Origin of the sequence: Bacillus sp. YBWC18 (assembly GCF_002998775.1) — a bacterium.
In the GTDB taxonomy this organism is placed as follows: Bacteria; Bacillota; Bacilli; order Bacillales; family Bacillaceae; genus Bacillus.
Map to the genome: position 1 here is coordinate 288,358 of NZ_PVRI01000004.1, position 57,671 is coordinate 346,028.

The 57,671-nt window shown below is 41.4% G+C and carries 58 protein-coding genes, 7 tRNA genes and 2 riboswitches (1 of these 67 running past the window's edge); of the genes, 55 read left to right on the forward strand and 10 right to left on the reverse strand.

What is annotated here, in order from left to right; translation table 11 throughout:
* The 7 genes from C6348_RS13190 to C6348_RS13215 form a co-directional block, all read left to right on the forward strand.
* On the forward strand, nt 1-235 hold the end of the coding sequence (locus C6348_RS13190; RefSeq protein ID WP_106043480.1) for a cellulose biosynthesis cyclic di-GMP-binding regulatory protein BcsB. 1,853 nt of this gene lie to the left of the window's left edge; 235 of the gene's 2,088 nt are visible here — the last part of the coding sequence; its start codon lies beyond the left edge, outside the window; the stop codon is at nt 233-235.
* 69 nt (nt 236-304) lie between these two features.
* Nucleotides 305-449: riboswitch (cyclic di-AMP (ydaO/yuaA leader) on the forward strand.
* A gap of 112 nt (nt 450-561) precedes the next feature.
* The gene (locus tag C6348_RS13195) at nt 562-2,388 is read left to right on the forward strand and encodes an APC family permease (RefSeq protein WP_106043481.1); all 1,827 of its coding nucleotides are present in this window, start codon (nt 562-564) and stop codon (nt 2,386-2,388) included.
* A 70-nt stretch (nt 2,389-2,458) separates the two neighbouring features.
* Nucleotides 2,459-4,180, forward strand: coding sequence for a pyruvate oxidase (locus C6348_RS13200; protein ID WP_106043482.1), 1,722 nt, complete (start codon nt 2,459-2,461; stop codon nt 4,178-4,180).
* 235 nt (nt 4,181-4,415) lie between these two features.
* On the forward strand, nt 4,416-6,047 hold the full coding sequence (locus C6348_RS13205) for a T7SS effector LXG polymorphic toxin (RefSeq protein ID WP_106043483.1): 1,632 nt from the start codon (nt 4,416-4,418) through the stop codon (nt 6,045-6,047).
* 14 nt (nt 6,048-6,061) lie between these two features.
* On the forward strand, nt 6,062-6,373 hold the full coding sequence (locus C6348_RS13210) for a hypothetical protein (protein ID WP_106043484.1): 312 nt from the start codon (nt 6,062-6,064) through the stop codon (nt 6,371-6,373).
* Nucleotides 6,374-6,525: 152 nt separating this feature from the next.
* A complete protein-coding gene (locus C6348_RS18915) occupies nt 6,526-6,672 on the forward strand; it encodes a hypothetical protein (protein ID WP_189293947.1) in 147 nt (48 codons plus the stop codon).
* A gap of 135 nt (nt 6,673-6,807) precedes the next feature.
* On the forward strand, nt 6,808-7,032 hold the full coding sequence (locus C6348_RS13215; protein WP_106043485.1) for a hypothetical protein: 225 nt from the start codon (nt 6,808-6,810) through the stop codon (nt 7,030-7,032).
* A gap of 40 nt (nt 7,033-7,072) precedes the next feature.
* Here C6348_RS13215 and C6348_RS13220 read toward each other — a convergent pair whose 3' ends face one another.
* The 4 genes from C6348_RS13220 to C6348_RS13235 all read right to left on the reverse strand — a co-directional run bounded on the left by C6348_RS13220 (nt 7,073) and on the right by C6348_RS13235 (nt 9,835).
* Nucleotides 7,073-7,336: a hypothetical protein gene (locus C6348_RS13220; RefSeq protein WP_034663988.1), complete on the reverse strand. Its 264-nt coding sequence runs from the start codon at nt 7,334-7,336 to the stop codon at nt 7,073-7,075.
* 98 nt (nt 7,337-7,434) lie between these two features.
* Nucleotides 7,435-8,004 carry a GNAT family N-acetyltransferase gene (locus C6348_RS13225; RefSeq protein ID WP_106043486.1) on the reverse strand — a complete coding sequence of 190 codons (570 nt, stop codon included), beginning with the start codon at nt 8,002-8,004 and terminating at the stop codon, nt 7,435-7,437.
* A 70-nt stretch (nt 8,005-8,074) separates the two neighbouring features.
* Entirely contained in the window at nt 8,075-9,352 is a 1,278-nt protein-coding gene (locus C6348_RS13230) for an Nramp family divalent metal transporter (RefSeq protein ID WP_034663985.1), read from the reverse strand.
* A 222-nt stretch (nt 9,353-9,574) separates the two neighbouring features.
* Nucleotides 9,575-9,835, reverse strand: a complete 261-nt coding sequence (locus tag C6348_RS13235) for a GlsB/YeaQ/YmgE family stress response membrane protein (RefSeq protein ID WP_034663984.1) — start codon at nt 9,833-9,835, stop codon at nt 9,575-9,577.
* Nucleotides 9,836-9,992: 157 nt separating this feature from the next.
* On the opposite strand from C6348_RS13235, the gene C6348_RS13240 reads away from it, so the two are divergent.
* Nucleotides 9,993-10,823 carry an EcsC family protein gene (locus C6348_RS13240; RefSeq protein ID WP_095286236.1) on the forward strand — a complete coding sequence of 277 codons (831 nt, stop codon included), beginning with the start codon at nt 9,993-9,995 and terminating at the stop codon, nt 10,821-10,823.
* A 25-nt stretch (nt 10,824-10,848) separates the two neighbouring features.
* Here C6348_RS13240 and C6348_RS13245 read toward each other — a convergent pair whose 3' ends face one another.
* A complete protein-coding gene (locus tag C6348_RS13245; RefSeq protein WP_106043487.1) occupies nt 10,849-11,946 on the reverse strand; it encodes a TRAP transporter substrate-binding protein in 1,098 nt (365 codons plus the stop codon).
* Nucleotides 11,947-12,013: 67 nt separating this feature from the next.
* Here C6348_RS13245 and C6348_RS13250 point away from each other — a divergent pair, with 67 nt between their 5' ends.
* From C6348_RS13250 to C6348_RS13285, 8 genes are all read left to right on the forward strand, one after another.
* Complete coding sequence (locus C6348_RS13250) at nt 12,014-13,633, forward strand: ATP-binding protein (RefSeq protein WP_034664453.1); 1,620 nt, start codon at nt 12,014-12,016, stop codon at nt 13,631-13,633.
* A complete protein-coding gene (locus C6348_RS13255) occupies nt 13,630-14,313 on the forward strand; it encodes a response regulator (RefSeq protein ID WP_106043488.1) in 684 nt (227 codons plus the stop codon). The genes C6348_RS13250 and C6348_RS13255 overlap by 4 nt, the downstream gene beginning before the upstream one ends.
* Before the next feature lie 124 nt (nt 14,314-14,437).
* Entirely contained in the window at nt 14,438-15,706 is a 1,269-nt protein-coding gene (gene dctP, locus C6348_RS13260) for a C4-dicarboxylate transporter DctP (RefSeq protein WP_034666695.1), read from the forward strand.
* 211 nt (nt 15,707-15,917) lie between these two features.
* Nucleotides 15,918-16,940, forward strand: a complete 1,023-nt coding sequence (locus tag C6348_RS13265; RefSeq protein WP_034663979.1) for an AI-2E family transporter — start codon at nt 15,918-15,920, stop codon at nt 16,938-16,940.
* Nucleotides 16,941-17,004: 64 nt separating this feature from the next.
* Nucleotides 17,005-17,138, forward strand: a riboswitch (cyclic di-AMP (ydaO/yuaA leader).
* 76 nt (nt 17,139-17,214) lie between these two features.
* Nucleotides 17,215-18,456: a dicarboxylate/amino acid:cation symporter gene (locus C6348_RS13270; RefSeq protein ID WP_189293942.1), complete on the forward strand. Its 1,242-nt coding sequence runs from the start codon at nt 17,215-17,217 to the stop codon at nt 18,454-18,456.
* A gap of 126 nt (nt 18,457-18,582) precedes the next feature.
* On the forward strand, nt 18,583-19,509 hold the full coding sequence (locus C6348_RS13275) for an ABC transporter ATP-binding protein (RefSeq protein ID WP_106043489.1): 927 nt from the start codon (nt 18,583-18,585) through the stop codon (nt 19,507-19,509).
* On the forward strand, nt 19,487-20,254 hold the full coding sequence (locus tag C6348_RS13280) for an ABC transporter permease (RefSeq protein WP_106043490.1): 768 nt from the start codon (nt 19,487-19,489) through the stop codon (nt 20,252-20,254). The genes C6348_RS13275 and C6348_RS13280 overlap by 23 nt, the downstream gene beginning before the upstream one ends.
* Nucleotides 20,255-20,371: 117 nt before the next feature.
* On the forward strand, nt 20,372-20,707 hold the full coding sequence (locus C6348_RS13285) for a hypothetical protein (RefSeq protein ID WP_008359528.1): 336 nt from the start codon (nt 20,372-20,374) through the stop codon (nt 20,705-20,707).
* Between the two features lie 103 nt (nt 20,708-20,810).
* Here C6348_RS13285 and fbpB read toward each other — a convergent pair whose 3' ends face one another.
* Together fbpB and C6348_RS13295 are read right to left on the reverse strand one after the other, a co-directional pair.
* Complete coding sequence (fbpB, locus tag C6348_RS13290) at nt 20,811-20,960, reverse strand: Fur-regulated basic protein FbpB (protein WP_106037120.1); 150 nt, start codon at nt 20,958-20,960, stop codon at nt 20,811-20,813.
* A 350-nt stretch (nt 20,961-21,310) separates the two neighbouring features.
* Nucleotides 21,311-21,631, reverse strand: coding sequence for a thioredoxin family protein (locus tag C6348_RS13295; protein WP_034663973.1), 321 nt, complete (start codon nt 21,629-21,631; stop codon nt 21,311-21,313).
* Between the two features lie 184 nt (nt 21,632-21,815).
* On the opposite strand from C6348_RS13295, the gene C6348_RS13300 reads away from it, so the two are divergent.
* From C6348_RS13300 to C6348_RS13330, 7 genes are all read left to right on the forward strand, one after another.
* On the forward strand, nt 21,816-22,898 hold the full coding sequence (locus tag C6348_RS13300; RefSeq protein ID WP_106043491.1) for a D-alanine--D-alanine ligase: 1,083 nt from the start codon (nt 21,816-21,818) through the stop codon (nt 22,896-22,898).
* Nucleotides 22,899-22,979: 81 nt separating this feature from the next.
* On the forward strand, nt 22,980-24,344 hold the full coding sequence (locus tag C6348_RS13305) for a UDP-N-acetylmuramoyl-tripeptide--D-alanyl-D-alanine ligase (protein WP_106043492.1): 1,365 nt from the start codon (nt 22,980-22,982) through the stop codon (nt 24,342-24,344).
* Nucleotides 24,345-24,371: 27 nt separating this feature from the next.
* Complete coding sequence (locus C6348_RS13310) at nt 24,372-25,064, forward strand: alpha/beta hydrolase (protein WP_034663968.1); 693 nt, start codon at nt 24,372-24,374, stop codon at nt 25,062-25,064.
* A 127-nt stretch (nt 25,065-25,191) separates the two neighbouring features.
* Nucleotides 25,192-25,530: an avidin-fold protein gene (locus C6348_RS13315; protein WP_034663966.1), complete on the forward strand. Its 339-nt coding sequence runs from the start codon at nt 25,192-25,194 to the stop codon at nt 25,528-25,530.
* 165 nt (nt 25,531-25,695) lie between these two features.
* Entirely contained in the window at nt 25,696-27,186 is a 1,491-nt protein-coding gene (gene cshA, locus C6348_RS13320) for a degradosome RNA helicase CshA (RefSeq protein ID WP_060595587.1), read from the forward strand.
* Nucleotides 27,187-27,298: 112 nt separating this feature from the next.
* Nucleotides 27,299-27,778 carry a PH domain-containing protein gene (locus C6348_RS13325; protein WP_106043493.1) on the forward strand — a complete coding sequence of 160 codons (480 nt, stop codon included), beginning with the start codon at nt 27,299-27,301 and terminating at the stop codon, nt 27,776-27,778.
* On the forward strand, nt 27,768-29,264 hold the full coding sequence (locus C6348_RS13330; protein ID WP_106043494.1) for a PH domain-containing protein: 1,497 nt from the start codon (nt 27,768-27,770) through the stop codon (nt 29,262-29,264). The genes C6348_RS13325 and C6348_RS13330 overlap by 11 nt, the downstream gene beginning before the upstream one ends.
* A gap of 56 nt (nt 29,265-29,320) precedes the next feature.
* Here the strand turns inward: C6348_RS13330 and C6348_RS13335 are convergent, their stop codons facing one another.
* Nucleotides 29,321-29,926 carry a rhomboid family intramembrane serine protease gene (locus C6348_RS13335; protein ID WP_106043495.1) on the reverse strand — a complete coding sequence of 202 codons (606 nt, stop codon included), beginning with the start codon at nt 29,924-29,926 and terminating at the stop codon, nt 29,321-29,323.
* A 94-nt stretch (nt 29,927-30,020) separates the two neighbouring features.
* On the opposite strand from C6348_RS13335, the gene acpS reads away from it, so the two are divergent.
* The 14 genes from acpS to C6348_RS13405 all read left to right on the forward strand — a co-directional run bounded on the left by acpS (nt 30,021) and on the right by C6348_RS13405 (nt 41,017).
* Nucleotides 30,021-30,386: a holo-ACP synthase gene (gene acpS / locus C6348_RS13340; protein WP_106043496.1), complete on the forward strand. Its 366-nt coding sequence runs from the start codon at nt 30,021-30,023 to the stop codon at nt 30,384-30,386.
* Between the two features lie 160 nt (nt 30,387-30,546).
* Nucleotides 30,547-31,563: a LolA family protein gene (locus C6348_RS13345; RefSeq protein ID WP_095286222.1), complete on the forward strand. Its 1,017-nt coding sequence runs from the start codon at nt 30,547-30,549 to the stop codon at nt 31,561-31,563.
* Between the two features lie 136 nt (nt 31,564-31,699).
* Entirely contained in the window at nt 31,700-32,881 is a 1,182-nt protein-coding gene (gene alr, locus C6348_RS13350; protein ID WP_106043497.1) for an alanine racemase, read from the forward strand.
* A gap of 293 nt (nt 32,882-33,174) precedes the next feature.
* Nucleotides 33,175-33,456, forward strand: coding sequence for a hypothetical protein (locus tag C6348_RS13355; protein WP_012008995.1), 282 nt, complete (start codon nt 33,175-33,177; stop codon nt 33,454-33,456).
* 4 nt (nt 33,457-33,460) lie between these two features.
* Nucleotides 33,461-33,811 (forward strand): type II toxin-antitoxin system endoribonuclease NdoA, encoded by a 351-nt coding sequence (gene ndoA, locus C6348_RS13360; protein ID WP_003214169.1) that lies wholly within the window; start codon nt 33,461-33,463, stop codon nt 33,809-33,811.
* Nucleotides 33,812-33,928: 117 nt separating this feature from the next.
* A complete protein-coding gene (locus tag C6348_RS13365; protein ID WP_045210228.1) occupies nt 33,929-34,804 on the forward strand; it encodes an RsbT co-antagonist protein RsbRA in 876 nt (291 codons plus the stop codon).
* Nucleotides 34,764-35,132 carry an RsbT antagonist protein RsbS gene (gene rsbS / locus C6348_RS13370; protein WP_003214235.1) on the forward strand — a complete coding sequence of 123 codons (369 nt, stop codon included), beginning with the start codon at nt 34,764-34,766 and terminating at the stop codon, nt 35,130-35,132. Before C6348_RS13365 ends, rsbS begins: the two co-directional genes overlap by 41 nt.
* 2 nt (nt 35,133-35,134) lie before the next feature.
* Entirely contained in the window at nt 35,135-35,536 is a 402-nt protein-coding gene (locus C6348_RS13375; protein ID WP_034663954.1) for an anti-sigma regulatory factor, read from the forward strand.
* A 10-nt stretch (nt 35,537-35,546) separates the two neighbouring features.
* Complete coding sequence (locus tag C6348_RS13380) at nt 35,547-36,554, forward strand: PP2C family protein-serine/threonine phosphatase (RefSeq protein ID WP_106039295.1); 1,008 nt, start codon at nt 35,547-35,549, stop codon at nt 36,552-36,554.
* A 59-nt stretch (nt 36,555-36,613) separates the two neighbouring features.
* A complete protein-coding gene (locus C6348_RS13385; protein WP_106031678.1) occupies nt 36,614-36,943 on the forward strand; it encodes an anti-sigma factor antagonist in 330 nt (109 codons plus the stop codon).
* Nucleotides 36,940-37,428: an anti-sigma B factor RsbW gene (gene rsbW, locus C6348_RS13390; RefSeq protein ID WP_106031679.1), complete on the forward strand. Its 489-nt coding sequence runs from the start codon at nt 36,940-36,942 to the stop codon at nt 37,426-37,428. The genes C6348_RS13385 and rsbW overlap by 4 nt, the downstream gene beginning before the upstream one ends.
* Nucleotides 37,394-38,182, forward strand: coding sequence for an RNA polymerase sigma factor SigB (gene sigB / locus C6348_RS13395; RefSeq protein ID WP_099679665.1), 789 nt, complete (start codon nt 37,394-37,396; stop codon nt 38,180-38,182). Before rsbW ends, sigB begins: the two co-directional genes overlap by 35 nt.
* Entirely contained in the window at nt 38,182-38,781 is a 600-nt protein-coding gene (locus tag C6348_RS13400) for a PP2C family serine/threonine-protein phosphatase (protein WP_106043498.1), read from the forward strand. Before sigB ends, C6348_RS13400 begins: the two co-directional genes overlap by 1 nt.
* A 76-nt stretch (nt 38,782-38,857) precedes the next feature.
* Complete coding sequence (locus tag C6348_RS13405) at nt 38,858-41,017, forward strand: Tex family protein (protein WP_106043499.1); 2,160 nt, start codon at nt 38,858-38,860, stop codon at nt 41,015-41,017.
* A 19-nt stretch (nt 41,018-41,036) separates the two neighbouring features.
* Here the strand turns inward: C6348_RS13405 and cmpA are convergent, their stop codons facing one another.
* Nucleotides 41,037-41,171 (reverse strand): cortex morphogenetic protein CmpA, encoded by a 135-nt coding sequence (cmpA, locus tag C6348_RS13410; RefSeq protein WP_095286213.1) that lies wholly within the window; start codon nt 41,169-41,171, stop codon nt 41,037-41,039.
* A 99-nt stretch (nt 41,172-41,270) separates the two neighbouring features.
* On the opposite strand from cmpA, the gene C6348_RS13415 reads away from it, so the two are divergent.
* The 13 genes from C6348_RS13415 (at nt 41,271) to C6348_RS13475 (ending at nt 49,394) form a co-directional block, all read left to right on the forward strand.
* Nucleotides 41,271-41,744, forward strand: coding sequence for a SprT family protein (locus C6348_RS13415; RefSeq protein WP_034663941.1), 474 nt, complete (start codon nt 41,271-41,273; stop codon nt 41,742-41,744).
* Nucleotides 41,745-41,971: 227 nt separating this feature from the next.
* Nucleotides 41,972-42,949, forward strand: coding sequence for a thiamine pyrophosphate-dependent dehydrogenase E1 component subunit alpha (locus C6348_RS13420; protein WP_106043500.1), 978 nt, complete (start codon nt 41,972-41,974; stop codon nt 42,947-42,949).
* Between the two features lie 20 nt (nt 42,950-42,969).
* Nucleotides 42,970-44,007: an alpha-ketoacid dehydrogenase subunit beta gene (locus C6348_RS13425; protein WP_106043501.1), complete on the forward strand. Its 1,038-nt coding sequence runs from the start codon at nt 42,970-42,972 to the stop codon at nt 44,005-44,007.
* Nucleotides 44,008-44,024: 17 nt separating this feature from the next.
* Nucleotides 44,025-45,155 (forward strand): dihydrolipoamide acetyltransferase family protein, encoded by a 1,131-nt coding sequence (locus C6348_RS13430; RefSeq protein ID WP_106043502.1) that lies wholly within the window; start codon nt 44,025-44,027, stop codon nt 45,153-45,155.
* Nucleotides 45,156-45,173: 18 nt separating this feature from the next.
* Nucleotides 45,174-46,553, forward strand: coding sequence for a dihydrolipoyl dehydrogenase (gene lpdA / locus C6348_RS13435; RefSeq protein ID WP_106043503.1), 1,380 nt, complete (start codon nt 45,174-45,176; stop codon nt 46,551-46,553).
* Nucleotides 46,554-46,661: 108 nt separating this feature from the next.
* Entirely contained in the window at nt 46,662-48,509 is a 1,848-nt protein-coding gene (locus tag C6348_RS13440) for a sigma-54-dependent Fis family transcriptional regulator (RefSeq protein ID WP_106043504.1), read from the forward strand.
* 211 nt (nt 48,510-48,720) lie between these two features.
* A tRNA-Asn gene (locus C6348_RS13445) sits at nt 48,721-48,795 on the forward strand.
* A 4-nt stretch (nt 48,796-48,799) separates the two neighbouring features.
* Nucleotides 48,800-48,890, forward strand: a tRNA-Ser gene (locus C6348_RS13450).
* Nucleotides 48,891-48,899: 9 nt separating this feature from the next.
* Nucleotides 48,900-48,971, forward strand: a tRNA-Glu gene (locus C6348_RS13455).
* Between the two features lie 20 nt (nt 48,972-48,991).
* Nucleotides 48,992-49,066: transfer RNA gene (locus C6348_RS13460), tRNA-Gln, on the forward strand.
* Nucleotides 49,067-49,097: 31 nt separating this feature from the next.
* Nucleotides 49,098-49,173, forward strand: a tRNA-Lys gene (locus C6348_RS13465).
* A gap of 7 nt (nt 49,174-49,180) precedes the next feature.
* A tRNA-Leu gene (locus C6348_RS13470) sits at nt 49,181-49,263 on the forward strand.
* A 47-nt stretch (nt 49,264-49,310) separates the two neighbouring features.
* A tRNA-Leu gene (locus tag C6348_RS13475) sits at nt 49,311-49,394 on the forward strand.
* A 198-nt stretch (nt 49,395-49,592) separates the two neighbouring features.
* Here the strand turns inward: C6348_RS13475 and C6348_RS13480 are convergent.
* A complete protein-coding gene (locus C6348_RS13480; protein WP_189293943.1) occupies nt 49,593-50,468 on the reverse strand; it encodes a LysR family transcriptional regulator in 876 nt (291 codons plus the stop codon).
* Nucleotides 50,469-50,649: 181 nt separating this feature from the next.
* Between C6348_RS13480 and C6348_RS13485 the strand changes: the two genes are divergently transcribed.
* The 5 genes from C6348_RS13485 (at nt 50,650) to C6348_RS13505 (ending at nt 57,285) form a co-directional block, all read left to right on the forward strand.
* On the forward strand, nt 50,650-51,207 hold the full coding sequence (locus C6348_RS13485; RefSeq protein ID WP_066031284.1) for an NAD(P)H-dependent oxidoreductase: 558 nt from the start codon (nt 50,650-50,652) through the stop codon (nt 51,205-51,207).
* 101 nt (nt 51,208-51,308) lie between these two features.
* A complete protein-coding gene (locus C6348_RS13490) occupies nt 51,309-53,642 on the forward strand; it encodes a molybdopterin-containing oxidoreductase family protein (RefSeq protein WP_066031283.1) in 2,334 nt (777 codons plus the stop codon).
* A 232-nt stretch (nt 53,643-53,874) separates the two neighbouring features.
* Complete coding sequence (locus tag C6348_RS13495) at nt 53,875-55,062, forward strand: MFS transporter (protein WP_047202489.1); 1,188 nt, start codon at nt 53,875-53,877, stop codon at nt 55,060-55,062.
* Nucleotides 55,063-55,277: 215 nt separating this feature from the next.
* Nucleotides 55,278-56,063 carry an arylamine N-acetyltransferase family protein gene (locus C6348_RS13500; protein WP_066031282.1) on the forward strand — a complete coding sequence of 262 codons (786 nt, stop codon included), beginning with the start codon at nt 55,278-55,280 and terminating at the stop codon, nt 56,061-56,063.
* A 46-nt stretch (nt 56,064-56,109) separates the two neighbouring features.
* Nucleotides 56,110-57,285, forward strand: coding sequence for a macrolide family glycosyltransferase (locus C6348_RS13505; RefSeq protein WP_066031281.1), 1,176 nt, complete (start codon nt 56,110-56,112; stop codon nt 57,283-57,285).
* The last annotated feature ends 386 nt before the right edge of the window (nt 57,286-57,671 follow it).

Below are 57,671 nucleotides of genomic sequence, written 5' to 3' on the forward strand. Positions count from 1 at the left end.
GATTCGATACCTTCAAACAAATACGGAGACCGCAACAGTTGCAATAGAAAGCAAAAACAAAGAGATGTTCTCTAATCACCAAACAGTCAGCAGCACAATAAATGATCTTAAAAAAGGTGAAAAGCAAGGCGGCGGTGAGTCTTGGATTTACTTTGCCTGTATCGCTGTACTGATCATTTTTGTCGCTTTGATGATTGTTTATTTCGTACGAAAAAACCGCAAAAAGACTGATTAATAAACGGTCAAAAGACCTCGAAAAAATCTCTTTACTTTGGTGTCAAACGGGAGTATGATCTCTTTTATAAAAGACCAATCGCTGAATCATTTCGATGAGCGGGGGAACCAATTGTGGTGCAAGGCACCACGTGGGGTGAATCCTTTTTAGGTAGGGCAAAGTCTCATGCGCCCGAATCCGTCAGCTAACCTCGTAAGCGTTAAAGAGAGCAAAGACCAACCTGTGATCTAAACAATAGGCACAGGGGCATTCTATTGCCTCTGTGTCTTTTTGGCGATCCATCTTTTGTAATTTAAATCGTTTGACACTAAAGGAGCGGGCATCACATGTACAGTTTGATGAAGCGTATTTTAATTGGTAAACCATTAAAATCACAGGCAGCAGGAGAACAAAAACTATCAAAAATCAAAGCGTTGGCATTATTGTCATCAGACGCATTGTCATCAGTTGCATACGGTACAGAACAAATTTTAATTGTTCTTTCCGTGGTTAGTGCAGCAGCATTTTGGTACTCACTCCCGATTGCAGGTTGCGTATTAATTCTTTTAATGGCGTTAATTCTATCTTACCGCCAGATCATTTATGCTTATCCAGAAGGCGGCGGGGCATATGTTGTCTCTAGCAGAAACCTAGGTGAAAAACCAGGATTGATCGCTGGTGGATCATTGCTTGTAGACTATATTTTGACTGTAGCAGTGAGCATATCAGCGGGTACTGATGCCATCACATCGGCTTTTCCAGCACTATATCCATATCATGTCTTGATCTCAATTGTATTGGTCATCGTGATTATGGTGCTCAACCTTCGTGGATTGACAGAATCGGCATCTATTTTGGCTTATCCTGTCTACTTGTTTGTATTTTCACTCCTTATATTAATTGGAGTCGGCGGATTTAAATTGTTAACAGGCGGCGTACCGCCAGCACCTGAGCATGCAGCGGTAGGCACACACGTACAAGGCATTACATTATTTCTGTTATTAAAAGCTTTTTCATCTGGCTGTTCTGCTCTGACTGGAGTAGAAGCCATTTCAAATACCATTCCATCCTTTAAAAAACCAGCTGCTCAAAATGCAGCAAGAACATTATTGATGATGGGTGGATTACTAGCCGTTTTATTTGTGGGAGTCACATTGCTTGCGTTTGGTTTCGGCATCTCGCCAAAGCCAGAAGAAACGGTTGTATCACAAATTGCATCAGACACTTTTGGACGTACGTTTTTCTATTACGTGATTCAGGCTGTCACAGCGCTAATCTTAATATTAGCGGCAAATACCGGCTTTTCAGCCTTTCCTTTATTGGCTGTCAATTTAGCAAAGGATAAATATATGCCGCGTATGTTTACTGTAAGAGGAGACCGGCTTGGTTACTCCAATGGCATTATCTTTTTAGGCGTAGCCTCTATGCTGCTCATTTGGTTGTTTGATGGGAAAACAGAACACCTCATCCCGCTATATGCTGTCGGTGTGTTCATTCCATTTACCCTGTCGCAGACCGGCATGTGTGTGAAGTGGATTCGAGAAAAACCGCAGGGCTGGAAAACGAAAATGCCAATCAATATAGTCGGAGCACTGATTTCTTTTACAGTTTTCATGATACTCATTTTGACCAAGTTCCATCTCGTATGGCCAGTATTTGTTTTCATGCCTATTGTTCTATTTATCTTTCATTCCATTAAAAAGCATTACCTGTCTGTTGGAGAACAACTGCGTTTATTGAATGAAACAGAGCCTGTTGAGATTAAAGGGAATGTGGTCATCGTACCGATAGCAGGTGTAACACGTGTCGTCGAACAATCTGTCCAATATGCAAGGTCTTTGTCAGATCAAGTCATAGCGGTTCATGTATCCTTTGATAAAGAAAAGGATAAGAAAATTGAAGAGGATTGGGAAAAACTAAACAGCGGTGTACGGCTTGTGATGCTGCATTCTTCCTATCGAAGCCTCATTCACCCGCTTGATAAATTTCTTGAAACCATTGAGGCAAAAGCAAATGCGCATCAATATAAAGTGATGGTGCTCGTGCCTCAATTTATCCCGAAAAAAAGATGGCACACCATTTTGCATAATCAATCTGCCTTTTTATTAAAATTCCGCCTATTATGGAAGCGTGATATTGTGGTGGCGACCCTTCCATATCATTTTAAAAAGTAGCAAAAGCAAGTTGAAACGTTTGATCAAAAGGGTGCGGTGGTATGGAGTAAGAAAAAAGGAGTTTTCTCACATGCCGCAAAGAACCGCAGGAAAAGAAGTAACAGCGCTACTGGAAGAGTGGGGCGTGAAACATATTTATGGAATGCCCGGCGACAGCATAAACGAATTGATTGAAGAACTTAGGCATGAATCAAGCCAAATAAAATTTATCCAAACGAGGCATGAAGAAGTGGCAGCACTTTCAGCGGCAGCTGATGCGAAACTAACAGGTAAACTAGGTGTCTGCTTATCAATCGCTGGGCCGGGTGCTGTCCACCTATTAAATGGACTTTATGATGCAAAAGCAGATGGTGCACCAGTTTTAGCAATTGCTGGGCAGGTTGCTTCGGCCGAAGTAGGCAGAGACGCATTCCAAGAAATCAAATTGGAGCGGATGTTTGACGATGTCGCTGTCTTTAATCAGCAGGTACAGACAGCAGAGGCGTTGCCTGACTTATTGAATCAAGCCATTAAAGCAGCTTATACCCATAAAGGTGTGGCAGTTCTCACCGTATCGGATGACTTATTTTCTCAAAAAATAAAGCGTAAACCCGTCTATACATCCCCTCTTTATGTTGAGGGAGAAGTACGGCCAAAGAAAGATCAATTGCTAAAGGCAGCTCAGCTGATTAACAATGCGAAGAAGCCAGTCATCTTAGCAGGTAAAGGATTAAGACATGCAAAAGAAGAGCTTCTATCATTTGCAGAAAAGGCAGCTGCTCCTATCGTCATCACACTCCCTGCAAAAGGGGTTGTGCCAGACAGGCATCCATACTTTTTAGGTAACCTAGGTCAAATTGGAACGAAGCCGGCATATGAAGCGATGGAAGAATGTGATCTCTTAATTATGCTTGGAACCTCCTTTCCATATAGAGACTACTTACCAGAGGACACGCGAGCTATTCAACTGGATATTAAACCAGATCAAATCGGTAAAAGATATCCGGTAGATGTGGGAATCGTGAGCGACAGCAAGAGCGGTTTGCATGAACTGACTTCCTACATTGAATATAAAGAGCAGCGTGGTTTTCTTGAAGCTTGTACAGAGCATATGATGAAGTGGCGAGAAGAAATGGATAAGGAAAAATCCTTTGCTACTTCACCGATTAAACCACAGCAAGTCATTGCTAGACTAGAAGAAGCAGTCGAGGACGACGCTATTCTTTCAGTTGATGTTGGTAATGTGACGGTATGGATGGCACGTCATTTTGAAATGAAACAGCAGGATTTCATTATCTCCAGCTGGCTTGCCACAATGGGCTGCGGTTTACCTGGTGCGATTTCAGCTAAGTTAAATGAACCGAACCGACAAGCTATTGCTGTCTGTGGTGATGGAGGCTTCACAATGGTCATGCAAGACTTTGTGACAGCTGTAAAATATAAGCTGCCGATCGTTGTCGTGATCTTAAACAACAGCAACCTGGGAATGATTGAATATGAACAACAGGTAAAAGGAAACATGAATTATGGAATAGAGCTGGAGGATATTGATTTTGCTAAGTTTGCAGAAGCATGTGGCGGCAAAGGGATCTCTGTGTCATCACATGAAGAATTAGCGCCAGCCTTTGATACAGCCCTTCAATCTGATAAACCAGTTATTATTGATGTCACTGTCGCCAATGAACCCCCGTTACCTGGGAAAATCACTTACACCCAAGCAGCAGGCTTCAGTAAATATTTATTGAAAAAATTCTTTGAAAAAGGTGAGTTGGATATCCCTCCACTCAAGAAAAGCCTCAAACGCTTTTTCTAAACACAAGGTAGTCGGTCTTCTGAAAAGAAGGCTGACTTTTTTTTGTGATGATTAGGGGAAATCATTTCAATTGTCACTTGCTTTCATCTCTATTGAAATTAAAGGATATTATTTTTGTAACTTAAAGCCTATTTTTCCAATTCGTTGATAAAGGTAAAATAGACTTTATGATCAATAATGGAGGGAGTGACTTCTTCTGGGCAAGATACTTGATGCAAAAGCACTAACAAGTGCCATGGACACAAGGGCAAAACACTACCAGGAACTCCGCGAACAAATGGTAGATTTAAAAAAAGCATTACAAGGTGTTTCTAATCTCGGTGACGACTTCACTGGGAAAGGTGCCGATAACATTAAAAGCTTCTACAAAGAGCTCGCTGGAAATGTAGACATGTTTATCAGCTTCATTGATAAGCAAAAGGCCTTTCATGAAGGTGTTTCTGGGACACTCGATGATACAAACTTTGGCGGCGATACCTTCGTAGAAGAACACTTTTTAGACAACGCAGTACATATGGGCATCAAAAACGCCAAAAGCATTGTAAAGGATCAAAAAAAGGCACTTAAAACCATTTTTCAGGACATTGATGACCTCATTTCTCTAGAGGTATTTGACAGCAAAACCTTTGATGAAAAAATTGCAAATGCAGAAGATGAACGAAAAAAGACAGTAAAAGACCTAAGAGAGCTTGATCAAAATTTAAAAGATGAATATGCTTTGTCAGAAACGGAGCAGCAAGCTACAATGGCATTGTACGCAGAAATGATGAATGCGACAAATGATGGAAAAGCGATTTCGCCTATGAATTTTGACAAGAAAGCGTATCAAAATAGCGAAATCTACAAGGCAAAAAGTGATATTGAAAAGCAAACTTCTGAATATCTCAAAATTAAAAAAGAACAAGAAGAAGCTAGAGAAATCGCAAAGGAACAAGAAGCACTCGCCAACCGCCCTTGGTATGAAAAAGCACTTGATTATGGTGGAAATATCGTGAATGAACTGACTGGAGTAAACGATGCAAAACGCGCCGCAACGGGCGTTGACCCGATCACAGGCGAAGAACTTACCGCAGGACAGCGCGTCGCCGCAGGCGGCATGGCAGCAGCGGGTTATATCCCAATCGTCGGCTGGGCAGGTCGCATTTTCAAAGGCGGAAAAGCTGTTTATAAAACAACTCAAGCCACCTCGGCCGCAGTCAGAGCAGTCGATATTTACAAGACATCGCAAAAGTCTTTTGACGCCTTAAAAACATCGCAAAAAGGCTTATACGGCCTCACCGCCACCAACGGATTCAGCGAAGCAATTACAGGTAGAGACATGTTTGGGAATAAGGTCTCGAAAGAACAGCAGGAAGCGAGCATGAACGCAGCGCTTGGAATGCTTTTGCCGTTTGGGGCGAAAGGGTTTCATGGGAAGATGGGAATTAACAGAACAAGTGGTTTAAGTAAAATACCTGAAAATAGTATTAAACATTCTAATAAAGGAGATTTCACAACAAACCCTAAAACAGGGAATATTTCAAAAATGAAGGGTGGAGGACACGGACAAAGCAATATAAAATTCTTACAAGAAAATAATATAGAATATAATATAAATAAAGTATACGAGAACGGTGTTAGGATAGGGAATGTACCTGGTCATAAGGTGAAAGCAAAACGAACAGGTTCAAACCAATCATGGTTCCCAGAAAACTGGACAGAATCTGATATTGCGGAAGCGGGTGCCAAAATTGTTCAATCACCTGATTTTTCAAAAGTCGAGAATGGAGTGACTATTTTTGGAGAGCATAAAGGAGTAAGGGTTGGAGTTATTAAAACCAATGGAGAAGTAGGAACTATTTTTCCGGATGCTACAAAACAACCTTAATATGGAGGAACAATATGGATATTGAGAATGCATTAAAGATAGTATTAGATAAAAGAAAAAAATTAGATTTAAATGATGATTATGGTATACAGAAAAGTTGGGATGAAATAATAGAAATTCTTGGGGAAAACGAAGAGAGAACGCTAGAATATTTAGATCGTTGCAGTAAAGAAGATTTATATTGGATAAGTGAAGTGTTTGAAGACATATCAGAAATTTTACAAAGTAAGGAATTAATTAAATGTTTGCGTAAATTGGATGAAAAATATCCTGAATTAGAGATGACACAAGATATTGATCTAGCAGAAAGCTATATTGAAGATTAATTTTTAAATAACTAGAGAGCTTAGATAAAACGATGAATTAAGGTTCATCGTTTTATTAATGATAATAATTTCAGGCATGTAAAGATTGATATGATAAAAGAATAAAGTGGTTTTGTTTCTTTTTTTGAAAGCAAAGGAGGAGAAAAAAATGAGTGATTATCATAGATGGTAAATTAAAAAGTATGTTAGATATTATTATTGAAAAAGAAGATGCTTACAATCAATATACGGAATTAATAAAGGATTTGATGTTTTCAGGCATTCAGCAATACATTGAGAAATATAATAAGCCGGAATGAAACTCTGACCTTGATTTTTCTAATAGAACCAAGGTTTTTTAAACTGCAATTGCACTTGCAAAACAAATCACTCCACACATAATTGGAAATCATATGTTAAACTAATCCAACCACCACAAAAAAGGAGAATAAACCATGCTATGGATCCTCACACAAAACCAGCAAACTCTGATTCATGTCCAAGAAGTCTCAGTAAGCGGCAAAAAAATTGAAGGGATGATCTTGGGAAGTACTTCTTGGGCAAAGATGCTCGGCAAGTATGACTCGAATGATCGCGCAGGAGAGATTCTTCAAGACATGATGAAGACGATTGAAGAACATCCAAATGCCACGATGACATACCGAATGCCGCTTCAATAAAAAAGAAACCACCTTTTCATCGCGAAAAGGTGGTTTTTGTTTAGGATGGTGTTTTTCCAAAGGCTAAGAATAAAGGGATGCCTGTGCCGACAAGGGTTGTGGCAAATAGGAACATACCGCAAATAAATAGAAAATGGCTGGCTGAAAAGACGAGTGCCAGAATGAGAAAAACGATGCTGAGTCCTACCATGCTATAGGATGGGACAAAGCGGCGTTTGTAGGTGGCTTTTTTTGTTAGGAATGAGAAGAAAATACCAAATACCAAAGGGACAATCCATAAGTAAAATAAAATAATAAGAGACATACATCATACCTCGATTTTTCCTTCTATTTTATCAGATGCCGATCACAACGGATACTACAAAGCTTCACTTTATAAAATAATTCATGCAATCGACACAATTAAGTAGGCTGATTCATCGAATGCGTTTTTTGTTTCATATATTCAGGCTGTAAAAGGGCGTACACACAATGATCGGTAAAGCGATTGCCCAGCCATTCACATTGCCTTAATATTCCCTCAAGCGAAAAGGATAATCTCTCTGCAATGCGTCTGCTTTTCTGATTGTCGACAGCAGCCCTAATCTCAATACGGTGCAGTCCGCACTCTTCAAATAAATAGCGAATGACCGCTTGACAGGCTTTTGTCATGATGCCTTTTCCTTGATAGCCTTCTCCGAGCCAATAGCCGATTGAAACGGTCCTATTGATCCAATGAATTTGATGGGTGCCAATGATGCCGACGAGTTCTCCATGTGACCAGATGCCCGCTTGAAAACCGTTGTTCTGCATCGCTTGCTGCATGGCGCCTTGGATAAACGCCATACTGTCTTCCTCTGTCTGCGTTGAATCCACCCAAAGCATCCATTCACGTAAATGCTCTCTCGACCGCTGAATGAGCAAATACAGACTTCTTGCGTCTCTTGGCTCAAGCAGCCGCATGGATATCTCTTGATCCTGATAAACAAACATGAACCCACATCCTCTCAGGGGAATTCTACCATAACCAAATGGAAAGAAAAAGACAGCTCAACACTGTCTTTTACATAAACGTATCTACAATTAAGAAAAGATTAAGTGCTACAACAAGAGCTGCTATCACCCAAGATATTCCTGTCACCCAGCGGGCATTCGTTAATTCGCCCATAATTCGCTTTTTACTTGTAAATAAAATGAGCGGAATTAAAGCAAAGGCAATACCAAAGGATAAGACGACCTGACTCATCACAAGCGCGGAGGTCGGGTTCACCCCAGATGCAATGATCGCAATAGGGGGAATGATGGTAATCAGCCGGCGGACATATAGCGGGATTCGGTATTGAATAAAGCCCTGCATAATGATATCGCCTGACAGTGTACCAACAGAAGAGCTGGATAGTCCGGCTACAAGCAGACCTACACCAAATAAGATGGCTGATACAGGCCCTGCGAGTGTACCAAAATGCTGAAACGCAACATCCAGATCTTCAACAAAGAGACCATTTTTATAAAATAAAGCGGCTGCCACAATCAACATGCTGGCATTGATGGCCCCGGCGACTATCATCGCAATGAGGATATCTAAAAACTCAAAGCGGAAAATCTGCTTTTTCTCCTTTTCCGTTCTGCCGACGACTCTTCTTTGGGTTAAAGCTGAATGTAAGTAGATTGCGTGAGGCATCACAGTGGCGCCTAAAATTCCAGCTGCAAGCAGCACGCTGTCTGCGCCATCAAATTTTGGAATGAACAGTCCGCCAGCGACACTTGCGATATCTGGTTTGGCGACAAAGGTTTGCACAGCGAAAGCGATCACGACAACGAACAGCATGCCTGTAATACCTGCTTCTAATGCTCGATAGCCTCGTCTTTGCAGCTCTAATATCGCAAATGAACCGATAGCGGCGATAATAGATGCTTCAAGCAGAGGGATTCGAAAAAGCAAGTATAAACCAAGTGCCGCCCCGATAAACTCAGCTAAATCCGTGGCAATAATGACGAGCTCTCCCTGAATCCATAAACCGATTGAAACGGGTTTTGGAAACTCTTCACGTGCGATTTCAGGTAAGTTTTTACCTGTCGCGATTCCAAGCTTTGCGGATAAGGACTGGATGAGCAAAGCCATGAGATTTGATATGAGAATGACCCATAAAAGGAGATATCCGTATTTGGAGCCAGCCGCAATGTTGGTGGCGAAATTTCCTGGATCAATATATGCAATGGCTGCGATAAAAGCAGGGCCGAGAAAAGGAAGGAGCCTTCTAAATCCTTTGACCTTTCCTTCAAGTGCACGCTCAGCTGCAGCTGACATGTGTGCCTGTGCCTCGATGTATTTGTTTGTCATATGTCATCACCTAGATTCTACAAAGTTTTGCTTTGGCACAAAAAGTTTCCTTGATGCAATTTTTAATCATCATATGCCCATCTTCATGAAAAGTCAACTATCTGAACTAATAGGTTTGTTTATCATATGTAAGTGAAAAAAATAGATACCTTGTCAATCCATCACATAAAAAACACCGCCTCTTAGACGGTGTCCCTACTGCTTCCTCTGTTATTCGTTTTTTTAAGATACCCTTGATCCCACACTGCGGAAGATCAGGCTTAAGATAATGACAAAGATCGCTGCACCTAAGATTGCTGGAAAGATCGCAAAGCCTGCCAGACTAGGACCCCACGTTCCAAGTAATCCATGACCAATCCAAGCACCTGCAAGCCCGGCAATCATTGAACCGATCCATCCTCCTGGTACACTGCCTCCAGCGAGTGCACTGCCAATAAGGCCGATGACAATCGCCACAACTAATGAAATCAGAAATCCTAACATGTTGATCACTCCTCTTTTTGTTTGTGTATTAAGCAATAACCGTTTTGAAAAAGTTTCAAACCTTTCGAAACCGCTTCAATGTTCTATACGTATGATGGACAAGGATTGTGTATAATAACAAACAAATACTTGAGCGGCATCTAAGGAGGCAAATGGCATGGAGGAAAAAGAGTGGCTAAAAGCACAATTAAAGGAGATTGAACAGTGGGAGAAAGACCAGCAAAAGGTATGGTTTTGGGAGAAACTCAGCCGCCTTCCATTTCAAATGCTGGACAAGCTGACGCCTGCCTTTATTCAGAAAAAAATCGGTGTGCTGCTTGATGAAATGGGGCATTACATTCAATCAGGCGGTGCCTATTTGACATCAGAAAAAGGCATCATCCATCAATTTCAAAAGAAATGTGCTGATGATTCCATTCAGCGCATAGAAGATATTGAAAAAGCTCCTATTGAAATCATGGATGCCATTAGTGAACATATGGGGAAAAACAGGACGAACCTCGCCACGGTACAAGGTGCGACAACTGGTGTCGGCGGTATGTTTACGCTGGCAGCAGATATTCCTGCGGTACTGGGTCTCTCCCTTAAAACATTACAGGATATTGCCGTCACCTATGGCTATGATCCTAAAAACAAGAAAGAGCGGGTCTTCATCATTAAATGCTTACAGCTGAACTCTGCTGATGTGGTTGGGAAGAAATCTATATTAAAAGAGCTGAGGAGCTATCAAGCTTCAGAAGGAAAGCACGAAAACATGATTTCCCAAATCCAAGGGTGGCGTGAAGTGGTGTATAATTACCGGGATTCGTTTGGCTGGAAGAAGCTGTTTCAGCTTGTTCCCATAGCAGGCATTTTGTTTGGCGCAGTTTCCAACCGCTCACAACTAAAAGGTATTGCCGAAACAGGCATGATGCAATACCGAAAGCGAAGAATTGTCACAAGATTAGAAGAGCTCACGCAGCAAGAACAGAGTGAATCTGGTGCATAAAAAATCCCTTTCTCAAAGGGATTTTTTATTTGGTCTCATCCTCTTCTTGAAAAGCATGGATAGGAGAATGTTCATAACGCGCACGCAGCTCGCGAATCTGCTTGATTAGGGTGGAACCAATGGTTTTTTCGGCTTCCTCATACAAAGGATCGAGGGCTTTCACCCATTTTTGTCTTTCTGCTGGCGTCAATTCATGAATGGCAATCGGCGATTCCCGTTTAATGTCCTCCAGCTGATCTTTGTTCATCTGTTCTGCATGTTTTTCATTCCAAGCTGTTGTTTCTTCCATGGCTTCAAGTAAAATTCGTTTCGTTTCAGGTGTCTGGCGTTCAAAGAAGGATTGATCTGTTAAGACCACATAGCCCAAATACCCGTGATTACTGATCGTCATATAGTCTTGTATATGATAGAATTTTTTTGAATAAATATTTGAAATGGTATTTTCTTCACCGTCTACTTTTTTTGTCTCTAATAGCTGGAACGTTGAATTAAACGATTCCTGATAGGGCTTTGCGCCAAGAAGTTTGAATTGTTTTTCAATCATGTCGCTTTGCATAATGCGGAGAGATTGGTTTTTTAAATCACCAGGCTGTTTGATTGGACCTTTATTAGAGGTGATTTGCTTAAAGCCATTTGTCCAATAGGCCATTCCCTTTAGCCCGTCTTTTTGCAGGGTGCCAAACAATCTTTGTCCAATTGCACCGTGCAAGCCTTTTTGAACCGCATCATAATTAGAAAAAGCAAAGGGAAGGTCAAGAGCCAGCCACTCAGGGGACAGCATGCCGAGCTTCGAGGTAGACGGGGCGATAAATTGAACTTGATTCTCTTTGAGTGCATTAATTTCTTCTATATCAGAATAAAGACTCCCGTTGGAGAAAATTTGAATGCTGATCTTCCCATCAGATTTTTCGTGCACAAGCTCAGCAAATTTCTTTGCGGCAAGTCCTTTTGGTGTATTATCTGCCACGACATGGCTAAATTTGAACACAAGCTGATCCTTCAGCCCTGTCTGTTCATCATCAAAGGTCGTCGCTGATTTTGGCATCATATGATAAAAACCAAAGTATAAAGCGGTTACAAAACCGATTATGAGCAATAGTGTATAGGCGAGTAAATTCTTCATGCGTCCGATCCCCCTTATGTCAAGCATACTTGACCGAGGAAGAATTCGTAAAGATACAGGTGAAAAAATGATGAGAAATCGATTGAAATTACAACAATTATCTATTAGATGGAAGCTCACCATTCTCACATATTTCGTTGTCATTTTCGCCCTTTTAATCGGAGGAATTGTCCTTGTTGGGGGAATCCAGCAAACAGAGGAACGAGAGCTTCGAAAAAGGCTCATGAACACGGCGAGAACAGTGGCTGAGATGAATGAGGTGAAGCAGGCGTTAGCTGATCAAACAAAGGAACGTAACCGATTACAGCATGCCATCGAAGAGATTCGGATTATTCAAGATGCTGACTACATTGTCGTCATGGATATGGATCATGTGAGATTAACGCATCCGGTAAAAACAAGGATTGGTCAGCGCTCGGAGGGGACAGATGAAGAGCCTGCTTTTGCAGAGCATATTTATTTCTCAGAAGCAGAGGGAGAGCTTGGGACAGCCATCAGAGCCTTTTATCCAGTGAAGGATGATCAATTTAATCAAACAGGGGTTGTCCTTGTAGGGAGAACGCTGCCAAGTATGATCGATATATTAGGAGAAATGAAGCGGGATATCCTCATGATCCTTCTGCTGACGCTCAGCTTTGGGCTTGTAGGCTCATTTTTGCTCGCCCGTCATATTAAACAGCAAATGTTTAAGCTGGAGCCGCATGAGATTGTCAGAATGCTAGAGGAGCGCACCGCAACCTTTCACTCTATTAATGAAGGGGTCATCGCCATTGACAATCAGCACATGATCACCATTTTTAATGAAAAGGCGAAGCAAATTTTTGGTGTGACAGGGGATGTCGTAGGCCGGAATATTTGGGATGTGCTGTCTGACACAAGACTCCCTGAGATCATTGATCGCGCTGAACCCGTTTACAATGAAGAAATTCATATGAGCGGAAAGCGGATTATGAGCAGCCGGATTCCGATTGTCATGAAAAAGAAAATTATCGGAGCGGTCGCCATTTTTCAGGACCGGACAGAAGCGGCAAAATTGGCAGAGGAGTTAACCGGAGTCAAGAACTTTGTTGACGGTCTGCGGGTGCAAAACCATGAGCATATGAACAAGCTTCATACGATTGCCGGGCTGATTCAGCTTGGTAAACCCGATCAGGCGCTCGATCTAGCCTTTCAAACGACGGAAGAACAGGAACATGTGATGGACTTTCTTCACCGCGTCATTCAGCATGATGCCGTTGCGGGATTATTGATGAGCAAAATCAGAAGGGGCAAGGAGCTAGGCATAAAGGTCGAAGTAGACGAACATAGCTGTCTGCGTGATTTCCCTGAGCGTTTAGATCAGCATGATATGACGAAGCTGCTTGGCAATCTGATCGAGAACGCCTTTGCCTCGTATGATACTGTAGAAAGAAACACAAAACGCATTTCTATTAGTATTGATCAAACCGAGGATGTCCTCGCGATGTTAATTGAAGACAATGGCTCCGGGATTGAAGAGGAAATGATTCCTTATATTTTCGATAAAGGTTTCACATACGGCAAAGAAGGCGGAACAGGCTATGGTCTGTATATTGTAAAAACGATTATCGATAAAGGAATGGGAAATGTAGAAGTCACATCAAGCATCGGCATTGGTACCACCTTCTCAATCGAATTCCCAATGACAATAGAGGAGAGAGACAGATGACTCAGATTAAGGTGCTATTAATTGAAGATGACCCGATGGTGCAAGAAGTGAATAAAGAGTTCATTAAGAGTGTTCCTGGCTTTCAAGTTGCGGCAGTCGCAGGTAATGGGGAGCAGGGCATCCAGCTGATCAAAGAAATTCGTCCAGACCTTGTTGTCCTCGATGTATATATGCCAAAAAAAGATGGCGTGAAGACGCTTCAAGACATTAGAAAGCAAAAGATACAGGTGGATGTGATCGTTATTTCTGCGGCAAAGGACAAAGAGACCATTGGCATCATGCTTCAAAATGGTGCACGAGATTATATCATCAAGCCGTTTAAGTTCGAACGTATGAAAGAATCACTTGAAAACTATAAAGCGTTTAAATCTAAAATTCGCACAGCAGCAGAATTTTCTCAGGAGATGCTGGATGATATCATACGAAAGCCTGCTGTTAAGCAGGAGGATACTTGGCTCCCTAAGGGGCTGAATGTGCATACGATGAATGAAATTAAAGCCTATATGGGCTTGCAGGAAGGCCCGCAGTCTGCAGAGGAAGTTGCCAATGCACTCGGCATTGCCCGTGTCACGGCACGCCGGTATTTAGACTTCTTAGTGAAAGAAGGCGAGCTGAAATTAGATATGCAATATGGCGGGGTTGGCCGGCCAGTCAATAAATATATCATACATTCTGACTAAGAGACCAAAAAGACCAAAATGTACGATATGTTCATAAGCTTCACAGCCTTTGATGAAATCGCTATCATTTATCTACAGATAATAGTTAAGCGTTTACATCAAAGGGTGAGGGAGTTGATTTTTTATGAAGAGGCTTTTGAAGAACCTGACATTTCAGGTGATTGCAGCTGTCATTATCGGAATCATTGTCGGGATGGTTTGGCCAAACGTCGGAAAAGAAATGAAGCCGCTTGGTGACACCTTTATCAATGCCGTTAAAATGGTCATCGCGCCAATCATTTTCTTAACCATTGTTCTTGGTATTGCCAAGATGGGGGATATGAAAAAGGTTGGAAAAGTTGGGGGAAAAGCATTTATTTATTTTGAAGTCGTCACGACGCTTGCTTTGGTCATCGGTCTTTTTGTGGTAAATATCATGAAGCCAGGTGCAGGTCTGGACTATAGCAAGCTTGAAAAAGGGGACGTTTCACAGTATACCCAAAATGGGGGACAGGGTATCGACTGGATGGAATTTGTCACACACATCGTGCCTTCTAACATGGTAGACGCCTTTGCGAAGGGTGATATTTTACAGGTCTTATTCTTCTCTATTTTATTCGGTGTTGCGCTTGCTGCACTTGGCGAGAAGGGGAAAGGAATCATTGAGTGGCTTGATAAGCTGTCACTTGTTTTCTTTAAAATCATTGGATATATCATGCGTGCTGCGCCGCTCGGTGCATTTGGGGCAATGGCTTATACGATCGGACACTTTGGTTTGGCATCGATTAAACCGCTCGCAAGTCTGATGCTCTCCGTTTATATGACCATGTTCCTGTTCATCTTCGTTGTGCTGAACATCATTTGTAAAATGTATGGCTTCAGCCTGTTCGGTTACCTGCGATTTATCAAGGATGAAATTTTAATTGTTCTTGGCACAAGCTCATCAGAATCCGTGCTGCCAAGAATGATGGATAAAATGGAACGCTACGGGTGCTCTAAGTCTGTGGTTGGTCTTGTCATCCCAACAGGGTATTCCTTTAACTTAGATGGAACCTCGATCTACTTATCGATGGCTGTGGTCTTCTTGGCACAAGTGTTTGGTGTAGACTTGTCCATCGGTCAGCAGATCACCATCATCCTTGTCCTAATGCTCACATCAAAGGGAGCGGCTGGGGTGACAGGAAGCGGATTTATCGTGCTGGCTTCTACACTCGCTGCACTACAGGTCATTCCGCTGGAGGGGCTTGCACTGCTGCTTGGGGTAGATCGATTCATGAGCGAAGGAAGGGCCATTACAAATCTTATTGGAAATGGAATTGCAACAATCGTTGTTGCGAAAAGTGAAGGTGAATTTGACGAAGCGAAGAGCAAAACAGCACTTCAAGAAATGCGCAATATGAAGCAGGCTGTATAGTATAAAAACAACTTAAAAACCGAAACCTTATGTTCTACATGGGGTTCGGTTTTTTCTTGTGCTGAAAAGAAAAAACATTAAAGCTTGATAAAATTAAAACGAATCGTAAGACCTTATTGACCTTTTATTATATAATTTACAGAAAGATCCGATATAATGTATATCAGATCCGATGAAAAATAGACTTTAGTCCTGGCAGGTGTGTAACGTAATGGCGGCATTTTTTAAATTGTTCGAAAAACCCGGTGTTAAGCGGTTTTCTGTATTTGTAGTATTAGCCACAGCCTTATATCTATTAAGAGGAATGATGAATTTAATTCTCTTGACCTTCATATTCACCTTTTTGATGAATCGGTTAGAAGAGGTCATTAGAGGTTTTTTAAGTCACTTCCTGAAAATAGGACAGAAATCGGTTATCACCATTTTGTATATTCTTTTGGCTGGTGGATTGACGTTTGGCGGATTCGTGTTTGTGCCAATTATCGCCAAACAGGTGGAGCAGCTATTTCATTTAGGAAAGAAAATTGCAGATCATCCACAAGATTTACCTTTCTTTGATGTCATCACCAACGTATTCGGAGATTTTAAAATATCAGCTTACTTTGAGAAAGGGTTTAATTTCCTCTATACATACTTAACAGATTTCAGCACGTTCAGTATCCAGGTCATTATGTCCTTAATATTAAGCATGTTCTTCCTGTTCGAAAAGGAACGCCTCATTCAATTCATGAACAAGTTCAAAACGAGTAAAATCTCTGTGTTCTATCATGAAATAGCCTTCTTTGGACGTAAATTTTCCAGAACGTTTGGAAAAGTACTCGAAGCACAGTTTATTATTGCAACCGTTAACTGTGTCTTAACAACCATTGCGCTAGGCATTATGGGATTCCCGCAATTATTTGGATTAGCGGTCATGGTCTTTTTGCTAGGCTTAATCCCAGTAGCGGGTGTGGTCATTTCACTTATTCCACTCAGCATCATTGCGTATACCCTTGGAGGCGGCATGTATGTCCTTTATATTGTGCTGGTGATCGTCATCATCCATGCCATTGAAGCCTACTTCTTAAACCCGAAACTCATGTCAGCAAAAACAGAACTCCCTATTTTCTTCACATTTATTGTGCTGATCTTCTCTGAACACTACATCGGGATTTGGGGACTCATTATTGGTATACCAATCTTTGTGTTTATCCTAGATATTTTGGAGGTCACCAACAAGGAGGAAAGTAGTTAAAAAGTTCATTTGAACCTGTTTACAATTTTCTAAAAATAAGGTATAAATAGTATGAAAATATCATAATAACCACACGCTTAATCCTTCTAAAGGAATGGGGGACCCACTATTTTGGGGTGAATTTTTCTCTGTTGAGAAAAAAGGACATCTCTTCGTCCTAACCCGGCAGCTAACCTCATCGGCGTGAAGAGAGTAAACGGTGGTATATGTAAGGAACGCAGACCCACGAGAAAACTCTCTCGTGGGTCTTTTTGACGAGGAAGGGGAGATTTTATTGAAGCTGGCTACAAAAATTATTATTGCCCTTATTGTAGGTGCAATCACGGGACTTTTGCTTAACATTTTCGCTCCAAATGTATTCAAAGTGTTAGATCCTTATCTATTCACACCTCTAGGTCAAATCTTCTTAAATCTAATCAAAATGCTGGTTGTGCCAATCGTCTTCTTTTCCATTACACTTGGTGTGGCAGGCCTCGGAGATCCAAAAAAACTAGGCCGTATTGGAGCAAAAAGCATCTTTTATTTTCTACTGACCACAACCTTCGCTATTATCATTGCGATGTCTTTAGCATTATTAATTAAACCGGGTTCCTTTGGTTCATTCGATACAAAAGGGGCAGAATACGAACCTCAAGAAGCACCATCTACGACAGACACTTTATTAAACATCATTCCATCAAATCCAGTTCAATCTTTAGTTGAAGGAAATATGCTGCAAATCATTGTTTTCTGTGTATTCTTAGGACTAGGAATTGCAGTGCTAGGCAAAAAAACAGAAGGATTACTCAAAATATTAGAACAAGGCAATGAACTCATGATGTACCTTGTAGGAGTGGTCATGAAATTTGCTCCATACGGGACATTTGGCTTAATTGTGACGGCTATTGGGAGTCAAGGTCTTGATGCCATTAAAGCCATGGGACTGTATTTTACAGTGGTGTTAGTAGCACTATTGGTGCATTTCTTTCTCACATATGGCTCAACCTTGGCTTTATTTGCAAAACGAAATCCATTTACATTCTTTAAAGACTTTTCGCCTGCGATGGTCGTAGCCTTTAGTACGTCTAGCAGTAGTGCGGTTCTCCCTGTATCAATGGAAACCGCTCAAAAGAAACTGAAAGTACCTGAGCCGATTTCTAGTTTCGTGCAGCCGTTAGGCGCTACGATCAATATGGATGGGACAGCCATTATGCAAGGGGTTGCAACCATCTTTATTGCACAAGTGTTTGGTGTGGAGTTAACGCTGATGCAAATGCTCACAGTTGTATTAACCGCCGTATTAGCCAGTATCGGGACAGCCGGCGTACCGGGAGTAGGCTTGATCATGCTCGCAATGGTCTTGAACTCGGTTGGGCTTCCTGTTGAAGGTATTGCGCTCATCCTTGGCATAGACCGCTTATTAGATATGGCAAGAACCGTTGTCAATATTACAGGTGACGCCGCATGTGCGGTGATTGTGACAGAAACTGAGAAAAAACACGAGAAAGACGCAGCATCACCGAACCTATCCATGTAATGTAAAAGAAGGGCTGACTCGATCAGCCCTTTTTTTCATGGGCCTCTTGTCTTGCGTGATATACTTTTAACAGAATGAGCGGTCTTATTTGCCGCCATAGGCTTTACATCAGAAGGAGGAAACACGTTGCAGTCTGCTGTTCTAAAAGTAGAGAAAGTCGATAAACGAATTGGTCGGAAATTGATCTTACAAGATATATCTATAGAAATAGGGAAAGGAGAAATCGTCGGCTTACTAGGACCAAATGGGTCTGGAAAAACAACCTTAATTCGCTTGATCGTTGGTTTGATGAAAAAAAACAATGGCCGAATCATGATCAATGGATATTCACAGGATGAGGATTTTCTACACGCGATGTCATCTGTTGGTGCGATCATAGAAAATCCCGAATTTTATTCTTATTTAACAGGCTTTGAAAACCTTGAACTATATGCGGCGATGCACGATGGAGTGACGGAAGAACGCATGCAGGAAGTGGTGAAAAGAGTTCGTCTGGAGCACGCCATTCATCAGAAGGTGAAGACGTATTCACTGGGGATGAAACAAAGGCTTGGGATTGCACAAGCCATATTACATCAGCCGAACCTGCTGATTTTAGACGAACCGACAAATGGACTTGATCCTGCAGGTATGAAGGAATTCAGGGAGCACTTGCAAATGCTCGTACGAGAAGAAGGAACGTCCGTGTTATTTGCCACACATTTATTGCATGAGGTAGAAGAGCTATGTGACCGCATGATCATCATTCAAAAAGGACAGATCAAAGCCAGTGCGAGGCTCCGGGACATGGAGGGGAAAGAACAGATACTCATGAATATTCAGCCAGTGGAAAAGGCGGTTTCGTGGCTCAACACGCAGGCCTATACATATGAACGAAATGGAGCGCGTGTATTACTTCATTTGAACAAAGAACAAGTGCCTGAGCTGAACAAACAGCTTGTTCTGGCTGGGTTTGATGTACTTGAAATGACGCCTCAAAAGCCATCAATTGAAGAGGCATTTATGAAATGGACGGAAGGCGGGACGGCAGATGCTTCAACTCATCAAGAATGAGCATAAGAAAATTATGAGGAAAAAGATCACATTCATTGCTCTTGGATTGATCGTTGTGTTTCAATTGGCGATGGCTCTAGCGTTGAAACGAGTCATTTCCAGCTTTGGTGGACAAGACACTGTCGCCAACTATTTTGCTTATTCCACGAACGTCGTGTTTATTTTACAGGTGCTCGCTGTTGTCATTGGCGCAACCTTGATCTCAACAGAGTTTCAAAAAAGGACGATCAAGTTTTTATTGATCCGGCCCAAAACAAGGCTGCAAATTTTTCTGTCAAAATACATCACACTTGTGCTGACGGTCATATATTTGTTTGTTTTTTATTATGTATTAGCTTTCTTATTTGGCTTTATTTTCTTTGGTACTGAATTTGATGAAAGTACGGGAGGATTATTTCAGCATACGTTTGCTGTTATCGGATCTCAGTGGGTGGAAGTGATGATGATGGCAAGCTTCGCTTTTATGTGTTCCAGCTTGTTTAGGAACAGCCTCGTTGCGCTTGTGACCTCGTTTTTTGTTTTATATGCGGCGAAATCACTTGTGCCTATTATGTCTCTTTTAGAAAATCAGTGGGGGAAAATCCTGCTTTTTGCTAATACGGACTTTACTCAGTACAGCTTTCAAGGACCGCCGCCCTTTCATGGCATGAGCCCTTTGTTTTCTCTATTTATGGTGGGGGCGCATTTTGTTTTCTTTGTTGGCACGGCTTGGGTGCTTTTTTGGAAACGTGATGTAAATGTGTAAAAATTGTGTCAAATAACAAGAAAAATTCGTGACATATTTGTGAAAACGAGTCTGTATTTCACGATAACCGGCTGATTTTGTCTTATAATAAGATGGAGTCTTGGAGGTGGCACTATCGTGAAAAATTTCATTACGGCTTTACCCATTTTGTTGCTGCTGTCGTTTTCGTTTGTGTCTTTTGCCTTCCAGTTTGATCATCTTGTTTATTTCAGACTAGCGCTGGGGATCTTTTCGTTAGCGGGTCTTTTCTTTCTGTATACACTTAAAAGAAACATGAAATGGTTCATGGTTTATTTATATGCGAGCTGGATCATTCTTGCTGCCGTCACAACCTTTGAGGAGCCTGTCTTTTCTCAGTTCTTCTTCGGTGGTTTAACAATGACAATGGGTTATCTCACATATATGCTCATTTATTTAGGAATGAAGCAGGACCGTGTAGCGAAATCACATTAAAACAAAAGCCGATAAAATCACATCATAGATTTTATCGGCTTTTTTCTTTTTGTTGAAAAAGACAAAAGAGACGAGCAGCCAGCTGTGACTGCTCGTCTTATGTTTATGATTCACGTCCAGCAGCTGCAAGCTGCTCCTGATGCTTTTTGTCGATTGTTTCGTATATACTTTCCATCATTTTAGGGTCGCGCATGATGGCCTTCTTGTTCTCTTCAATCAATTGCTGATATGTTTTGATTTTCTTCTTAGACATGTGACTCATCGCTCCTTTATATAAGTATAGACGTCTATAGGATTTCATATAGATGAAATTGATAATCATTATCAATTAGCAACTCTATTATACAAAGCAAAATGTCAGAAGTAAAGAATCTATTCAGAAAATTCACGTAACCGACATATTCCAAGCCGAATCGACGATCATTCTTTCCCAGGAAATAATTCCTGTTATTTCTTGTCGTAAGTGAAACATCTATATAAAACATTCTTTCGCTCATTGAAACGTTTTGGATGTGCAACTCGTCTTATGGAGAGATTTGATGTAAGAGATGGAGAAGAAAAAAGACACCAGCAAGCGTTTGCTGATGTCCTTCGTTTAACCAATTAAGAAACGTGCCCTTGAAGAAACTCTGTCACTTCTTCAGGTGATTTTGCGTTTGCGCTGTGTAAATGACCTGTTTTTTCGCCATTTTTGAAAATCAACAGGCTTGGAATACCCATGACCTGATACGTTTCTGCTAATTCAGGGAAATCATCTTTGTTTATTTCAAACCATTCATGGTGAGCATACGCCTCTAAGATGTCTGGAATGAACATGTCCATTCTTGTACAGTCAGGACACCATGTTGCAAAGAATTTAACGATGACTTCTTTGTCAGATTGAATGATTTCATTGAATTGTTCAGTACTTGTGATTTTTTTCAATTTGTCACAACTCCTTTTCCATGTCATTTTAATATAAAATAAAGGCGAATGACATACAAATGCTCGGGAGGCGCTTACAACCTTTACAAATCATTTCAATTCCGTAACAACAAAAATTAATTAGAGCATTTTTGCTTGAAAGTGATAAGATAGTAAAGATGAATTTTAGTGGGGGGAGTATCCATTGAAAATAAGTTTAGGATTGATTTACGGCGGAAAGTCAGCCGAACATAATGTATCACTGCAAACAGCCCTTGCAGTTACAAAAGCACTTAACACTGAGAAGTTCGATATACATCCAATTTATATTACAGAAGAGGGCGAATGGCTAAGGGGAGAAAAACTCACTGAACCAGTTTCAAACGTCAAAATGCTTCAATTTGAACAGAACGCAAAGACGTTTTTACCAACTTCTTTAAATGAAAGCATGTTCCCGCAGCCTGCATCTGCTGATGAGAAGATTGATGTTGTCTTCCCATTGCTGCATGGGCCAAATGGTGAAGATGGAACGATGCAAGGATTACTTGAACTGCTAAATATCCCGTATGTCGGCAACGGCGTTCTTGCTTCTGCCGCGGGTATGGATAAAGTAATGATGAAAGATGTTTTTGCTCAAGCAGGACTTGCACAAGCAAAGCACCTTTCCTTCAATAAAAAAGACTATGAAAAGGCCACACCAGACAGCTTAGAACAGGTGGAACAAATACTTGGCTATCCATGCTTTGTGAAACCTGCCAACATGGGGTCAAGTGTTGGAATTAGCAAATGCCGCAACAAAGAAGAGCTGCAAACCGCATTCGACTTGGCTTTCCAATATGATCGTCGTGTGGTCGTCGAAGAAGGCGTCGTTGGAAGAGAAATCGAAATTGGTGTATTAGGAAATGACGAGCCGAAATGCTCTGTCGTTGGCGAAATTGCACCTAAAACAGATTTTTATGACTACAAAGCAAAATATGAAGATGGCGATACAGATTTGATCATTCCTGCAAGTGTGTCAGAGGATGAATACAAGACGATTCATGATATGGCGATTAAGGCATTTAAAGCCCTCGATGGATCTGGTCTTGTACGTGCAGACTTCTTCCTCACAGAAAAAGGCGAAGTGTTGATCAATGAAGTGAATACAATGCCTGGATTCACACCATTTAGTATGTTCCCGCTGCTTTGGAAACACACTGGTGTAGAGTATCCAGAGCTGATTGAAAAGCTAGTGTCACTTGCAATTGAACGCCATCAAGAAAAACAAACCATTAAAACGACTTTTTAATGTGAGCAACAAGCAGACACTATCCTTAGGTAGTGTCTCTTTTCCTTCAAACGTGAAATGAGAAAGAGAGGCGAAAAAATCATGATCAAACGTACAGTGAAACAAATCGCCCAAATGGCTGGTGGGACACTATCTAATCAAGCTTTTGGCGAAGAGCAAATTCACGGAGTGACAACAGATACACGAAAAGTATCAAAAGGTGCATTGTTTATCCCCCTAATTGGAGAACATTTTAACGGTCACACATTTGCTTCTAAAGCAGTGGAGCTTGGAGCCGCAGCTGTTCTTTGGAATCAAAAAGAAGCCAATCCACCGTTCGGTGTACCTGTCATTCTTGTAGAGGATACACTGGCAGCACTTCAACAGCTGGCAAAATCATACTTGAAAGAAGAAAAACCTCGTGTTGTCGGTATTACAGGAAGTAATGGGAAAACCACAACGAAAGACATGATTCATTCCGTCTTACAAACGGCTTATCAAGTTCATAAAACAGATGGTAACTTTAATAATCATATCGGTCTACCTCTCACCATTCTTGCAATGCCGGAAGGAACAGATATTGCTGTGTTGGAGATGGGGATGAGTGCAAAAGGTGAGATCGAGTTTTTGTCAAAACTCGCTGAGCCTGATGCAGCAGTCATCACCAATATTGGAGAATCTCATATGCAAGATTTGGGATCAAGAGAAGCCATTGCTGATGCAAAATGTGAAATCACAAAAGGATTAAAAGAGGATGGCATCTTTTATTACTTAGGAGATGAACCCTTGCTGCGCGAGAGAGTGACTGCACTTTCGCAGCGTGTGAAAACCTTTGGAGAAGCAGAGGACTGTGATATCAAGGTAACGCATATCAACCAGCTTGCAGAAGGAACTGAATTTCAAGTCGAAGGGTATGATCAGGGGTTTCTCATTCCTGTATTAGGGAAACATAATGTGAAGAATGCCCTTGCGGCAATTGCCATAGGCCAGCACTTTGGACTGAATGAAAGACAAATCGCCCAAGGACTCATGCAAACAAAGTTGACAGGGATGCGTCTTGAGCTGTTTAAAACAGAGAAAGGAATCACTGTTATCAATGATGCGTATAATGCAAGTCCTACTTCCATGAAAGCTGCAATTGATCTTGTAGGAGATATGGACGGCTTCGCTAATCGCATTCTTGTCCTTGGAGACATGCTCGAGATGGGCAGCGAAGAAGAAACGTATCATTATGAACTAGGCCGCTACATCAAGCCTGAATTTATTGATCATGTGATGACATATGGCCGCCTAGGTGCATTCATCGGTGAAGGAGCAAAGAAATCATTCGGTGACGCGCGCGTGTCCTCATTTATGGACAAAGAGGAACTGAAGAAAAAACTTGCTGACGTAGCAGGTCCTGACGATGTTGTTCTAGTCAAAGCCTCACGCGGCATGAGATTAGAAGAAGTCATTACTGCACTATAAAGAGTGAGCGGCAAAGAAGGTGACAGAATGATTGGCTGTCTATGTATACATGGATTCACTGGCGCGCCCTATGAAGTGGAACCGCTGGCGCAATATTTAAAGCAGAAGACAGATTGGAACGTTCAGTCAGTCACGCTTCCGGGGCATGGAGATGAGCTTCAGCTCAAAGGCATTTTCTATCAAGAATGGATTGCAACAGCTGAATTAGAACTGCTATCTCTTTACCGAACATGCGACACCATTTTTTTGATCGGCTTTTCCATGGGGGGAATGATTGCTTCTTATCTAGCAGCGAAGTATCCGGTTGCTCGTCTCGTTCTTTTAAGTGCTGCGGCTAAATATGTGAATCCAAAACAAATGATTCAAGACACAAGGCAGATGTTGAAGGAATCATTGTCTGGGCTGATTGATACGAATCCTTTGTATGATAGATACCGCCATAAGCTAACGAGCACGCCGCTGTCAGCTGCTGTAGAATTTATGAAGCTGGTGAAGCAAACGAAGAGCTCCCTTGAGAAGCTTCACCTCCCTGTGTTAATTGTTCAAGGTGAAAGTGATGGGATTGTGCCCGCTTCAAGTGCAGAATTTATTGATCATAAAATCCCGTCTCGTCAGAAAGAAATGTTTTATTTACCTGATTGTAAACACCATGTTTGTCACGAGCCATGTGCACAGCAATTGTTTGAAAAAGTAGAGCAATTTCTAAAAAAAACAATTTAATCTATAGAAAAGCGAAAATGTGGCTAAACTAATATAAATTGAATCCCACTTGTTAAAAATTGCATCATTTTTGTCGAATGAGTGACAAGCCTATGGTACAATAGGAAAGAAAAGGTGGTTGATTCGGTTGTTTCATTATGACGGAAAAACCTTTGTCCCGCAGTCTAATTCGAGTAACGGAGAAGTATCGGCAGGAACCATATTTCAATATCGTCAGGACGGGAATATATTAACGGGCACATATCAAGGCGGCAGTATTGTATCTGGTGTACTTGTAGGAACTGTGAATGAGGATGGAACACTTCATTTTAGGTACCACCATGTCAGCAAAGACGGCAGCATGAGAAGCGGGTCTTGCAATTCTACACCTAAGCAGTTGGATAACGGAAAAATTCAACTGTTCGAAAAGTGGAAATGGATGGATGGAGATCAAAGTGATGGTGAATCTGTCATTGTGGAACAGTAGATATATCCATTTCTGTCTTGTTGAAAAACAAATAGTGTAATGGTAAGATATAAGGTAGGGTAATTCGGGCTTTGTATATAATGGACCTGTCCTTTCGGAAAAGGGCAGTTTTTAATGATCATTCACGAGATTACTGAAACAGCAATTAGAAGGAGTTTGAATAATTTGACTATAACGTTTCAAGATTTTCAATTAAGCGAAAGTCTCATGAAAGCTATTAACCGCATGGGATTTGAAGAAGCAACACCGATTCAAGCGGAAACAATTCCTCTCGGTCTTCAGAATAAAGATGTCATTGGACAAGCACAAACAGGAACAGGAAAAACTGCAGCATTTGGTATTCCTCTTGTAGAAAAAATCGACCCAGCGTCTCCAAATATCCAAGCGATTATCATTGCGCCAACAAGAGAATTAGCGATTCAAGTATCTGAAGAGCTATACAAAATTGGCCAAGACAAGCGTGCGCGCGTACTTCCGATTTACGGTGGACAAGATATCGGCCGCCAAATCCGTTCGCTCAAGAAAAATCCTCATATCATCGTAGGGACTCCAGGACGTTTACTCGATCACATTAACCGTCGTACAATGCGTCTTCAAAATGTTGAAACTGTTGTGCTAGATGAAGCAGACGAAATGCTAAACATGGGTTTCATCGAAGACATTGAATCGATCCTTTCAAATGTACCAAGTGAACACCAAACACTTTTATTCTCTGCGACAATGCCTGCACCAATTAAGCGCATTGCAGAGCGTTTTATGACCAACCCAGAACATGTAAAAGTAAAAGCGAAAGAAATGACAGTCTCTAACATCCAACAGTTCTACTTGGATATCCACGAGCGTAAGAAGTTTGATACATTGACTCGTCTTCTTGACATTCAATCACCTGAGCTTTCAATTGTCTTCGGCCGTACGAAGCGCCGTGTTGACGAATTGACAGAAGCACTTAACCTTAGAGGTTATACAGCTGAAGGAATTCATGGTGACCTGACACAAGCGAAACGTATGGTTGCGCTTCGTAAATTCAAAGAAGGTTCAATCGATGTGCTTGTAGCAACAGACGTTGCAGCACGTGGACTTGATATCTCAGGCGTAACACACGTGTATAACTTTGACGTGCCACAAGATCCAGAGAGCTACGTACACCGTATTGGACGTACAGGACGTGCTGGACGTACAGGTATGGCGGTGACATTTATCACACCGCGTGAAAAAGATATGCTTCGTGCGATTGAGCAAACGACTAAACGTAAAATGGAACGTATGAAAGAACCAACTCTAGATGAAGCAATTGAAGGTCAACAGCAAGTAACCATTGATCGTCTGCGCACAATCATCAGTGAAAACAACTTAAACTTCTACATGACAGCTGCTGCTGAATTGCTAGAAGATAATGATTCTGTCACAGTGGTTGCGGCTGCCATCAAAATGATGACAAAAGAGCCAGATGCAACGCCTGTTCGTTTGACAGATGAAGCACCAATGATTTCAAAACGCAATCGCAACAACCGCAGCTCTTCTAAACGTAGAGACGGCGGCGGAGGAGGCGGCTATCGCGGGAAAAGCCGTTCATCGTACGGTGATAAAAAGCGTTCATCAAATGACCGCAATCGTTCTTCTAACGATCGTCGTCAAAAGAAATCTTATAACAACTAACATACAAGAGCGAATCCTTTGCAGGGTTCGCTTTTTTTAACAGGCTTATTGAAACTTTTTAGGCTCTGTTTCGTAATATATTGATAGAAAAGTAAGAGAATGGGGGAAGAATGTGAGAAAACAGCCGCAACGTCAAATTAGCTTAAATGGATTAAAGGTATGGCGTCTTCAAAATGGAATTATCTCATTGATTTTCTTACTCATCATCATTGGGGTATTTATTGCTAGTTATTATTTTCAATGGCCATATTGGGTTGGGGCCATCCTCGTCGGTTTATGGGTCTTACAGGTCATTTTTGGCATTTGGCTTATACCGAAAATCCGTCATCGCATCTGGCGCTACGAAGTATTCGAAAATGAAATTGAAATTCAGCATGGACTCATTCGCGTCACACGTGTGATTGTACCGATGGTGCGAGTCCAGCATGTCGATACATCGCAAGGACCGCTTTTAAGGCGCTACCGTTTGGCATCTGTGCAAATATCGACTGCTGCCACAGTTCATGATATACCGGCGCTAGAATTAGAAGAAGCAGATGAGCTTCGTGATTACATATCTCGTTTAGCAAGGGTGACGGAAGATGATGTCTGAACCAAAACGTGTACATCCAATCTCGATGTTCATTGATTTTATATCAGATGCCGTATCCATGATCAAAAACTTCATTATCCCTTTTTTCGTGCTTATTTTTGTGAACTCGAATTCGAGCATTCGTTTTTATGCATTTATCATTCTCGGTGTGCTTCTTTTATGGAAAGCTGTTTCAACCGTTTTAGCATGGAGGCGATTCACCTACCGGATGGAAGATGATGAATTTCGCGTGGAATCGGGCGTCATCACAAAAAAGAAAAAATATATTTCGTTAGAACGAATTCAAACCGTGAATACAAGTGAAGGTATCTTCCAGCGGATTTTCGGCTTGGTGCGGGTCCAAATCGAAACAGCAGGCGGAACGGACGGTCCGGAAGTGAGCCTGACGGCGATTACAAAAGCAGAAGCGGAACAATTAAAGCAATCGATTTTCAACCGGAAGAAAAGCTTGCAGCAAGAAGAGGTGTTGGGTGAAAATGGGGATGTTCTACATGATCCTCTGACAGCGCAACAACCTGTAGAAGAAATGAATGTTTCCTATCGGATGGGTGTACCAGAGCTGCTTTTGGCTGCGACCACTTCAAGCGGAATCGGAGTCATTATTTCCGGGTGTCTCGCCATTTACACACAAATAGATGAAATTCTTCCTTTGGACGGATTCGTCAAGCGGTTCTCTTTTTTAAGTCATGCGAGTGTTGAGATTTATGCGATTCTCATATTTCTTGCCGTATTGATTGCGTGGATTCTTAGTGTTGGGGTAACAGCCCTCCAATATGCGAATTTTACCGCAAAACGAAAAGGGAAAGACATCATCATCACAAGAGGGCTCATCGAGAGGCATCAAATGACCATTCCACTTGCGAGAATTCAAGCAGTGAAAATCAAAGAAAATATTCTCCGTGAGCCTTTTGGCTTTGCGACGGTGATGCTTGTGAGTGCAGGAGGTTCTATTACAGAAAAAGAAACCTCTTCCGTCTTATTTCCGCTGATTCGGAAGAAAAAAATCAACGAACTGCTGTCTCAATTCACAGATCATTATCACTTGGCGCCAGAAGCTGAACTGAAAAAGGTGCCAAAGCGTTCACTCAAACGCTACCTGATCTCTTACGGCTTTGTGCCATTACTTGTCGGCGTGATCCTATCTGTACGTTTTCCGCCATGGGGGTATTTGGCACTCATTCCGCTTCCTATTGCTTTGGTTTTTGGCTATTTAGCTTATAAACAATCAGGCTATACGATCAAAGATCCATTGATTCAACTGACATCAAGAGGCATTGGCAAAACCACTGGCATTGTCTTGAGAAAACGAATGCAAAACTATACGATGACGCAATCTTTCTTCCAAAAGAAAGGCCGATTGGCGAGTATTCACACCTTTGTGAAATCCTCTGCACTGCTTGATTCCTTTGGTGTGCATCACCTTGAGGAAGAAGATGCTGCACGTGTAATGGATTGGTATTCGTATGAAAAAAATAAATCTTCTTAAACAAAAAATGTCGATCAGCTTCCCGTTCATAGGAGTGATCGACATTTTTTATGAGGTTAGTAGCGTCTTTTTTTTGAATGGAAAAATAGCGTAAGAGGTGCTAGGAGCATGCCGCCGATCAATCCAAATAAGTGAGCCATAATATTGATGTTTGAGTTAACGAAAGTCATGATGACAGAGACTGCAAGAATCGTTATGATCACCTGAGAATTGCCGCGGTCCATCATGTGCGGTTTAAATAGAACAAGGTATAAATAAACGCCAAACAAACCGAAGATGGCACCAGAAGCGCCGACATGTACATACTCTAAAGGCTCTACCCAATAGGTTCCGAGATTGCCAATGAACCCTGCACCAAGATAGATGATCAGAAATCGAACCTTCCCAAGCAAATACTCAAGCGCTGGAGCGAATAAGAACAAGGACATAGAATTGAACAAAATATGGGTCAGACTTCCGTGAAGGAAAATAGGTGTGACGAGCCGCCACCATTCTCCGGCAGCTACCCCATAATTGAAACCGACGAAATGGTCGTGACCAAGCTGTATAAGAGGGATAGGAATCGCAAATAGAAGCCACAGACCAATTTGCAAAGCAAGAATCGTTGTTACGATTGGATACGATCTAATAAATTGTTGAAAGCTCTCCGTTCGAATAAACATAACAAACCCCTTTTGACTAGATAATGGTAAGTTTATAGTAACACGTTTATGAAGAGAACATCCAAATTAGTACGAGTATCATAGGAGGTACCTCATGATCAAAGGAATAGGCATTGATATTGTAGAAATCAACCGGCTCGCGCGAGTGCTTAACAGACAGCCTCGTTTACCAGAACGAATTTTAACGTTAAGTGAACAAGACATCTTTAACGAACTCAGTGAAAAGAGGCAGCTGGAATTTTTGGCGGGACGGTTTGCAGCAAAGGAAGCTTTCGCTAAAGCTTACGGAACGGGAATCGGCCGGCATTTAAGCTTTCATGACTTGGAAATTCAGAAAGACGAACATGGAAAACCTTTCATCAAAAGCAAGAAAACGATGGGCGACCAGCTTCATGTGTCCATCACTCACACGAAAGAATATGCTGCTGCACAAGTTTTAATTGAAAGGTTGTCAAGCTAGTCTGCATATTGTTTGTCCCCCCTTCATATATTGGGTAGTGCGATAAGGAAGGGCGAGTTGCTAACAGGCTTTGATGGTTCGCGGTACGCAGTTAACTCTTGAGGCGTACTGTTAAAGTCAAACAAGCGGTTTCTTCCTTTTAACACAATTAACGAAGGGGTTGAAAAGGGTGAGAAAAAGCTTTGTTTTGCTTGTAACGGGAATCCTTTTTGTACTGATTCTCTCCGCATGCGGTCAAAAATCTCAGCAGGATATCGTTGGAGATTTAAACAAAAAGGCAGAGGAAATGACATCATACAAAGCCAAAGCAAAAATGACCATTGAGACAGGAAATGACCCGCAGGAGTATCGAGTAGAAATTTGGTACAAGAAGCCGGAACTTTACCGTGTCTATTTAGAAAATCCGAAAAAGGATCAGAGTCAAGTCATTTTAAGAAATGGCAATGGTGTGTTTGTGCTGACACCTTCATTGAACAAGAGCTTCCGTTTCCACAGTGATTGGCCAAATAATAGCAGTCAGGTCTACTTATTTGAGTCACTCGTGAAGGACATTAAAAATGACAGTGCAGCTCAGTTCAAAGCGAAAGAATCAAAGTATGTGTTCGAAACCAAAACCAATTATCAGCACAACCAAATGCTGCCTACCCAAGAGATTACCTTTCATAAAAAAACAATGGCGCCTGCCAGTGTGAAAGTACTGGATAGCGACAAAAAGCCAATGGTGAAAGTGGAATTCTCTCACTTTGAATTCAATAAATCCTTTGACAAAGATGCATTTGATGAGAAGAAAAACATGACACTCTCTCAAATGGATGTAGCCACAAGTGCAGACTCATCTGACAGCTTTGCGGTAAAAACGCCAGTTGATATGCCAGAGGGCGTGAAGAAGATGGAAGAGAAAGAAATGATGACAGATGCTGGGAAACGTTATGTGATGACGTATGGCGGTAAGAAATCCTTCACACTCATTCAGGAAAAAGCGAGAGTAGCTGAAGCATCTACGCCTGTGACGATGAACGGCGAGCCAGTCGACCTTGGCATGACAGTTGGGGTTCTCACAGATCAATCCCTTTCATGGACATCTGACGGAGTGGACTACTTGATTTCTTCAAGTGATCTATCGAAGGAAGAGCTCTTGATGGTTGCAAAGAGTGTAGAAGGCCAGTCAGCTAAATAAATATCTCAGGCGAGAGCCTTGGAAATGAAAAATCAGCCCTATGCAAGGGCTGATTTTCTTTGATTTGTTTCACATTATTCTTGATTTTTAGTATCATAATAAAGGTATTGAATCATTCAATAGGGAAGTGTGACGGATGGACACAAATGCCTTTTATAGAGACACATGGGCAGAAATTAATTTAACAGCAATTAAGCATAATGTTTCACATATGAAAGATCATATTGGTCAAAGTGTTCAACTGATGGCTGTGGTGAAAGCCAATGCATATGGACATGGAGATATAGAAGTGGCAAGAGCTGCCCTCAAAGCAGGAGCAGACTTATTAGCCGTAGCCTTTTTAGATGAGGCTGTTTCTTTAAGAAATAAAGGCATCAAAGCACCGATTCTTGTACTCGGCGCCGTACCGCCGGAATATGTCAAAGCCGCCGTTCGATACAATGTCATCATGACCGCTTACTCCATCGATTGGCTGAGAGAAGTCACCACAATGGTGAAAGGGCAGATGGGACAACCTATACGTTTTCATTTGAAAATAGACAGCGGAATGAACCGATTAGGTGTGAAAACGATAGAGCAAGTGAACGAAGTGAAAAAGCTTGTCAGTGAACACTCTTATTTACAGCTGGAAGGCGTATTTACTCACTTTGCGACAGCAGATGAAAAGGATGAGGCCTACTTTGATCGGCAGGTCGATACCTTTCAAACACTGCTCGAGCCGCTTCATACGGACAAGCTGCTCGTTCATTGCGCCAACAGTGCAGCAGGTCTAAGGTTTAAAGACGTTTTGTTTAATATGGTTCGCTTCGGCATCAGTATGTACGGGCTGTCACCGTCAGAAGAAATCAAGGATGAATTGCCTTTCAAGCTGGAAGAAGCCATGTCTCTTCATACAAAGCTTGCCCATGTGAAGCACATTCAAAAGGGTGAGAGTGTCAGCTACGGGGCGACGTATACAGCCAATCAAGATACGTGGATCGGCACGGTTCCAGTCGGCTATGCAGATGGGTGGATCAGGAAGCTGGCAGGAACGGAAGTGCTCGTTGGCGGAAAGCGCCGGAAGATCGCAGGAAGGGTTTGCATGGATCAATTCATGATTGAACTGAAAGACAATCTTCCAGTAGGGGAGCCGGTCGTTTTAATTGGTAAGCAAGGGGAAGACATGGTATCAGTCGATGAAATCGCAAAAAGGCTTGAAACCATTAACTATGAAGTCACTTGCTCGATTGGCCACCGCATCCCAAGAGTATATATGGAGGACGGCAAAAGAGTGTATGTACGGAATCCGCTGCTTCAAAGCGGGCCAAGCTTTTTATAAACAGTGTTCAAAAGAACGATGGTCAAACTGACTTCGTTCTTTTTTATTCGACAAAAGTAGGGTAAACATTCTCCCTTTTTTAGAGATTTTGGAAATACCGTATGATTTTCGGAAAAAAGCGTATAATGGGAAAGAGGAACTCCATTATCATCTTGATTTACGGGTGGCGAGCCGCTTCATGTTCTAATAAGAAATCATGAAAAAACAGCTTTGCTTGTGCATTGAATAATGGTATGATTAGTCTTGGAATGGATCGATACGGTATCCGTAAGTTTTGTGGAGGTGTATGTTTTTTGTCTGAATCCAGCGCAACAAACGAAATGAAGATTCGACTGCCGGAGACTTTAATGTCTGAGATCGAACGAGTAGCAGAGCAGGATAAGGTAACAAGAAATGAATTGATCTACCGAGCGACAAAAACGTATATTCGTGAACGTAATATTCGACAAAATCGTGAATCGATGAGACGCGGCTACATGGAGATGGCGAAAATTAATCTGAATATCTCTTCAGAGGCACAATACGCAGAGTTTGAGGCTGAGAATACAGTTGAGCGATTAGTCAGCGGGGGTTAAACATTTGATTGTTAAACGCGGTGATGTTTACTTTGCTGATTTATCTCCTGTTGTTGGCTCCGAGCAGGGCGGGGTTCGCCCAGTATTGGTGATTCAAAATGACATTGGAAATCGCTTCAGCCCGACTGCTATCGTTGCAGCCATAACAGCCCAAATACAAAAAGCGAAATTACCGACTCACGTCGAAATCAATGCAAAGCGCTACGGCTTTGAACGGGATTCTGTCATTCTTTTGGAACAGATTCGTACGATCGATAAACAAAGATTGACAGATAAAATTACACATCTTGATGATGAGATGATGGAGAAGGTTGATGAAGCCTTACAAGTTAGTTTGGCTCTTATTGATTTTTAATATGGTGATATTTGGTTGCTCTCCTGTGAGCAACTTTTTTTTGTGTTCATTTTTTATTAAGGCTATAATGGAGAGAGAATGAAAGTTATTGTTTTTTATGTATGTAGGGGGTAAATTATGTCGAATCATATCGTGTTAGCTTTTGCGAGAGCGCACCAAAAGGAATTAGAAAAAGAATGGACTGACATCTTCAAACGACTCGGAGAAGAAGAAACGGACATGATGCTAAACGATAAAATGTATGAAACCATTTGTTCCGAATATGTCCAGCTTATTCTAGCATCCCTTTCAGAGGCGAATGCTGAGGATTTTGAAGAAAAAGTGCAATCTTTTGCTTTAAAAATTGTACAAATGGGTATATCACTTAAGTTACTGGCAAAAGGGCTAACGGAAATCCGTTCACACTTATATCACAAAATGAACAGTGACAAAAATACTGAACAAGGAAGTAATGAGCTCATATGGGAAATTGATCGGTTCATCTCACCAGTTCATAACGAAATATTGAATCACTACTCCATCTCATGGGAGAAAACCGTCAACCTTCAAAAAATTGCGTTACAGGAACTTTCTGCTCCGCTGATTCCGGTGTTTGAGCACATCACTGTCATGCCTCTTGTCGGAACAATTGATACAGACCGTGCGAAGAAGATCATGGAGAATCTGTTAAATGGCGTTGTGAAGCATCGGTCACAGGTGGTCTTAATCGACATCACCGGTGTACCTGTCGTCGATACAATGGTGGCACACCATATCATTCAAGCGTCAGAGGCTGTGAGATTAGTAGGTGCAAAATGCTTATTGGTCGGTATTCGCCCAGAAATCGCCCAAACCATCGTCACCCTTGGAATTGATTTATCTCAAGTTACAACAAAGAATACCCTTCAAAAAGGAATTCAAACTGCTTTAGAAATGACAAATCGAAAAATTGTTTCATTGGAGGGGAAACCCAGTGAGAAATCACCCGAAGATTCCAATCTTAAAATTATATAATTGTCTTCTAATTTCGATACAGTGGGAGCTTGATGACCAAACAGCCCTTCACTTTCAAGAAGACTTGCTGAATAAAATTCATGAAACAGGAGCGAACGGCGTTGTCATTGACCTAACATCTGTTGATATGATTGATTCATTTATCGCAAAAGTATTAGGCGATGTCATCACGATGTCAAAGCTCATGGGGGCAAAAGTTGTATTAACAGGAATACAGCCGGCAGTCGCTGTAACACTGATTGAACTTGGTATATCACTGGAAGAAATTCAGACAGCATTAGATCTTGAACAAGGGCTTGAGACATTGAAGCGGGAATTGGGGGAATAGATATGAAAGACCAATCCTGTGTGAAAATTTTGACGGAATGGGACATAGTTGCGGCAAGACAACTGGGGCGAAATGTTGCTAAAGAATTAGGATTTGGAACAGTTGACCAAGCAAGAATTACGACGGCCATTTCTGAACTAGCTCGAAACATCTATTTATACGCTGGTAAAGGTCAGATTTGTATAGAAGAAGTGATGGAGCGCGGAAAGCGTGGACTCAAAATCATTGCAGCCGATGAAGGGCCTGGCATCATGGATATACGTAAAGTGATGGAAGACGGTTTTTCTACATCAGGCGGACTCGGAGCAGGTCTTCCGGGAGTCAGAAGACTGATGGATGATTTTGAATTAGATTCTACACAAGAACAAGGAACGGAGATAAAAGCTGTTAAGTGGCTTCGCTAGGAGGGAAACCATGGATTTTAAGGAGGTAATGGAGCAGCGGTATCATCAGCTGCTCAGTCGTTATATCAGTGATTTAACTGAAACATCGCTTTATCAAGCTCAAAAATTTAGCCGAAAAACCATTGAGCATCAAATACCTCCTGAAGAAATAGTGAGTGTTCACCGAAAAGTGATTCAGGAGCTATACCCTGATTTGCCGAAAGATGTCTTTCATTCACTAGACTTCTTAATTGAAGTCATGATTGGGTACGGACTAGCTTACCAGGAACATTTAACACTTAGAGGCATCCAGCAAGAAATTAAATCAGAAATCGAAATTGCTGCTAATGTTCAGCAAACCCTTCTGGAAACGAAAATTCCAGAAGGAGACACATTTGATATCGGGGCTATTAGTGTGCCGGCAAAACAGATGAGTGGAGATTATTACCATTTTGTCACCGATCACGATACGATCAATATCGCGATCGCAGATGTCATTGGGAAAGGCATCCCGGCTGCGCTCTGTATGTCGATGATTAAGTATGCGATGGATTCCTTGCCGGAGTCAGGAAGCGGTCCCACAAAGGTGTTAAAAACCCTTAATCGTGTCGTCGAGCAAAACGTAGACCCGAGCATGTTTATTACCATGTTCTATGGCAGCTATAATAAAGCAACGCATGAATTTAAATATGCATCGGCTGGTCATGAGCCGGGCTTTTTCTATTGCAAAAAAGAGAATCAATTTTACGATTTAGACGCTAAGGGACTTGTCCTTGGGATCGCACCAGACTTTGACTATCGGCAGTATGAGAAGTATTTGGACGTCGGGGATATGATCATCTTATTCTCAGATGGCGTGACAGAATCCAAGTCAGAGGACGGTTTTTTAGAGCGGGAGGATATCAAAACGCTTATAGCAGAGCACCTATCTTATTCAGCTCAGGAAATGGTCGATGCTATCTATGCCAGCTTACTGAAGCTGCAAGATTTTCAGCTTCATGATGACTTTACATTACTTGTTCTGAAAAGAAAGGTTTAGAAAGTAAATATGCGGGTATATAAAATTCTAGGAAACAAGAATTTCGAGGTGAATGCATAATGAATATGTCTATGAAAGAGCATCAAATAGATAATAAGACGAAAATTAGCGTCAGCGGAGAAATCGATGTGTACTCCGCACCTGAGCTAAGAGAAACGCTCATGCCTAAAGCCGAGGCGGGAGAGCATCTTGAAATCTGTTTGAAGGATGTTACGTATATGGATAGTACAGGATTAGGTGTATTTGTTGGGCTGTTTAAAGCAGCTCAAAAAGCAGGCGGAACATTAAAGCTTGAGAACTTATCGGATCGGCTTGTAAGATTGTTTGAAATTACTGGACTAAAGGACATCATTGACATTTCTGCAAATACAGAGGGTGGGGTACAATGAACGAATCAGTAGATTTAATCGAGATGAAAATCCCGGCGAAACCAGAATACGTAGGCATCATTCGTCTGACTCTTTCAGGCGTAGCAAGCCGTATGGGCTATGCCTACGAAGAGATTGAGGACCTAAAAATAGCTGTCAGTGAGGCCTGTACAAATGCGGTTCAGCATGCCTACAAAGGTGCTGTTGGAGAAGATGGAGAGGTAGCTGTTCGCTTTCTTGTCTATGAGGATCGTCTAGAAATCATTGTCTCTGACAAAGGCGGTAGCTTTGACTTTAAGCAAAAGCAGGAAGGACTAGGGCCTTACACATCTGCTCATACGGTGGATCAATTGGCAGAAGGAGGTCTTGGTTTATATTTGATGCAAACATTGATGGATGAAGTCGAGGTGCAAGCAAACTCCGGAGTTACCGTTGCGATGACAAAGTTTTTAAACAGGGAGCGAGTTGACCATGACACAACCATCCAAAACTATGAAACTAACTAAAGATGAAGTGGATCGCCTCATCCAAAGCTATCAAACCAATCAAGACGAGCAGGCGCAGCTCACGCTTGTCGAATGTTATACAAATCTGGTCGATATGCTGGCGAAAAAATATTCCAAAGGGAAAAGTTTTCATGAGGATCTCAGACAAGTTGGAATGATTGGTTTACTCGGTGCCATTAAGCGATATGACCCGCTCGTCGGTAAATCATTTGAAGCCTTTGCGATTCCAACCATTATCGGGGAAATCAAACGCTTTTTACGTGATAAGACATGGAGTGTCCATGTACCAAGGCGGATAAAAGAGCTTGGCCCAAGAATCAAGATGGCAGTTGACCATCTGACAACGGAGACGCAAAAGTCACCTAAAGTACAAGAAATTGCAGAATATCTAGATGTGACAGAAGAAGAAGTACTTGAAACAATGGAGATGGGCAAAAGCTATCAAGCGCTGTCTGTAGACCAAGGCGTTGAGGCTGATTCTGAAGGAAGTACCGTTACCATTTTAGACGTCGTCGGCTCACAGGAAGAAGGCTACGAACGCGTGAACCAAAAAATGATGCTTGAGAGTGTGCTTCATGTTCTGACAGATCGAGAAAAAGAAATTATCAATCTGACTTATTTACAAAATAAGAGTCAGAAAGAAACAGGCGATTTACTCGGGATATCCCAAATGCATGTATCGAGACTGCAACGGAAGGCAGTTAAAAAGCTACGAGATGCATTATCAGAAGATGCGTCTATGGAGCTAGGGTAATGAAGCAGATTGAACAGCATGAGCATGTGAATGCCATTATTTATCAATCGAATAAAGAAGGGAAATCATGCTGCGGGGACAGTTTTTTTATTAAAGCAGATGATGAAGAACTAATTTGTGCTGTGGCAGACGGATTAGGCAGCGGTCAGTTCGCCAATGAATCATCTTCTTTAGTCAGCGAAATTGTCGAAGAATATGGACATGAGGATATGACGACCCTCATCGACAGATGCAATCAGGCTATGAAAAATAAACGCGGGGCCACAGTTGCGATCTTAAAGGTGAATTTTTCCCAGCAGCAATTTACCTATTGTTCGGTTGGTAATATTCGGTTTATCTTGAATACCCCTTCTGGCGACTATATTTATCCACTTCCGACATCAGGATACTTATCAGGGAAACCTAGAAAATATAAAACTTACACCTATTCCTACGAAAAAGGATCGACATTCATTATGTATTCAGACGGACTGAATGTGCCAAACATGAGAATGTGTTTAAAGCATAGTCATTCAGTTGCAGACATTGCCAAACAGCTTGAAACATACACACAAGACAAGAAAGACGATCTCACCTATGTACTTGGTCAGCTCATGTAAAATAGCTGACCTTTTTTCTGTTTTGCCGGTTTTTTTGATACACTAAAAGAGAAGACACAGTGAGAGGATGCAAAGTATGAAGACATCTGACTTTTTATTGAAACAAATTGCAACAGAATTAAAGCTTTCAACAAAACAAATTGAAAGTGTCATCAAGCTCTTAGAGGATGGCAACACCGTCCCGTTTATTGCCCGTTACCGGAAAGAGCAGACAGGCTCACTGGATGAGGTGCAAATTCAAACCATTTCAGAGCGCTATACATATATCCAAAATGTCATGAACCGAAAAGAAGAAGTCATTCGCTTAATCGCTGAACAAGACAAACTGACGGATGAATTAAAACAAAAAATTGAACAAGCTCATAAACTGCAAGAGGTCGAAGATTTATACCGGCCATTCAAACAAAAACGTAAAACAAAGGCGAATGTAGCCAAAGCAAAAGGGCTCGAGCCGCTGGCGGAATATGTACTCGCGCTGCCAAGCGATGAGATCGAGAAGAAGGCTGCTTCTTTTCTCAACGAAGAAAAGGAAGTAAGAAGTGTAGACGAGGCACTTGAAGGCGCGCAGCACATCATTGCTGAACAGCTGGCTGATGATCCTGATATGCGGAAATGGATTCGCAGTGAAACGTACCAAAAGGGCAGTCTGGTCACATCAGGAAAAGACATCGAGAGCGATGAGAAAAACGTCTATGAAATGTATTACGATTATCAAGAGCCCATCAAAAAGATAGTGCCCCACCGTGTACTAGCGATCAATCGTGGAGAGAAAGAAGGCATCTTAAAGGCAGCCATCGAACCACCTGCTGAAAATATTCGTTTCTATCTCGACAAGCAAGTCATAAAAGGCAAGCAGACGACGGCGAGACCGTTTATTGAAGCGGCAATTGATGATGCCTATAAGCGCCTCATTCAGCCTTCAATCGAACGAGAAATACGCAAAGAGCTGACAGAAAAGGCAGAAGAGCAAGCGATTCATATTTTTGCTGAAAACTTAAGAAAACTGCTTCTTCAGCCGCCGATGAAAGGGAAGCGTGTACTAGGAGTCGACCCTGCATTTCGTACAGGCTGTAAGTTAGCCGTCGTGGATGATACGGGCAAAGTCCATCATATTGGCGTCATTTACCCGCACCCGCCTGTGCAGAAAAAAGCGGAGGCCAAACAAAAAGTGAAAGAGATCATTCAATCATCAAACATTGAAGTCATTGCGATTGGAAATGGAACAGCCTCAAGAGAGACCGAACAATTCATCGCAGACCTGATTCAAGAGCTGGATCAGCCGGTGTCCTATTTAATCGTGAATGAAGCAGGAGCAAGTGTATACTCTGCGTCTGCACTGGCGCGAGAAGAGTTTCCAGACCTGCAAGTCGAAGAACGAAGCGCCATATCAATCGCTCGAAGATTACAAGATCCTTTAGCAGAGCTTGTGAAAATTGATCCGAAGTCTGTCGGGGTGGGCCAATACCAGCATGACGTGAGCCAAAAGCAATTAAACAGCTCGTTAACCTTCGTGGTGGAGACTGTCGTCAACCAAGTCGGTGTGAACGTCAATACGGCCTCACAGGCGCTGCTGCAATATGTGTCAGGTCTTTCAAAAGCTGTCGCAGGAAATATCATCAAGCGCCGCGAAGAGATTGGGAGATTCACAAGCAGAAAAGAGCTCAAGGATATTCCAAGACTTGGTGCTAAGACTTATGAGCAGTGTATTGGCTTCCTGCGCATCGCAGACGGACAAGATCCACTTGATCGTACAGGCATTCACCCAGAGAGCTATAAAGAAACAAAACAATTTTTACGCATGATCAAGATGACGCCAGACGATCTTGGCACAGAGCAGTTAAAGGAGAAAATTGCAGAGGTCAAACTGGACGAAGCAGCAGAGCAGCTTGATATTGGTATCATTACACTTCAGGATATCATCGATCAGCTGACAAGACCTGAGCGTGATCCGCGCGATGAAGTCCCAAAACCTCTTTTGAAAACAGATGTGTTGAAATTGGAGGACTTGAAGCAAGGAATGGAGCTGCAAGGAACGGTGAGAAACGTCGTAGACTTCGGCGCATTCGTTGATATTGGTGTAAAGCAGGACGGGCTTGTACATATTTCAAAGCTAAGCAACCGTTTTGTGAAGCATCCGCTTGACGTTGTATCAGTTGGTGACATTGTAACTGTATGGGTGGACTCCGTTGACCAGGCAAAAGGCCGCGTTGCCCTCTCCATGCTGAAACCAGAGTAAACAAAAAACGAGGCGCACCTTAGGATGGGGTGTGCCTTGATGTGACTGAATGTTTTTTTCTGTAGAAGTACCAGCATTGATTCAGCAATTTGATTTGGTAATGATTTTTTTCAAAAAATGCCTTCTGCATCTGATTTTTCAGCCAGTTGGGCATCGCCCATTCCTCCTTTGATCGAAACAGTGGGTGTACCTTCAATGTATGCAAAGGGGAAATTGTCCCGTTCGAGGTTTTTATAGAAAGGAACGATCTTGATTGAAGGAGAGGGAGTTACAGCAGTTAACAGAGCATATTTCTGAGCAGTTCTTTGGTAAGGCATTCCGCCATCAAGCTGTTTTTAATGACCGTCTCAAAACGACAGGCGGAAGATATTTGCTTGGTACACACAATATTGAGTTAAATCGCCGATATTTAGAGGAGCATGGAAGAGCTGAATTGATTGGGATCATCAAGCATGAATTGTGTCATTATCATCTGCATCTTGAGGGAAAGGGCTATCAGCATCGGGACCGGGATTTTAAAGAGTTATTAAAACAAGTAGGAGCCCCGCGTTTTTGTACACCGCTAAAGACGGTACAAAATAAACGGCGTGTACAGAAACGTCATGAATATGTCTGCACAGGATGCGGTCAGTATTTTATCAGGAAAAGACGATTTGATACCTCTCGTTATGTGTGCGGCGTCTGCAAAGGAAAATTAAAATGGCGGCGTACAATCGATTCAGAGTGAAAAGCATTCCTTTATGGGATGCTTTTTTTTGTGTCCAATGGAACTGATCATCGTGATATATAGAAGATGAAGTAGACATATTGAGACAAATAGAGACGCAAGTCTCATTTTGTCTCTTTTTTGATCGGTGTGAATCGTTCAAAACCTAAGTTTTCAAGTGCCATGATGTTGGCACGTTTTTTGCTTGTATATAAGTGCAAGCAAAAAAAGATAGGAGGTTTTACCATATGGAAATGGCACTCACAAAAGAAAAAGCTGTTTGGATGTATCAAAAAATGCAGGAAATCCGCCAATTTGAAGATCAAGTACACACGCTTTTTACAAAAGGGATCTTGCCGGGTTTTGTCCATCTTTATGCTGGCGAAGAAGCTGTTGCTGTAGGAGTCTGTGCTCACCTGAATGAACAAGACAGTATTACAAGTACCCATCGCGGCCACGGCCATTGTATCGCTAAGGGCTGTGATCTAAAAGGAATGATGGCAGAAATCTATGGAAAAGCCACAGGTCTTTGTAAAGGAAAAGGTGGATCCATGCACATTGCAGATTTTGATAAAGGAATGCTCGGTGCTAACGGAATTGTTGGAGGCGGCTTTCCGCTTGCGTGCGGGGCAGCCCTCACGGCTAAATATAAAAAGACAAATAATGTAAGCGTTTGCTTTTTTGGGGATGGTGCAAACAATCAAGGGACTTTTCACGAAGGAATCAACCTCGCCGCCATCTGGAAACTGCCAGTCATTTTCATCGCAGAAAACAATGGTTACGGGGAAGCGACGCCATTTTCCTATGCTTCAAGCTGCAAATCGATCGTGGATCGAGCCGCCAGTTATGGCATTCCGGGTATTCAAGTAGATGGAAAAGATGTGACAGCCGTTTATCAAGCAGCAGAACAAGCGATAGCACGAGCAAAAAATGGTGAAGGTCCGACATTGATTGAATGCATGACATATCGGAATTATGGTCATTTTGAAGGAGACGCTCAGCGCTACAAAACAAATCAAGAAAAAACAGAACACCAAGAAGAGAAAGATGCCATCGCTCTTTTTAAAAATGAATTATTAAAGAAGCAGCTGCTGACGAATCAGGAGATATCAAGTATTGAAGCGGCTGTAGCAGAAGCGATAGATGAAGCCGTTAGATTCAGTGAAGAAAGTGAATATCCAGATCATACCGAATTACTGACCGATGTGTATGTTTCGTATCAATAAATCAGAAAGGAGAGAGGAAAATGACAAGAGAAATCAGCATGTCTAGTGCTTTGAATGAAGCGATTAAACTGGCAATGAGAAGAGACGAAGATGTCATTTTAATGGGGGAAGATGTTGCGGGAGGCGCTCATGTAGATCACTTACAGGATGATGAAGCATGGGGCGGAGTTCTTGGAGTAACAAAAGGAATCGTACAGGAGTTTGGACGTGAGCGTGTCCTAGACACACCGATTAGTGAAGCTGGCTATGTAGGCGCGGCCATGGCAGCTGCTTCAACAGGGCTAAGACCAATTGCGGAACTTATGTTTAATGATTTTATCGGTACTTGTCTGGACCAAGTGCTGAATCAAGGCGCAAAATTTCGATACATGTTTGGCGGAAAAGCAGAGGTGCCGATCACGATTAGAACGACACATGGGGCGGGTTTTAGAGCAGCAGCCCAGCATTCGCAAAGTTTGTATGCACTATTTACAAGCATCCCTGGACTGAAAGTAGTTGTACCTTCTTCACCTTATGATGCCAAAGGACTGCTGCTGGCAGCGATCGAGGATCAGGACCCTGTCATCTTTTTTGAAGACAAGACGCTTTACAATATCACAGGAGATGTGCCGGAGAGGTATTACACATTGCCGTTTGGTAAAGCAGATGTGAAGAGAGAGGGTTCTGATGTAACCATCTTTGCAGTAGGCAAACAAGTGCATACAGCACTTGAAGCGGCAGAAGAGTTAGCTGCTCAAGGTATTGAAGCGGAAGTGATTGATCCAAGAAGCTTGTCGCCGCTCGATGAAGAGGCCATTCTGACTTCGGTAGAAAAAACAAATCGGCTTGTCATTGTGGATGAAGCAAATCCAAGGTGCGGAATTGCCGCAGATATCTCTTCTTTGATTGCAGATAAAGGATTCGATTTACTTGACGCTCCAATCAAAAAAGTGACGGCTCCTCATACACCAGTACCATTTTCACCACCTCTTGAAGATATATATCTGCCGACACCTGATAAGGTTGTGAACACCGTATTAGAGATGATTGGCAAGAGTCATGACAAGATCTTGAACTAAAGAAAGGAGAGAGGGAGATGGCTGTCGAAGTTGTGATGCCTAAATTGGGTATGTCGATGAAAGAAGGAACGGTATCTGTCTGGAATAAGGAGGTCGGTGAGACCGTAAATAAAGGTGAAAGCATTGCAAGCATCAACTCCGAAAAAATTGAAATGGAGATCGAATCACCTGCTGAAGGAACCATATTGGATATAAAAGTGTCTGAGGGAGAAGGTGTACCGCCTGGCACGGTCATTTGCTATATCGGTGAAGGAAATGAACAGGTGGAGGAAAAGAAAGAAAGAGACGTCCAGTCAAAACCAAAAAAAGAGAGAAAGAAAATCTCCCCTGTTGCTCGTAAAATTGCGAATAGCGCAAACCTAGACATTGATACGCTGGTGGGGACAGGACCGGGGGGAAGAATTACGAAAGCGGATGTGCTTCATGCGCTTCCTGAACGGGCAGAGAAAAAACAAAATGAGACAGAGCATCAACCTGTTAACACGATGCGGAAAACAATTGCCTCAAGAATGATGGAAAGCCTGCAAACAAGTGCACAATTAACCATTACGATGAAAGCGGACGTGACAAAACTTACAAACTTACAACAACAGCTGAATGAAACAGCCATAGCCCGTCACGATACAAAATTGACCATGACCGATTTTGTGGCCAAAGCAACGATCCTTTCATTACTCGAACACCCTGCGATGAACAGTCAATATCAAAATGAAAGAGTGGAAACTTTTGAGTATGTTCATCTTGGGATAGCTGCTGCTTTAGAAAACGGCCTAGCTGTGCCAGTTATTCGACATGCGGAGAGACTAGGGCTCATTGAGCTAGCGAAGACCATCAAATTGTATGGCAAAAAAGCACGTGAAGGCAAACTTCTTCACGATGAAATCGAAGGCTCTACCTTTACGATCACCAACCTAGGTGCCTATGGTGTAGAGCATTTCACTCCGATTTTGAATCCGCCGGAAGCCGGTATCCTTGGCGTCGGAACAATGTATGAAACCCCTGTTTATCGAGAGGATGAATTGTGCAAAGGGACCATCCTGCCACTCAGTCTTACGTTTGATCACCGTGTGCTGGACGGAGCGCCGGCATCCGCATTTTTATCAACGGTCAAAGCATATTTAGAAGAACCAATATCCATTCTTTTATAGGAAGAAGGTGAACGTATCATGACACTGGTCATTATAGGAGGCGGACCAGCAGGTTATGTGGCGGCCATAACAGCAGCCCGTTTTGGCAGGAAGGTTGTGTTAATTGATCAAGGTCAGCTGGGGGGTACCTGCCTCAATGAAGGCTGTATTCCGACGAAAGCGCTTTTGCAAAGCGCCGATATGTTTGAGCATGTGAAATCGGCTGTACATTTTGGAATTGAGCTCCCAGAACATGAGCCTATCATCCAATGGGATGCCGTTCAAAAACGGAAACAGTCTGTCGTCAAACAACTAACTGATGGCGTTCGCTACTTGATGAATAAAAACAAAATCAGCGTGTTGAATGGGAAGGCGTCATTTCTATCGGCACACGAGCTATTGGTAGAAAGTGAAGGGAAGTCTGAAATCATTCAAGCAAAACAAATCATTATTGCATCAGGGGCAGCGCCTGCTGCTTTACCTTTTGCACCTTTTGATGGGGAATGGATCATTCACAGCAAGGATGCCATGTCACTTTCTTCGATACCAGATTCGCTTTGTATCATTGGGGGAGGGGTGATCGGCTGTGAGTTTGCAAGCATATTTAGCAGAATGGGGACAAGAGTTGTCATGGTTGAGCTTGCAGTGCACATTTTACCTGAAGAAGATTGTGATATAGCACAATGTCTTCACGAGCAACTTGAAGAAACGGGTGTAGACATTTTGACGTCCGCCGCAGTCAAACAGCTTGATTCTTCTTCAAGAAAAGTAGTGGTAGAGAAAAATCAAGGAGAGCAGTGTGAAATCCAGTCTGATCTTTGCTTAGTGGCAATTGGCAGGACTCCGCAGCTTGGAGAGTTGAATCTTGATCAGGTCGGCATTGAATTTGACAGAAACGGAATCTACGTCAATGAACATATGCAAACCAATCTCCCGCATATCTATGCGTGCGGTGATGTGACAGGTGGGGTCCAGCTTGCTCATGCTGCTTTTCATGAAGGAACGGTTGCGGCATCCCATGCATCAGGTGAACATGTAAAAGTCAATGAACAAGTGATTCCAAGATGCATCTACACCTCTCCAGAAATCGCCAGTGTTGGTATAAATGAAGAGAGTGCTAGAAAACAATATGAGGAGATTCGGATAGGGACATGTGCATTTTCTGCAAATGGAAAAGCATTAATCTTAAATCAACCAGCCGGTCAAGTAAAGGTCATTGTAGAACCGCAATATCAAGAAATTTTAGGTGTATCAATCATTGGACCGAATGCAACAGAACTGATTGGACAAGCGGCGGTGATGATGCATACAGAGCTGACCACTGATACATTAGAGCAGTTTATTGCGGCACATCCGACACTTTCAGAGGCGATACACGAAGCCTTGCTGCAAACAATTGGACGAGCGGTGCACTGCTGAAAAAGACTCTATTTCTATCCGATTGACTTCTTGGGTTAGCCAATGTTAATTGAAAGCGCTTTTATAATTATCTATAATGAATAAAAAGCCCCCAGAGGAGAGGATGGAATGAATCCGACGCCTTGTTATTTAAATACGTGGAAACGTTTTGTTCGTGAAGGTTTGCTTGATAAGTCTCGTCTGAATAAGAGAGTGATGGAATCATGGCTCAGGTGTAAACAGGCAAATGTTAATCCGTATTTAGATAAAGGACAGTCGTTGTTAGAAAAGGAATTATTCAGTGCCCAAAAAAAGAAATACTCATTATTCCTCAATGCTGCTCTTCCTTACTTAAATAAAATCAGTCAGCAATTAAAAGAATCTGACATGCTGGCCTTACTTATCGATGCAGACGGTTATGTGCTAAGTCTGACAGGAAGCCAAAGAACGATGGTGGAAGCAAGAAAAATTAATTTTATGGAGGGGTCGCGCTGGACCGAAACAGATGTAGGGACGAACGCTATTGGAACGGCACTCGTCATCGGGGAAGCTGTGACGATCAACGGAACTGAGCATTTTTCTGTCGCCTCTCACCATTGGAGTTGTTCAGCCGCTCCTATTCGTGATGCAGACGGTACGATCATAGGGGTGATTGATATCTCCTGTATGGCGGATAACAAGCACCCTTTTATGCTTGGAATGGCTTCAACGGTTGCTTATGCCATAGAGAGAGAAATTCAAGTCCAGCAAAAAAGGAGAGAGATGGAGCTCATCACTCATTGTCTCCAGCAGGTGGAAGCAGACGAACCGTATGTGGTCTGTAATGAAAAAAAGCGAATTGTTTCTGCAAGCCGGTCGATTAGAGAACGATTTTCTGACTGGTACGGAATGGATGTCGAGCGGCTTAAGGGTCATCCATTTGTTATCCGGGGAACGCAGATCATTCAATCAGAGCAAGATGGAAAGATGCTGGGCATGTCCCTTTCCCTTGAAGAAGCAGCGAAAAGTAGCATCACCGTTTCCTTTGCTCAATTTCCCGGGGAATCTGGAACAAGTAAGGTGTTTCAACAGACGCTCAGTGAGATGAAGAGAGCGGCACAAACAGATGCCAATGTATATATTTGGGGCGAAACAGGTACAGGGAAGGAACTGGCCGCTAGAGCTATTCACTCAGCCAGTGAAAGGCATAGAGGACCGTTTATTCCTGTTAATTGCGGAGCCATTCCTGAAAGCCTGTTAGAAAGCGAATTATTCGGCTATGCTGAGGGGGCTTTTACAGGAGCAAAACGTCACGGAGCTAAAGGGAAGTTTGAACAAGCTCATAAAGGAACACTCTTTTTAGACGAAATTGGCGAAATCCCATATGCGATGCAAGTAGCACTTCTTCGGGTGATAGAAGAAAGGAAAGTCGTACCGCTCGGCGGGACACACGAAATCCCTTTGGATATTCGAATCATTACAGCGACTCACCGTAATATGAATGAACTACTGAAGGAAGGAAAAATACGAGAAGACTTGTATTACCGTCTTCATGTCTATCCGATCAACATCCCGCCGCTTAGAGAAAGAAAAGAAGACATTCGTGATTTATATCGTTATTACCAAAAGAAGTACCACTGGAATGCGGTATTTCCTGAATCATTTTTTCAGACATTGCAGGAATACCACTGGCCGGGAAACATACGAGAGCTTTTTAATCTGTTTGAACATCTAAGGGTCCTCTTTCCGAAAGGCGGATGGATTGGTGAATCGCAATATGCTTCAGTATTAGAGACGATTGATCAGAAAAAGCAGAAGCTGCATCCAGCAGAGTGTACCGAGATTCCAAAAGAACTCACGTTTAGGGAGCGCATTCAAAAGCAAACAGTGATAGAAGCACTGCATAAAACAAAAGGTCATGTGTCAGAAGCAGCGAAGTTAGCAGGGGTGCCAAGAAGTACTTTTTATAAGTGGATGCGAAAGTTTAAGCTGTCTTAGTCTCCTGAGGAAGGCTGCATCAAGGCCCTTGGTCTACGTGAAGAGGTCGGGGGCTTTCTGCCAAGTTAAACAAATGGCATGGAAAAAGGCTTGACTGTTATATTAGTATATGTTAAATTATAAAAGCCGTCGCAAATGGGCCAGGAATGAAACGCTTAAAAATTCTTGACACATTTTTCTGGCATATATATAATGAAACATGTCTTATTATTCCGCAGTAGCTCAGTGGTAGAGCTATCGGCTGTTAACCGATCGGTCGTAGGTTCGAGTCCTACCTGCGGAGCCATAATGGAGAAGTACTCAAGTGGCTGAAGAGGCGCCCCTGCTAAGGGTGTAGGTCGCGTAAGCGGCGCGAGGGTTCAAATCCCTCCTTCTCCGCCATTATTGTATGGCCCGTTGGTCAAGCGGTTAAGACACCGCCCTTTCACGGCGGTAACACGGGTTCGAATCCCGTACGGGTCATGTTTTGTTTTTTGATTCGTTGGGCTATAGCCAAGCGGTAAGGCAACGGACTTTGACTCCGTCATGCGTTGGTTCGAATCCAGCTAGCCCAGCCATTTTTTATATATGTTTTTCTGCATAGCAGATGAGCCATTAGCTCAGTTGGTAGAGCATCTGACTTTTAATCAGAGGGTCGAAGGTTCGAGTCCTTCATGGCTCACCATTGTCACGCGGGTGTGGCGGAATTGGCAGACGCGCTAGACTTAGGATCTAGTGTCTTTATGACGTGGGGGTTCAAGTCCCTTCACCCGCATTGTTTTTCAAACAGTGCACTTATGAATATATGAGCACATCATACACGCGGTCGTGGCGGAATGGCAGACGCGCTAGGTTGAGGGCCTAGTGGGTGAATAACCCGTGGAGGTTCAAGTCCTCTCGGCCGCATCAATGATACCAAGGGTTGTAGACCTTTGGTATTTTTATTTTTTTATAACTTTTAAATGAATCTGTCCAAAATCTGTCCACTCACCTTAAGTAAGTGGATTTTTTTGTTTTGAAATCGATATTTTTATATAATGTCGTCCAATTTTTCAGCCATAGTATGAAGCTATTTTCAATTTCTTAAAAGGCATAGAGCGAACATTAATCATCATTTTTAAAAAGAGAACAGGCTGTTTGGATAAAAACTTCAGTTGCCTTAGAGATATCATTCATATTTGGAACGGCTATGCCGATGTCTCTATATGTGTTTGGCTTCAGTTCACGAAAAACGACATCTTTTGGTAGTGATAATATATTTTTTTTGGTTGTAATTGTAATGCCTAAACCTTCTTGTACCATGCATAATGCAGTGTCGATGTAGTCAATAACAAATCTTACTTTAGGTTTTAAATTTAGATCTTTGAATAATGAGTGGATTTGTAGCTCATAACCGCCCCTTCCAATGATGATATCTTCATCTTGTAAGTCAGAAATATCTATTCTTTCTTTCAGGTATAATGGGTGACTCGAGTGCATAACAACAATCAACTGGTCTTTCATTAAAGGGACGATATCAAAATCCTCTTCTGGGGGAATAATCATTCCTACATCCACAGTTTTGGAGCGTAGCCAATCTTTAACTTGATCTACACTTCCTTCCGAAATCTTAATTTCAAGACCTGGATATAGATCTTCCATTGTCCGTATAATTTTGGGGATGAACCTCGTACACGCAGTTGGATAAGCTCCGATGTGTACTTTGCCGATTTCCAACCCTTGTTCCGCTGCAATCAATTCATCTACTTTCTGCAAATCATTCAAGATATTTCTGAAAATAATTAAGACACGTTCTCCTACATCAGTAAAAAACAATCCGTTTTTCTTATTTCTCATAATTAACTTTGTTCCTAGTTCTGCTTCAATTGTTGCTACAGCTCGACTTACCGCCGGCTGTGTCATGTGTAATTCCTCACCGGCTTTTGTAAAACTTCCTGTTTCAGAAATTTGGACAATCAGTTGAATTTGTGATCTGTTCATAGCGTTTTTGATATCTCCTGTATAATTAATATGCATTTCAATTATATTGAAACTTAATGTACCATAAAAGAAATTAGAACTTCAAGATATAATCCGAGACAATAAGTGAGGTTAATCATATTAATTAAGGTAATGATAATAACCGTATGACTTTGGATTTGAATTTTATAGGAGGATTAAAGTGAAAAATATTCTAATCATTAACGCACATGAGTACCATGAGATGGCCAAAGGCCAATTAAACCAAACATTAGTAGAAAGAATGATAGACAAACTAAGCCCGCTTTATCAGGTTAAAACCACAATTGTTGCAAATCACTATGATATAAAAGAAGAACAGGAAAAATTCAAATGGGCTGATTTTGTGATTATTCAAACACCAGTTTATTGGTATCATTATCCAGCTGCATTCAAGAAGTACATGGACACTGTATATGAGCACGGAATTTTTTATCGAGGGACAGATATTTATGGTGAAGGAGGTTTATTGGAAGGACGTCATTATATGCTTTCTGTTACTTGGGGTGCAGGTGAATGGGTGTTCGATAATCCGTTAGAGCAGCCTTTCTTTGAGGGGAAGGAAGTAGACGAAGTACTAGTTGCAATGCATAAAGCACAGCAATTCATAGGGATGAAACCATTAAAAACACTCTCAAATCATTCGGCACTCAAGCCTGACATGGAGAAAGTGTTTGAAAAGACGGATCAGCATTTAGAAAAGATATTTTCTTTATCTTAAAATGACGAAAATCCGCATTTAAGATATATGCTTCACTATTCGCCTGGAAAAATTCCTAGTTTTTGACCAATGACTTCAATCTTAAAAAGGAGAGAAGGATGATGAATACTAGTGAAGAAAGAAGAGCGGGATTTTGTTCGCAATGCGTTTCAAAATGTGGAGTGATATCCGTTACAGAAAATGATCAGTTAGTAAAGGTGCTCCCGGATAAAAACCATCCAAATGGGGGAATCTGTCCAAAAGGAGCAGCAGCACCTCAAATCGTCAATCATCTTGATCGTATCCTTTTTCCTTTAAAGAGAACTAACCCAAAGGGGCAAGACCCAATATGGGAGAAAATCACATGGGAAGAAGCCATCCAAACCATTGCAGATAAACTAAAACAGATTCGTTCTGAAACAGGGGCAGAAACGGTTTCTTACACTTTTCCAACAGTTGGCGCAAGCGGGAGTTTTAGCTGGGGGCCATATTTACAGCGCTTGATGAATCTATACGGTACTCCCAACTATATTTCTCATACCAATGTCTGTCAGTGGGCAAGGGACGAGGGATCAAAATACACATATGGTGTTGGATTGCCTCAACCCGACTTTGAACATGCTAGCTTGATATTGATATGGGGACACAATCCAGCAGATACGAATCTTCAAACTTGGAAAAGGCTCATGGCAGCCAGAAAAAGAGGAAGTAAACTAGTAGTAATCGATCCACGCCGAACAACAACAGCTGCTGCGGCAGATTTATGGATTGCTCCGAATCATGGAACTGATATCGCTTTAATATTAGGGTGTCTTCAATTTTTGATTGAGAACCATTCGTATGATGAGCAATTTCTGCTCCGATGGACAAATGCTCCTTTCTTAGTGGATAAACGAACAGGGAAATTCCTTCGACCAGAACATCATCAGCCATATGAATTTTTAGCTCTTGATCAGAAAAAGAAGCCATTTAAAATCGACACTCGGGAAGATCCTGAGACATGGGCAGAACATATTTTACTTTCAGGTGAATACGAAAATGATAACGTTTCTTCAGAAACCGTTTTTTCTCAATTATTGAAACAAGTATCTTCATTTACATTGGAACATGTAGAAAAAATAACGGGTATTCCAGCTGAGAAATTAACGGAACTTGGGGAATTATTATGTCAAGAAAATCCGATTGCCTATTATTCATGGAATGGCTTAGAGCAGCATGTAAATAGTTCATCAACCAATCGAGCATTATGTATCCTTTATAGCCTGACTGGTTGTTTTGATAAGCAAGGGGGAAATATTGTCCTCCCGTCTTTACCAGTAAACTTAATAAAAGGTCAAGATTTACTACCATCTTCACAAGAGCAGAAGCGTCTAGGGCTAGATCAAAGACCTTTAGGTGCTCCGAAGATATCTGCTTCAGGGTATGATTTTGTTCATGCTGTATTAAACGAATCTCCGTATGATATGAGAGGATTATTAAGTTTTGGGGGAAATATGGTCACTCAAAACCCTGATAGTGAGAATATGATAGAAGCCTTAAAAAAATTAGAATTTCATGTACACGTTGATCTGTTTCATAGTCCAATGACGAGGTTTGCAGATATTGTGTTACCTGCTGCGCACGCATGGGAGTCCCCAAGTCTGTTGGCGGGTTTTGAGGGGAATTTGCAAACGGCTCAACATATTCAATATAAACCTGCAATGTCAAAGGCTCCTGGGGAAGCTCGTCCTGATCTACAAATAATCATGGATATAGCGTTAGAAATGGGCTATCAAGAAGAGTTTTGGAATGGGAATATTGAGGACGCGTTTAATGACTATCTTAAACCAATGAATGTCACATTAGACCAACTTCGATCTCATCCTGAAGGTCTGTCTGTGCCCTTAAAAATAAAATATTGTAAATATAGAGAGAAAATTAATGAAAGAGTCAAAGGTTTTTCTACTCCGACAAGAAAGTTGGAGATTTATTCCGAGTTTTTGTTAGAGCATGGGTATGATCCACTGCCCAAATTTGAAAAACCATCAACTGTTCCGCAATATCAGAATCAATCTAATGATTTTCCGTTAGTTCTTTCTTCATTTAAATTAAAGGGTTTTTGTCATAGCCAGCATCGTAATATTGCTAGACTAAGGAAAATGCATCCCGATCCTTTTGTTGAAATCCATCCCCAAACAGCTCAAATGTATAAGCTAAATGAAGGTGAATGGATTTATTTAGCCTCTCCTCATGGCAGGATGAAGGCAGTCGCTCGACTGACAGAAAGTATACCCGTGGGGACAATATATACTCAAGCGGGCTGGTGGGATGAGTGTGATGAACTAGAATTAGCTGGATTTGATCCATTTTCAGTAGAAGGTGCAAATGTGAATCAATTAATAGGTACAGATGAGATCGACCCCATATCAGGATCCGAACCATTAAAATCTTATCGATGCCAGATCCATAAGATTTGATAAATACTTTTCCCTAATTGAAGAATTGAAAAAGTAAGCTTAAAAAGCTGATGAATCCTAAAGTTGGAGGCTTCAGCTTTTTTCTGTATTACATAATAAAAACTGTCTTCACTGAAATCGTCATAACGATTTTGGTATATATCATATGATTAATATGCATTTTATTTATGTTTCGGCTTCATGTACCATTAAATAGGATTGCGCATCAAGAAAAGTAACGGAGGTAACAAATATGATCAATCGTAATAGATTATTTCTATTTGCACTTATATTAGCTGCATTTAATTTGCGACCGGGCATTACTTCAGTTAGCCCAGTTCTAAACGGAATAACAGAGGATTTGAGCATGAGTTCAATGTCTGCGAGTCTACTCACGTCTATTCCTTTAATTTGTTTTGGTTTTTGTTCATTATTTGCAGGTCGTTTGGCCAATCGCTATCAATCAGAGAAAATAATCACTTTTTTTATCGCCTTTATAGGAATTGCAACACTTTTACGTGTCTTTTCAAATTCCTCAACAAATCTATTGATAACGGCTTTGTTTATCGGTGCAGGAATAGGAATTGTCAGTCCTCTGTTATCTGGTTTCATTAAAAGCTATTTTCCAGAGAATGCTGCATCTATGATCGGCATATACTCTACATCAATGGTCATTGGTGCATCTATATCAATTGGGCTGACGACACCACTTCAACACATGTTAAATGATTCATGGAAAAATGGATTAGCCTTCTGGAGTATTTTTGCTCTAGTCGCACTTCCACTTTGGTTCTTGGTTACTAAGCAAGCTCAAAAACACACCCATAAATCGTCCAAAAAGAATCGTGCGTCCTTGCCTTTAAAGAATAAAGAAGCTTGGCTATTAACTTGTTTTGTTGGTCTTGTCATTCTACTGTTTTATTGTTTTGCAGCTTGGCTGCCAGCAATTGTAGAGGAAAAAGGAGAAACTGCTGCATTTGGTGGACTTATTGGTACTATAACTATGCTCGCACAGCTGCCGGCCACCCTTTTCTTGCCTAGTCTCTTAAAGGTAATGCCAAGCAGAAGATTTTGGATTACATTTTTCACACTCAGCGTGATGATTGGTTTATCACTGTTATGCTTTACAAACATCACACCTATTGTTGCGAGCATATGTCTAGGGATTGGCAGTGGCGGTCTTGTTTCACTCACTTTATTATTACCAATTGATAAGACAGATTCACCAATAGAAGCAAGTACCTGGTCAGCTATGACGCAAGCTATTGGATATATGATTGGTGCTGTGGGACCATTTATCATCGGTTTTCTACATGATTTTTCAGGAAGTTTTGTACCTACATTATATCTTCTTATTACCTTAGGTTTGATTATTATCCTGTTAGGTTGGAAACTGACGAAACAAGTTAGTTCTTTAGAAATGGGAGTACAGATGAAATAACATCATATTGTTCAGCCTGGAAATGAACCTGAAGAAACGAGGTTATATGATTTTAATATATCATCTGAAATTCAAAGGTTCTCTGATATTAAAAGAGTAGCTAGTTCAAATCAAGAAGCGATTTCAATCAATATCGTTGAAAATCATCATTATTTAGCTTAAGATAAATAAAGATATACCAATTAAAAACTAAAATGTAAAAAGGAGGTTATTCGTTGTCGTCATTAAGGGAGCGGATTTTCTCAAGGTTAGATTTAGAACCAAAGAGAATAATAAAATTCGAGGATGTATCTGATATTCTTCAATCTTTTGCGAAAAATATTCCTTTTGAAAATATAGATGTCATCTATAGAAATTATAAAGAAATTTCAAAGGAAAACCTTCAACAGAAAATTTTAGATGATCATCGAGGCGGTTTATGTTACGAGATAAATCCACTTTTATACTACTTCCTTAAAGATTGTGGATTTGATGTACAATTAATGTCAGCAACCGTATATGATCAATCATTAGAGAGCTGGTCAATTGATCATACACATGTAGCCATCCTCTTAACATATCATCAGAGAAAGTATCTTATTGATTCAGGTTTCGCTTCATTTCTCCCTCTTTCCCCAATCCCTTTTACAGGTGAGGTAGTACAGTCGAATGTTAGAAACTATCGAGTAAGAAAGCTGCACACAGAAAAAGGATCTTATGTTTTTGAAATGCAAGATAAAGATACATTAGACCATACGGATTGGAAATTAGGATATGCTTTTAGTCTGAACGAGATATCAGAAATAGAATTAAATGAGATGCAAGAAATCATTGCGGAAAATGAAAAATCACCTTTTAATAAATTCCTTCTCGTTGTGAAAATAATAGAAGATGGACATATTACTTTAACTAAAGAAAAATTTATCAAAAGTGAAAACGGGAAGAAAACGAAGAAGATTTTGAATCAAGATCAGTATTTAAAGATACTGAATGAGGAGTTTAACATCCATATTATTCATTAAAAGTGTATATCTTTTAGACTCATTCAATTAGGGAGGAGTATGTCTTATGAATGTATTAATGGTTAATTTTCCAGGTGAGGGGCATATCAATCCAACACTTGGAATCGTTAAAGCATTAATTAATCGGGGAGATTCGGTTTATTACATCACTACGGAAGAGTTTAAGGAGCGAATAGAGGGTTTGGGTGCGAAAACGTACATCCATCAAAATTATCTTAAGGGACGTACACCTCAAAACACGAGCATACATGAATTCTTGCAAGTCCATTTAAGGATTTCTATCGATATTTTAACGATCGTTCAGGAGCTTGCTCAATCCATTACGTTTGATTATGTGTACTATGATACGTTCGGTGCAGGATTATTAGTCAAAGAATACTTAAATATTCCAGCCATTTCTTCATCATCGTCGTTTGTTGTTCCTGAAGAACAATTCTTAACAACGTTAGAAAACAGCTCTGTATCACTCAGCTCGTCTTCAGAAGTGGAGAGGGAAAATGAAATGTTAATAAAGAAAATAGAGCACAGCTTCAATGTTAAGGTGAAGCATCCTTTTCAATTTCTTATGAATACAGCTGATTTGAATATCGTCTATACCAGTAGAGAGTTCCAGCCAAATAGCGAACATATAAACGATTCTTATATCTTTATTGGGCCAACTATCACGAAACGCAAGCAAACCAACAATTTATCATTAGATGAATTAAAAGACCAGAAAGTCATTTATGTATCGATGGGTACTCTTTTTTTGGGTGGAGAACCCTTTTTCAAAGCTTGTATGGAGGCATTTAGAGATTTTAAAGGTAAAGTAGTACTTTCAATTGGAGATAATACGAAAATCTCTAAATTAGAGCCTTTTCCAGAGAATTTCATTGTTCGTCACTATGTACCACAGCTGGATGTCTTACAGCACACAGACGTCTTTATTACGCACGGTGGAATGAATAGTACAAGTGAGGCTGTCTATTATGAAGTGCCCCTTATTGTCATTCCTCAAGCTAATGACCAGCCAATGATTGCTAAACGGCTGGAAGAACTTCAAGCTGGCTATACAATTCATCCAAATGAGGTCAGTGTATCAAGGTTAAAAGAAGCTGTTGATCTTATACTTTCTAACCCTTCATATCGAGAGAATGTTAGAAAGTTAAGTGTAAGCTTTAAAGAATCTGGTGGAGAAGAGAAAGCTTTGAGAGCAATAGATGAGTATTTAGCGTCGTTCTAAAAGGTGAATTTTTTAAAATTTTTACTGGGAGTATTATTCATTGGAATTCAAATTCTCTCGGCCGCATCAATGATAGCAAGGGTTGTAGACCTTTGGTATTTTTGTTTTTTATGACTTCTAAATAAATCTGTCCACTCACCGTAAATAAGTGGACTTTTTTTGTTTGAGATAGATATTTTTATCTAATGAAAGAGAATTTTAATAAAAACCCTCAGTTTTGATTATAAAAAGATGGCATGCTATCTTATCCGAATATGCTGAAGTGTATACTTTAGAAAGATTCTTAGTCTATTTAAGTAATGAATTGCCGAAGAAACCGGAACAAATTGCATTATTTGATAGAATGGATTTATTTAATTAACTTTGATCATGCTTGCCCATTTTTA

Coding starts and splice junctions, on each gene's coding strand:
- C6348_RS13195 (WP_106043481.1), top strand. CDS start 562: ATGTACAGTTTGATGAAGCGTATTTTAATTGGTAAACCATTAAAATCA.
- C6348_RS13200 (WP_106043482.1), top strand. CDS start 2,459: ATGCCGCAAAGAACCGCAGGAAAAGAAGTAACAGCGCTACTGGAAGAG.
- C6348_RS13205 (WP_106043483.1), top strand. CDS start 4,416: ATGGACACAAGGGCAAAACACTACCAGGAACTCCGCGAACAAATGGTA.
- C6348_RS13210 (WP_106043484.1), top strand. CDS start 6,062: ATGGATATTGAGAATGCATTAAAGATAGTATTAGATAAAAGAAAAAAA.
- C6348_RS13215 (WP_106043485.1), top strand. CDS start 6,808: ATGCTATGGATCCTCACACAAAACCAGCAAACTCTGATTCATGTCCAA.
- C6348_RS13220 (WP_034663988.1), bottom strand. CDS start 7,336: ATGTCTCTTATTATTTTATTTTACTTATGGATTGTCCCTTTGGTATTT.
- C6348_RS13225 (WP_106043486.1), bottom strand. CDS start 8,004: ATGTTTGTTTATCAGGATCAAGAGATATCCATGCGGCTGCTTGAGCCA.
- C6348_RS13230 (WP_034663985.1), bottom strand. CDS start 9,352: ATGACAAACAAATACATCGAGGCACAGGCACACATGTCAGCTGCAGCT.
- C6348_RS13235 (WP_034663984.1), bottom strand. CDS start 9,835: ATGTTAGGATTTCTGATTTCATTAGTTGTGGCGATTGTCATCGGCCTT.
- C6348_RS13240 (WP_095286236.1), top strand. CDS start 9,993: ATGGAGGAAAAAGAGTGGCTAAAAGCACAATTAAAGGAGATTGAACAG.
- C6348_RS13245 (WP_106043487.1), bottom strand. CDS start 11,946: ATGAAGAATTTACTCGCCTATACACTATTGCTCATAATCGGTTTTGTA.
- C6348_RS13250 (WP_034664453.1), top strand. CDS start 12,014: ATGATGAGAAATCGATTGAAATTACAACAATTATCTATTAGATGGAAG.
- C6348_RS13255 (WP_106043488.1), top strand. CDS start 13,630: ATGACTCAGATTAAGGTGCTATTAATTGAAGATGACCCGATGGTGCAA.
- dctP (WP_034666695.1), top strand. CDS start 14,438: ATGAAGAGGCTTTTGAAGAACCTGACATTTCAGGTGATTGCAGCTGTC.
- C6348_RS13265 (WP_034663979.1), top strand. CDS start 15,918: ATGGCGGCATTTTTTAAATTGTTCGAAAAACCCGGTGTTAAGCGGTTT.
- C6348_RS13280 (WP_106043490.1), top strand. CDS start 19,487: ATGCTTCAACTCATCAAGAATGAGCATAAGAAAATTATGAGGAAAAAG.
- fbpB (WP_106037120.1), bottom strand. CDS start 20,960: ATGTCTAAGAAGAAAATCAAAACATATCAGCAATTGATTGAAGAGAAC.
- C6348_RS13305 (WP_106043492.1), top strand. CDS start 22,980: ATGATCAAACGTACAGTGAAACAAATCGCCCAAATGGCTGGTGGGACA.
- C6348_RS13310 (WP_034663968.1), top strand. CDS start 24,372: ATGATTGGCTGTCTATGTATACATGGATTCACTGGCGCGCCCTATGAA.
- C6348_RS13330 (WP_106043494.1), top strand. CDS start 27,768: ATGATGTCTGAACCAAAACGTGTACATCCAATCTCGATGTTCATTGAT.
- C6348_RS13335 (WP_106043495.1), bottom strand. CDS start 29,926: ATGTTTATTCGAACGGAGAGCTTTCAACAATTTATTAGATCGTATCCA.
- acpS (WP_106043496.1), top strand. CDS start 30,021: ATGATCAAAGGAATAGGCATTGATATTGTAGAAATCAACCGGCTCGCG.
- alr (WP_106043497.1), top strand. CDS start 31,700: ATGGACACAAATGCCTTTTATAGAGACACATGGGCAGAAATTAATTTA.
- C6348_RS13365 (WP_045210228.1), top strand. CDS start 33,929: ATGTCGAATCATATCGTGTTAGCTTTTGCGAGAGCGCACCAAAAGGAA.
- C6348_RS13375 (WP_034663954.1), top strand. CDS start 35,135: ATGAAAGACCAATCCTGTGTGAAAATTTTGACGGAATGGGACATAGTT.
- C6348_RS13380 (WP_106039295.1), top strand. CDS start 35,547: ATGGATTTTAAGGAGGTAATGGAGCAGCGGTATCATCAGCTGCTCAGT.
- C6348_RS13385 (WP_106031678.1), top strand. CDS start 36,614: ATGAATATGTCTATGAAAGAGCATCAAATAGATAATAAGACGAAAATT.
- rsbW (WP_106031679.1), top strand. CDS start 36,940: ATGAACGAATCAGTAGATTTAATCGAGATGAAAATCCCGGCGAAACCA.
- sigB (WP_099679665.1), top strand. CDS start 37,394: ATGACACAACCATCCAAAACTATGAAACTAACTAAAGATGAAGTGGAT.
- C6348_RS13400 (WP_106043498.1), top strand. CDS start 38,182: ATGAAGCAGATTGAACAGCATGAGCATGTGAATGCCATTATTTATCAA.
- C6348_RS13405 (WP_106043499.1), top strand. CDS start 38,858: ATGAAGACATCTGACTTTTTATTGAAACAAATTGCAACAGAATTAAAG.
- cmpA (WP_095286213.1), bottom strand. CDS start 41,171: ATGCCCAACTGGCTGAAAAATCAGATGCAGAAGGCATTTTTTGAAAAA.
- C6348_RS13420 (WP_106043500.1), top strand. CDS start 41,972: ATGGAAATGGCACTCACAAAAGAAAAAGCTGTTTGGATGTATCAAAAA.
- C6348_RS13425 (WP_106043501.1), top strand. CDS start 42,970: ATGACAAGAGAAATCAGCATGTCTAGTGCTTTGAATGAAGCGATTAAA.
- C6348_RS13430 (WP_106043502.1), top strand. CDS start 44,025: ATGGCTGTCGAAGTTGTGATGCCTAAATTGGGTATGTCGATGAAAGAA.
- lpdA (WP_106043503.1), top strand. CDS start 45,174: ATGACACTGGTCATTATAGGAGGCGGACCAGCAGGTTATGTGGCGGCC.
- C6348_RS13440 (WP_106043504.1), top strand. CDS start 46,662: ATGAATCCGACGCCTTGTTATTTAAATACGTGGAAACGTTTTGTTCGT.
- C6348_RS13480 (WP_189293943.1), bottom strand. CDS start 50,468: ATGAACAGATCACAAATTCAACTGATTGTCCAAATTTCTGAAACAGGA.
- C6348_RS13490 (WP_066031283.1), top strand. CDS start 51,309: ATGAATACTAGTGAAGAAAGAAGAGCGGGATTTTGTTCGCAATGCGTT.
- C6348_RS13495 (WP_047202489.1), top strand. CDS start 53,875: ATGATCAATCGTAATAGATTATTTCTATTTGCACTTATATTAGCTGCA.
- C6348_RS13505 (WP_066031281.1), top strand. CDS start 56,110: ATGAATGTATTAATGGTTAATTTTCCAGGTGAGGGGCATATCAATCCA.